The 51,260-nt window shown below is 71.8% G+C and carries 42 protein-coding genes and 4 tRNA genes; 33 read left to right on the top strand and 13 right to left on the bottom strand.

Annotated elements, in window-relative coordinates:
* Nucleotides 1–615 precede the first annotated feature (615 nt).
* Nucleotides 616–1,134, top strand: coding sequence for a hypothetical protein (locus AAH979_RS13225; RefSeq protein WP_346258353.1), 519 nt, complete (start codon nucleotides 616–618; stop codon nucleotides 1,132–1,134).
* Nucleotides 1,135–1,275: 141 nt separating this feature from the next.
* On the opposite strand, the gene AAH979_RS13220 is transcribed toward AAH979_RS13225, so the two are convergent.
* From AAH979_RS13220 to eccCa, 3 genes are all read right to left on the bottom strand, one after another.
* Entirely contained in the window at nucleotides 1,276–2,682 is a 1,407-nt protein-coding gene (locus AAH979_RS13220) for a hypothetical protein (protein WP_346258352.1), read from the bottom strand.
* 12 nt (nucleotides 2,683–2,694) lie between these two features.
* Nucleotides 2,695–3,099, bottom strand: coding sequence for a hypothetical protein (locus AAH979_RS13215; protein WP_346258351.1), 405 nt, complete (start codon nucleotides 3,097–3,099; stop codon nucleotides 2,695–2,697).
* A 104-nt stretch (nucleotides 3,100–3,203) separates the two neighbouring features.
* A complete protein-coding gene (gene eccCa, locus AAH979_RS13210; protein ID WP_346258350.1) occupies nucleotides 3,204–7,253 on the bottom strand; it encodes a type VII secretion protein EccCa in 4,050 nt (1,349 codons plus the stop codon).
* Nucleotides 7,254–7,345: 92 nt separating this feature from the next.
* Here eccCa and eccD point away from each other — a divergent pair, with 92 nt between their 5' ends.
* From eccD to AAH979_RS13190, 4 genes are all read left to right on the top strand, one after another.
* Nucleotides 7,346–8,743 (top strand): type VII secretion integral membrane protein EccD, encoded by a 1,398-nt coding sequence (gene eccD / locus AAH979_RS13205; RefSeq protein ID WP_346258349.1) that lies wholly within the window; start codon nucleotides 7,346–7,348, stop codon nucleotides 8,741–8,743.
* Nucleotides 8,744–8,801: 58 nt separating this feature from the next.
* Nucleotides 8,802–10,220 carry a type VII secretion protein EccB gene (eccB, locus tag AAH979_RS13200; RefSeq protein ID WP_346258348.1) on the top strand — a complete coding sequence of 473 codons (1,419 nt, stop codon included), beginning with the start codon at nucleotides 8,802–8,804 and terminating at the stop codon, nucleotides 10,218–10,220.
* Between the two features lie 72 nt (nucleotides 10,221–10,292).
* Nucleotides 10,293–10,676: a WXG100 family type VII secretion target gene (locus tag AAH979_RS13195; protein ID WP_346258347.1), complete on the top strand. Its 384-nt coding sequence runs from the start codon at nucleotides 10,293–10,295 to the stop codon at nucleotides 10,674–10,676.
* Between the two features lie 14 nt (nucleotides 10,677–10,690).
* Nucleotides 10,691–10,987 carry a WXG100 family type VII secretion target gene (locus AAH979_RS13190; RefSeq protein WP_346258346.1) on the top strand — a complete coding sequence of 99 codons (297 nt, stop codon included), beginning with the start codon at nucleotides 10,691–10,693 and terminating at the stop codon, nucleotides 10,985–10,987.
* Nucleotides 10,988–11,149: 162 nt separating this feature from the next.
* Here the strand turns inward: AAH979_RS13190 and AAH979_RS13185 are convergent, their stop codons facing one another.
* On the bottom strand, nucleotides 11,150–11,902 hold the full coding sequence (locus AAH979_RS13185; protein ID WP_346258345.1) for an SUKH-3 domain-containing protein: 753 nt from the start codon (nucleotides 11,900–11,902) through the stop codon (nucleotides 11,150–11,152).
* Nucleotides 11,863–12,981, bottom strand: coding sequence for a S8 family serine peptidase (locus tag AAH979_RS13180; protein ID WP_346258344.1), 1,119 nt, complete (start codon nucleotides 12,979–12,981; stop codon nucleotides 11,863–11,865). Before AAH979_RS13180 ends, AAH979_RS13185 begins: the two co-directional genes overlap by 40 nt.
* 47 nt (nucleotides 12,982–13,028) lie before the next feature.
* Here AAH979_RS13180 and AAH979_RS13175 point away from each other — a divergent pair, with 47 nt between their 5' ends.
* The 5 genes from AAH979_RS13175 to AAH979_RS13155 are packed head-to-tail and all read left to right on the top strand — an operon-like array spanning nucleotide 13,029 to nucleotide 25,243.
* Nucleotides 13,029–13,439 carry a YbaB/EbfC family nucleoid-associated protein gene (locus AAH979_RS13175; protein WP_346258343.1) on the top strand — a complete coding sequence of 137 codons (411 nt, stop codon included), beginning with the start codon at nucleotides 13,029–13,031 and terminating at the stop codon, nucleotides 13,437–13,439.
* Nucleotides 13,436–13,780, top strand: coding sequence for a hypothetical protein (locus AAH979_RS13170; protein ID WP_346258342.1), 345 nt, complete (start codon nucleotides 13,436–13,438; stop codon nucleotides 13,778–13,780). The genes AAH979_RS13175 and AAH979_RS13170 overlap by 4 nt, the downstream gene beginning before the upstream one ends.
* Entirely contained in the window at nucleotides 13,761–23,306 is a 9,546-nt protein-coding gene (locus tag AAH979_RS13165) for a toxin glutamine deamidase domain-containing protein (RefSeq protein ID WP_346258341.1), read from the top strand. Before AAH979_RS13170 ends, AAH979_RS13165 begins: the two co-directional genes overlap by 20 nt.
* A 1-nt stretch (nucleotide 23,307) precedes the next feature.
* Nucleotides 23,308–24,819: a hypothetical protein gene (locus tag AAH979_RS13160; RefSeq protein WP_346258340.1), complete on the top strand. Its 1,512-nt coding sequence runs from the start codon at nucleotides 23,308–23,310 to the stop codon at nucleotides 24,817–24,819.
* A gap of 1 nt (nucleotide 24,820) precedes the next feature.
* Nucleotides 24,821–25,243, top strand: coding sequence for a hypothetical protein (locus AAH979_RS13155; RefSeq protein WP_346258339.1), 423 nt, complete (start codon nucleotides 24,821–24,823; stop codon nucleotides 25,241–25,243).
* 27 nt (nucleotides 25,244–25,270) lie between these two features.
* On the opposite strand, the gene AAH979_RS13150 is transcribed toward AAH979_RS13155, so the two are convergent.
* Nucleotides 25,271–26,944 carry a right-handed parallel beta-helix repeat-containing protein gene (locus AAH979_RS13150; protein WP_346258338.1) on the bottom strand — a complete coding sequence of 558 codons (1,674 nt, stop codon included), beginning with the start codon at nucleotides 26,942–26,944 and terminating at the stop codon, nucleotides 25,271–25,273.
* A gap of 240 nt (nucleotides 26,945–27,184) precedes the next feature.
* On the opposite strand from AAH979_RS13150, the gene AAH979_RS13145 reads away from it, so the two are divergent.
* Nucleotides 27,185–28,450 carry an MFS transporter gene (locus AAH979_RS13145; RefSeq protein WP_346258337.1) on the top strand — a complete coding sequence of 422 codons (1,266 nt, stop codon included), beginning with the start codon at nucleotides 27,185–27,187 and terminating at the stop codon, nucleotides 28,448–28,450.
* 368 nt (nucleotides 28,451–28,818) lie between these two features.
* Here AAH979_RS13145 and AAH979_RS13140 read toward each other — a convergent pair whose 3' ends face one another.
* Nucleotides 28,819–29,313, bottom strand: coding sequence for a YajQ family cyclic di-GMP-binding protein (locus AAH979_RS13140; RefSeq protein WP_107269378.1), 495 nt, complete (start codon nucleotides 29,311–29,313; stop codon nucleotides 28,819–28,821).
* A 145-nt stretch (nucleotides 29,314–29,458) separates the two neighbouring features.
* Here AAH979_RS13140 and AAH979_RS13135 point away from each other — a divergent pair.
* Nucleotides 29,459–29,542: transfer RNA gene (locus tag AAH979_RS13135), tRNA-Tyr, on the top strand.
* Nucleotides 29,543–29,860: 318 nt separating this feature from the next.
* On the opposite strand, the gene AAH979_RS13130 is transcribed toward AAH979_RS13135, so the two are convergent.
* Nucleotides 29,861–30,274, bottom strand: a complete 414-nt coding sequence (locus AAH979_RS13130; protein WP_346258336.1) for a DUF3592 domain-containing protein — start codon at nucleotides 30,272–30,274, stop codon at nucleotides 29,861–29,863.
* A gap of 584 nt (nucleotides 30,275–30,858) precedes the next feature.
* Here AAH979_RS13130 and AAH979_RS13125 point away from each other — a divergent pair.
* The gene (locus AAH979_RS13125) at nucleotides 30,859–31,257 is read left to right on the top strand and encodes a hypothetical protein (protein ID WP_346258335.1); all 399 of its coding nucleotides are present in this window, start codon (nucleotides 30,859–30,861) and stop codon (nucleotides 31,255–31,257) included.
* A gap of 107 nt (nucleotides 31,258–31,364) precedes the next feature.
* On the opposite strand, the gene AAH979_RS13120 is transcribed toward AAH979_RS13125, so the two are convergent.
* Nucleotides 31,365–32,063, bottom strand: coding sequence for an SDR family NAD(P)-dependent oxidoreductase (locus AAH979_RS13120; protein WP_346258334.1), 699 nt, complete (start codon nucleotides 32,061–32,063; stop codon nucleotides 31,365–31,367).
* 101 nt (nucleotides 32,064–32,164) lie between these two features.
* Between AAH979_RS13120 and AAH979_RS13115 the strand changes: the two genes are divergently transcribed.
* A complete protein-coding gene (locus AAH979_RS13115; protein ID WP_346258333.1) occupies nucleotides 32,165–33,028 on the top strand; it encodes a helix-turn-helix transcriptional regulator in 864 nt (287 codons plus the stop codon).
* Here AAH979_RS13115 and AAH979_RS13110 read toward each other — a convergent pair.
* A complete protein-coding gene (locus tag AAH979_RS13110) occupies nucleotides 32,981–33,823 on the bottom strand; it encodes a hypothetical protein (RefSeq protein ID WP_346258332.1) in 843 nt (280 codons plus the stop codon). The genes AAH979_RS13115 and AAH979_RS13110 overlap by 48 nt on opposite strands.
* 124 nt (nucleotides 33,824–33,947) lie before the next feature.
* Between AAH979_RS13110 and AAH979_RS13105 the strand changes: the two genes are divergently transcribed.
* Nucleotides 33,948–34,829 (top strand): hypothetical protein, encoded by an 882-nt coding sequence (locus AAH979_RS13105; protein ID WP_346258331.1) that lies wholly within the window; start codon nucleotides 33,948–33,950, stop codon nucleotides 34,827–34,829.
* Between the two features lie 48 nt (nucleotides 34,830–34,877).
* Here the strand turns inward: AAH979_RS13105 and AAH979_RS13100 are convergent, their stop codons facing one another.
* A complete protein-coding gene (locus AAH979_RS13100; RefSeq protein ID WP_346258330.1) occupies nucleotides 34,878–35,345 on the bottom strand; it encodes a hypothetical protein in 468 nt (155 codons plus the stop codon).
* A 94-nt stretch (nucleotides 35,346–35,439) separates the two neighbouring features.
* Between AAH979_RS13100 and AAH979_RS13095 the strand changes: the two genes are divergently transcribed.
* Both AAH979_RS13095 and AAH979_RS13090 read left to right on the top strand, forming a co-directional pair.
* A complete protein-coding gene (locus tag AAH979_RS13095) occupies nucleotides 35,440–36,048 on the top strand; it encodes a cadmium resistance transporter (protein ID WP_346258329.1) in 609 nt (202 codons plus the stop codon).
* Nucleotides 36,049–36,149: 101 nt separating this feature from the next.
* Complete coding sequence (locus AAH979_RS13090; RefSeq protein WP_346258328.1) at nucleotides 36,150–36,389, top strand: hypothetical protein; 240 nt, start codon at nucleotides 36,150–36,152, stop codon at nucleotides 36,387–36,389.
* A 21-nt stretch (nucleotides 36,390–36,410) separates the two neighbouring features.
* Here AAH979_RS13090 and AAH979_RS13085 read toward each other — a convergent pair whose 3' ends face one another.
* Entirely contained in the window at nucleotides 36,411–37,307 is an 897-nt protein-coding gene (locus tag AAH979_RS13085) for a virginiamycin B lyase (RefSeq protein WP_346258327.1), read from the bottom strand.
* Between the two features lie 75 nt (nucleotides 37,308–37,382).
* Nucleotides 37,383–39,017 (bottom strand): ribosomal protection-like ABC-F family protein, encoded by a 1,635-nt coding sequence (gene abc-f / locus AAH979_RS13080; RefSeq protein WP_346258326.1) that lies wholly within the window; start codon nucleotides 39,015–39,017, stop codon nucleotides 37,383–37,385.
* 128 nt (nucleotides 39,018–39,145) lie between these two features.
* Here abc-f and AAH979_RS13075 point away from each other — a divergent pair, with 128 nt between their 5' ends.
* From AAH979_RS13075 to rplL, 16 genes are all read left to right on the top strand, one after another.
* On the top strand, nucleotides 39,146–39,835 hold the full coding sequence (locus AAH979_RS13075; RefSeq protein ID WP_346258325.1) for a TetR/AcrR family transcriptional regulator: 690 nt from the start codon (nucleotides 39,146–39,148) through the stop codon (nucleotides 39,833–39,835).
* Between the two features lie 640 nt (nucleotides 39,836–40,475).
* Nucleotides 40,476–43,004, top strand: a complete 2,529-nt coding sequence (locus tag AAH979_RS13070; protein ID WP_346258324.1) for a sensor domain-containing phosphodiesterase — start codon at nucleotides 40,476–40,478, stop codon at nucleotides 43,002–43,004.
* Nucleotides 43,005–43,121: 117 nt separating this feature from the next.
* Nucleotides 43,122–43,194 (top strand) — tRNA-Thr (locus AAH979_RS13065).
* Between the two features lie 25 nt (nucleotides 43,195–43,219).
* Nucleotides 43,220–43,292 (top strand) — tRNA-Met (locus tag AAH979_RS13060).
* 132 nt (nucleotides 43,293–43,424) lie between these two features.
* Nucleotides 43,425–43,592: a 50S ribosomal protein L33 gene (gene rpmG / locus AAH979_RS13055; RefSeq protein WP_046567246.1), complete on the top strand. Its 168-nt coding sequence runs from the start codon at nucleotides 43,425–43,427 to the stop codon at nucleotides 43,590–43,592.
* 231 nt (nucleotides 43,593–43,823) lie between these two features.
* On the top strand, nucleotides 43,824–44,270 hold the full coding sequence (locus tag AAH979_RS13050; protein WP_346258323.1) for a MaoC family dehydratase N-terminal domain-containing protein: 447 nt from the start codon (nucleotides 43,824–43,826) through the stop codon (nucleotides 44,268–44,270).
* Nucleotide 44,271: 1 nt separating this feature from the next.
* Nucleotides 44,272–44,664, top strand: a complete 393-nt coding sequence (locus AAH979_RS13045; RefSeq protein ID WP_346258322.1) for a MaoC family dehydratase — start codon at nucleotides 44,272–44,274, stop codon at nucleotides 44,662–44,664.
* A gap of 139 nt (nucleotides 44,665–44,803) precedes the next feature.
* Nucleotides 44,804–44,876, top strand: a tRNA-Trp gene (locus AAH979_RS13040).
* Between the two features lie 277 nt (nucleotides 44,877–45,153).
* Nucleotides 45,154–45,543, top strand: coding sequence for a preprotein translocase subunit SecE (gene secE, locus AAH979_RS13035; RefSeq protein ID WP_346258321.1), 390 nt, complete (start codon nucleotides 45,154–45,156; stop codon nucleotides 45,541–45,543).
* A 38-nt stretch (nucleotides 45,544–45,581) separates the two neighbouring features.
* Nucleotides 45,582–46,301: a transcription termination/antitermination protein NusG gene (nusG, locus tag AAH979_RS13030; RefSeq protein ID WP_346258320.1), complete on the top strand. Its 720-nt coding sequence runs from the start codon at nucleotides 45,582–45,584 to the stop codon at nucleotides 46,299–46,301.
* Between the two features lie 199 nt (nucleotides 46,302–46,500).
* Complete coding sequence (gene rplK, locus AAH979_RS13025) at nucleotides 46,501–46,932, top strand: 50S ribosomal protein L11 (RefSeq protein ID WP_318395963.1); 432 nt, start codon at nucleotides 46,501–46,503, stop codon at nucleotides 46,930–46,932.
* A gap of 91 nt (nucleotides 46,933–47,023) precedes the next feature.
* Complete coding sequence (gene rplA, locus AAH979_RS13020; protein WP_346258319.1) at nucleotides 47,024–47,737, top strand: 50S ribosomal protein L1; 714 nt, start codon at nucleotides 47,024–47,026, stop codon at nucleotides 47,735–47,737.
* Nucleotides 47,738–47,905: 168 nt separating this feature from the next.
* Nucleotides 47,906–48,958 (top strand): ATP-binding cassette domain-containing protein, encoded by a 1,053-nt coding sequence (locus AAH979_RS13015; RefSeq protein ID WP_346258318.1) that lies wholly within the window; start codon nucleotides 47,906–47,908, stop codon nucleotides 48,956–48,958.
* A complete protein-coding gene (locus AAH979_RS13010) occupies nucleotides 48,955–49,644 on the top strand; it encodes a hypothetical protein (protein WP_346258317.1) in 690 nt (229 codons plus the stop codon). The genes AAH979_RS13015 and AAH979_RS13010 overlap by 4 nt, the downstream gene beginning before the upstream one ends.
* A gap of 361 nt (nucleotides 49,645–50,005) precedes the next feature.
* Nucleotides 50,006–50,545, top strand: coding sequence for a 50S ribosomal protein L10 (gene rplJ, locus AAH979_RS13005; RefSeq protein ID WP_101368155.1), 540 nt, complete (start codon nucleotides 50,006–50,008; stop codon nucleotides 50,543–50,545).
* Between the two features lie 62 nt (nucleotides 50,546–50,607).
* Complete coding sequence (gene rplL / locus AAH979_RS13000; protein WP_318395959.1) at nucleotides 50,608–50,991, top strand: 50S ribosomal protein L7/L12; 384 nt, start codon at nucleotides 50,608–50,610, stop codon at nucleotides 50,989–50,991.
* Nucleotides 50,992–51,260 lie beyond the last annotated feature (269 nt).

The raw sequence follows: 51,260 nt of genomic DNA, 5'->3' as shown, positions 1-51,260 counted from the left end.
TTGACCGGTGTGCCGGGTTGGGCCTTGACGGGCTGGGTGGGTTGGGATTTGGCTGCTGTGCCGGGTTGGGCCTTGCCGGGCTGAGTGGGTTGGGCCTCGACCGGCTGAGTCGGCCGGGCCTTGGCCGGCGCAGGCTCCGCCGGTGGCGACGCGGGTGCCGACGTTGGTGGCGCCCCTTCGCCGGCAGGCCGAGCCTTCGCCGATCCGGGCGGATCGACCCCGTGAACCTCGCCGGTGGGGGAAGGAACCCCGACCTCGCCCGGATCGGCCGGTCCGCCTGGTGCGGCGGCAGGCGTTGCCGCCAGCGGCTTGGCGCCCCGTCTGCCGATCCTGGCCAGCCTGCCCAACGTGCCTCGGAAGCCGGTGCCGGCAGGCTTGCCGGCACCACCGGGCTCGGTCGTCGGTATCACCGTCTCGGGTTGGGAGGTCCCAGCCGGAACGGGCTCAGTCGGGCCCTCGCCGCCCGGGGCGGGTGCTCTTGTCGCCTCCGGTGCTCCGGTCGGGGCGGCCGGCCCATCAATTGTTGCCGCAGCCGGCGGGGCCTCCTCGGCGGTTGCGGCCTTCGCCTTCTTGGCGGTTGTGGCTGCCGGAATCTTGTCGCCCGGTGTCGCCGGTGTGGCCCTCTCGACCGCGGCCTTCTCGACCGGTGTGGCCTTCTCGGCGACCGCAGCCTTCTTAACCGGTGTGCGCTTCTCGACCGCTGTGGCCTTCTCGACCGCTGTGGCCTTCTCGACCGGTGTGGGCTTCTTAACCGGTGGAGCCTGCTCGACCGGTGCGGTCGCCTTGGCCGGGGTGGCTGGTGTGGCCGTCTCGGTTGAGCCAGCCCGTCCGGCCGAGTTTGCGGGTACGCCGGATTTCCCGGGTCTGGCCGACCTGGCGGCTCTAGCTGCCTTTGTCGGTCTGGCCGACCTCGCCGGTCTGGCCGACTTCGTGACTCTGACCGCCTTCACCGGTTTGGTCACCTCGGGCGACGCCACCGATGTCGGTGCTCCGGTCGGCCCGGCGGAGCTGCCCACCGCATTGGGTTCGGCGGGAACGGCCGGGTCGGCCGGGTCGGCGCCCGCCGCCTGCTCCGGTGGCTGCTCGGGCCGGAGCACCACCAAGAGGGCCCCGCAGCCCGGGTTCAGGCAGTAGACCGAGTCGTCCTCGTCCGGTTCCCCACAGGCAGGGCAGATGATCACAGGCACCAGATGCTCACCGTTTCAGACGTTCGGGTTCGGTCAGTAGGGCCGTACGCCCGACAGGTCATCGCGTTCTCGGCAGAGCGGATCAGAATCACGCGCCGTAGGTCACCGCCGACTGCCGCTCGGTCTCCTGCTGTCGTGGCGGCGGCGACTTCTTCTTGTCCACCTGACGACCGCTGATCGACTGGGGTGCGGCGACGGGTTCCTGGCCGACGACGCGAGGCGCACCACCGCTTCGCGCGGTACGCCGGGTCTGGCGGCCGGACAGTGCGCCACCATTCCCGCCTCCGGGGGCGACCGGCGGGATCATCGGCGGGATCATCGGGGCGCCGCCACCGGCAGGGGTGCCGACCGGGGAGCGGGCCGCGCCGAGAAGGCCGCCTCCGCCGCCGCCCTCGGCGCCAGCGAGCCGCCCGAGCAGGTCGTTCGAGGCGGTGGGTGCAGCCGCCCCGCCCCGCCCCGCCCCGACGCCACCCAGGCCGCCTCCGCCGCCGTCCGCACCGAAGCCGCTGGGACCGAGGCCGCTTGAACCGCGACCACCGGAACCGCCGCCGACGCTACCAGGCACGAACGGGACGATGGGCACACCACCCGGTACGCCCCCGGGCACCCCACCCGGCAGCGTCGGTGGCGGCGTTACGCCGGAGCCCGGCGATTGGCCCGGCGCGGGCGGCTCGCCGACCTGCGGTACGTCGGTCTGCGGCGCTGAGACCTGCTGCTGGTTAGGCGGCTGGCTGACGTTGTTCTCCTGCGGACCGGTCTGCGGGTTGCCGGTCTGGCGGGGATCGGCAATCGGCTCGTCCGTGCGAGTCAGCTGGTGCAGCGGTCCCGGCGGAGGATTGACCGGCTGCTGCTCTCTCTGACCGGTGGTGTCGTTCGGAGTGCCGTTCGGAGTGCCGTTCGGAAGGCCGGTGCCGGGCGGGACGGGAGTGCCGTTCGGACCCAGGTTCGGGGTGGGAACCGTGCGTTGGACGTCGCGTAGCCCGACGTAGGGCCCGGGAGATTTCCAGGGGGTCAACGCGCTGATCTCGGCGGCTGCCTGGGTGGCCACCGTCCGGGCCAGCTCGTTGTACTTGTTGACGATCTGGCCCTCCAACGCACCGGACATGTCGTGGAAGGGAATCCGTTCCTTGTCCGCCTGGAGTTGGTCCAACTCCTGCTGGCGCTGCGCCTTGAGGCGCTCAAGCTCGCCCTGTGCCCAGCTGACCGCCATGCCGACCAGTTCGATGTGGTCGCCGCGGACGGGGGCCTGGGACCCCCACTGGGTCATCCGGTCGACCGCCTGGTCGGCGCTGTCGGTGAACGCGCTGGCCGCCCTGCTCTTCCAACTCCCGGCAAGGCTCCGGGTCTCGTCGGCCAGCGTCTTTCCGCCGTTACTGATCGCCGCGCCGATCGCACGCCAGCGCTGGGCGTGTTCGGTGAGGCTCCCGACGTTGACCGACATGAAGATGCTCAGGATCTTGTCGAGATCGTACTGTTCCCAGTTCGTAGCGGCCATGATCGCCGACCGTCAGGCAGCCGTGGCGTTTCGCGAAGCGGACCCCGGCTGCTCGGTGGCCTTCATTGCGTCGCGGACGTCCTGCAACGAGAGCCGGGCCTGGTCGTCGCCCCAACCGTACTTGTTGAAACTGACGATCGCGGCGCTGCCGTACGACATCAGGCCGTTCGCCGCGTCGGCAGTGAACCGGTTTGCTTCCACCGTGTCGTCGGTGATCTTCTTGGCGAATTCCACCATCTCGACGAACTCCGGAGCCGGTACCTCGAAGCTGGAGTTTCCGGCCTTGATCACCTCGGCGCTGAACGCGTTGGCCGCGTTCCACATCTTCTCACCAAAGGTCTTGAGGTGCTCCGTCTCGACGTCGAGGTCGAGGCCGGCGGAAGCGCCGGCAGCCTCCTGGTTGTCAGTGGCAGCCATCTCTGTCCTCCTCGTCGCGGGCACAGCGTGGCAATGATCAGCGATCCTAATCGGATATCGCTAGCCGCGGCAGACCCATCTGGCCGATCGCCTGGTGAGAATCGTCAGTCCACGTCGAGCCATCCGAACTGGACCAGCCGGGCACCGTCCCGCCGGGTGGACAACCAGCCGCGGCCGGGGGGCAGCGGACCGGGCCGGCGTACGCCGCTGAGCAGCGGCCCCTCCACCGGGTCGCAGGACATCAGGATGCCCGGTGAGCCCAGGTCCCGGATCCGGGCGAGCAGCGGGTCGTAGAAGGCCCGGCTCGCGCCGCCGCTGCGCCGCGCCACCACCACGTGCAGCCCGACCTCCCTCGACTGCGGCAGCAACTCGTGGAGCACGCCGAGCGGGTTCCGGTCGCCGGCCACCAGGTCGTAGTCGTCCACCAGGACGTACAGTTCGGGGCCGCTCCACCAGTCCCGCGCGCGCAACCGCTCCGGAGTGATCTCCGGCCCCGGGAGCCGTTCCCGGAGCGCGCCGGCCGCGTCGCGGAGCAGTTCGGTGGCCTGGTTGACCGAGCTGCCGTAGCCGAGGAGGTGTTCCTCGGGAAGCGCGCCGAGCAGGCCGCGCCGGTAGTCGATCGCGATGATCCGGGCCTGCCCGGGTGTCTGCCGGTCGGCGACCGCCCGGGCCAGCATCCGCAGGAACGACGACTTGCCGCACTCGACGTCGCCGATCAGGAAGCAGTGTGGGTCGGCGTTCAGGTCCAGATGGACCGGGCCGAGGTCGAGCTCGGCGAGGCCGACCGCCGGCCCTGGCCCGTCGGTCGCGGTGGGCAGCAGCTCGTACGGGACCATCGGCGGCAGCAGCCGTACCCGGGGCGCCGGGTCACCGGTCCAGCCGTCGCGGATCTTGACGACCAGCTCGGTCAGTGCCGGCGGCAGATCTGCCACGTCGGAGCCGCCGTCCAGCCGAGGCAGTGCGGCCAGGAACTGGTGCCGACCGGGCGTGATGCCCCGGCCGGGCGCGTGCACCGGAACGTTGGCCGCCGCCCGCCGGTCGATGCTGGAGTCGGACGGATCGCCCAGCCGCAGTTCCAGTCGGGTGCCGAAGGCGTCCCGCAGCGCCGAGCGGAGGTCGAGCCAGCGTCCGGCCGTCGCGGCGATGTGCACGCCGTACGACAGGCCGCGGCCGGCCAGCGCGATGATCCGTTCGGCCAGGTCCTCGAATTCGTCCCGGACCGTGACCCAGCCGTCCACCACGAGGAAGACGTCGCCGAACCGCTCTTCGGGCAGCTCACCGGCGGCCCGCATCCGCCGGAAGGTGGCGATCGAGTCGATGCCGCGTTCGGTGAAGAGTTGCTCGCGGGTGGCGACGATGGTCTCCACCTCCGCGATCGTCCGCCGGATCTGGTTGGCGTCCCGGCGGGCCGCGACCCCGCCGACGTGTGGCAGGTCCCGGATGGAGGCGAGCACGCCGCCGCCGAAGTCCAGGCAGTAGATCTGCACCTCGCGCGGTGTGTGGGTGAGAGCGAGGCTGACGATCAGCGTACGCAGCAGGCTGCTCTTGCCCGACTGCGGCGCGCCCACCACGATGACGTGGCCGCCGGCGCCGGACAGGTCCAGCCGGAGTGGGTCGCGCCGCTGCTCGAACGGGCGGTCCACCACGCCGACCAGCACCCGCAACGGTTCCGGCTCCTCGCCGTCCAGCAACTCGCCGAGGCTCGGCGGAGTGGACAGCGGTGGTAGCCACACCTGGTGCGCCGGTACACCCCGCCCGGTCAGCCGCCCGGTGAGGATCTCCAGCAGCGTCTCGTCGCCCGGCTCGACCTCGACCCCGTCCGGCTCGACCTCGACCGGCTCGTTCGGCCCGGTCAGCTTCGCGGCCTGGGCGGTTGCCGAAGCCACGGTGGGGTCCGTACCGGCCCGGCCGGCGCCGGTCCCCCCACCGGCCGCGGAGACCACGCCGGCAGCGCCGGAATCCTCGCCGGTGGTGCCGGCGAGGTCGTCCGGCGCGACGTATCCGGAGGTGTAGACCTGGACCCGATCGTCGCCACCGGCCGGCTCGGCCGCGCCCGCCCGGCGGTACGCGCCCGAGACGTACGCGGCGCGGAACCGGACCAGCGCCTCGGTGCCGAACTTCAGGAAGCCGTGCCCCGGGGCGCGGGGCAGCTCGTAGGCGTCGTTGACGCCGAGCACCGTGCGGCTCTCCACCGGCGAGAAGGTCCGCAACCCGACCCGGTACGACAGGTGCGTGTCGAGGCCGCGCAGCCGGCCCTCCTCCAGCCGCTGGCTGGCCAGTAGCAGGTGGACGCCGAGTGACCGGCCAAGCCGTCCTATCTGGACGAACATGTCGATGAAGTCCGGCTTGGCGGAGAGCAGTTCACTGAACTCGTCGCAGACCACGACGAGGGTCGGCAGCGGCGCCAGCGGTACGCCGGCCGCCCGGGCCCGCTCGTAGTCGCGCTGCGACACGTAGTTGCCGGAGCGGCGCAGCAGCTCCTGACGGCGGATCAGCTCGCCGTTGATGGCGTCGGTCATCCGGTCGACCAGCGGCAGCTCGTCGGCGAGGTTCGTGATCACGGCGCTGGTGTGCGGCAGCCGGTCCAGGGTGGCGAAGGTGGCGCCGCCCTTGAAGTCGATCAGCACGAAGTTGAGCGTCTCCGGGGAGTTCTGCACCGCCAGCGCCAGCACCAGGGTGCGGAGCAGTTCCGACTTGCCGGAGCCGGTCGCGCCGATCAGCAGGCCGTGCGGGCCCATCCCGTCCTGGGCGGACTCCTTCAGGTCCAGTTCCACCTTGGCGCCGTCCGGTCCGATCCCGATCGGCACCCGCAGCCGCTCGCGGTGTGGCCGGGGCGCCCAGCCGAGCGCGGCGTCGTACTCGTACGGGTCGCCGAGCCCGAGCAGCTCGGCCAGGCCGTGCTCGGCGTTCATCGCCCGGTCCTGCCCGCCGCCGCCGGACAGCCGTAGCGGCGCGAGTTGCCGCGCCAGCGACTCCGCGGCGACCAGGCTGAACGCGTCCGCGCGGCCCAGCCGCTGCCCGCCCGCGTAGGTGGTCGCCCGGAGGTCCCCGTCGGCGCCGACGTCGAAGACGACGGTGGCCCGGTCGAGGTTGCGGGGCGGCTCGCCGCTGAGGTCGAGCACGGTGGCACCTTCGACGCCGCCGTCGATCAGCAGGTGGTCCGAGCCGGCCGGGTCGCCATCGTCGATCACGACGAGCAGGTGTGCCCCGTCGAACTGCGCCTCGGCGGCCGTCGGGTCGAATCTCGGCCGATCCGCGACCAGGTCCTCCAGCATCGCCTCCAGGGCGACGACGGAGGGTGCGATCAGGCGTACCGGACCGAGCGCGTCGGTCGAGGTGGGGTGCAGGGTGTGCGGCAGCCATTTCGCCCACTCCCACTGGGCCCGCGCAGAACGACCGACGCAGGCCGCGACGACGAGGTCCTCCGGGGCGTGCCAGACGGCGGCCTGGGCGATGAGTGCCCGGACCAGCGCCCGTACCCGGCGCCGGTCACCGCGCAGATAGACCCGGGCGAACCCGCCCAGGGCCAGCACCGTCGGCAGCTCCGGCACCTGCCGGTACGCCTCGACGAAGCGGTGTACCGCCAGCGCGCTCACCGGCTCGGCCTTCTCCGCCGGCACCGGTGGCGGTACGACGAGCGTGGCGGCGAGGTCGCGTGGCCCGAGCCCGATCCGGACCTGCCCGAAGTCGGCGTCGGAGTATCGCCGTTCCCACAGCCGGGCGCTGTCCACAAGCGACCACAGGGCGTCCGGGTCGGGGTGGGCGTAGTATTCGGCGGCCCGCTGCCGCTGGATCGTCTGCCGTACGGCGCGCCGTTGCTGGTTCAGCTCGAAGAGGTACTCGCGCCGCTGCTCCTGCATCTCCTGCTTGCTCGCCCCGCCGGAGAAGGAGGCGAACTGCACCGCGACGATGCCGAGCATCGAGACCCCGAACAGCGCGCCGGTCAACCACCGGAACGGGTTGTTGCCGCTGCCGCCGGCGAACATCAGCGCGATGGCCGCGGCACCCGCGAGCATGGGCAGCATGATGAGCAGCCGGCTCCACGAGCGCCCGCCCGGAGTGGGTATCTCCGGCACCGGCTCCAAGGCCACCTCGCCCTGCGGGTAGGGCGGAGCCAACCGACGCGCGGGTCGCTTGCGTACTACTGTGCCCATGCAGACGCTCCCACCCGGGCATCGTAGGGGATACGGGGTCACGGCGAGGGTGTCCAGTCCAGATTGCCCGACAGGCCGTTGAGAGGCTGCTTATGGCGACGCCGACCACGATCGGTCTCACCCGCATCGTCCTGATGACGCCGAAGCGACGCGTGGACATGGCGCTACCGGACCACTTACCCCTGACGTACCTGCAACCGGCGTTGCTCCGGCACGGTGGCGACGGGCTCGCCGAGGACGGCGTACCGCGTGGCGGCTGGGTGGTCCGGCGGCTCGACGGGAGTGTGCTGGAGCCGGTGCAGTCGCTGTCCGGGCTGGGCATCCGGGACGGCGACGTACTGCTGCTCGCCCCGCGTGACCAGCACTGGCCGGAGCCCGGTTACGACGACCTCGCCGGCGGTGTGGCGGAGACGGCGGCGCGGCAGGGCCGGGTGTGGGGCGGCACCTCGACGTACCACGCCGGTCTGGTCACCGTCGCCGCGATCCTCGGCGGCGCGGTCCTGCTGCTCCTGCTGGCCGGGCCGCCCCTGGTCCGCGCGGGCCAGGTGGCGCTGGCGGTCGCCGCGGTGCTGGTCGGTGCGGGCGCGGCGGTCGCCCGGTGGCGCCGGGAACCCGGCCTGGCCACCCTGCTCGGGGTGTACGCGATGGTCTACGCGGGTGTGGGAGGCGCCCTGCTGCCCGGCCCCGCCGACCTCGGTGCCGTGCTGCACGCCTGGCCGCTGCTCGTCGGATCCGCCGGGCTGATGCTGGCCGCCTCCCTCGCCCTGGCCGGGCTCGACGTGCACCGGCCGGTCTTCCACACGGGTCTCACGATCGGGCTGCTCGGCGCGATCTGGGCGCTGGTCGCCACCGAGGTAGGCCCGGTCGCCGCAGCCGCCGGGCTGGCCGGCGCGCTGGTTCTGCTGGCCCCGCTGCTGCCTCGACTCGCCACGGCACACGGTGGCCTGCCCAGCCCGGAGGTGCCTCGGCCAGGGGAGGACGTCTCGAAGGTCGCGTCCCTCCCGTCGCTGGCCCGGCTGACCGCGCTGGTCCGGCGGGCGGACGAGTTGCTGACCGGGGTGCTGGCCGGGAGTTGCGCGATTCTGCTGCTCTGCGTGGGGGTGCTTGCCCGGGCCGCCGACGTCAGCGCGTCGCTGCTGGCCGTCCTGGTGGTATTGATCTGCGCCCTCCGGATGCGCACCTTCGCGGCGGTACGCCACCGGGTGCCGCCCGGCTTCACCGCGCTGCTCGGCGCGCTGCTGCTGGGCGGTGCCGGCTGGCTGGCGATGGACACCACGACCCGGGTCGACCTGATCGTTCCGGTACTGGCCGGGATGCTCGCGGTCGCAGCCGGGGCGTACGGGGTGGCCGCCGCGGCGGCCCGCCGTCCGCTCCCGCCCAACCTGGGCCGGATCGGCGACATCGTCGAGATCGTCTGCGTAGTCGTCGCCCCCCTGCTCGCCTGTGCGGTGCTGGGTCTGTTCGGCCTCGCCCGGGGGCTGTTCGGTTGAACCGCATCGACCGGAGGAGAGCGACGCCGGCAACGTCGGCCAAGGCAGCGATGCCGGCATGGTCGAGCGCGGCAGCGGGGGCGGTCTCATGCTGACCCGCCGCGACCTGATCCACTCCCGACAGTTCCTACGCGGACGGCTCACCGCCGCCCTGCTCGCACAGAAGCCCGATCCGCTGGACTGGCCCGGTCGGCGGTTGGCCGGCGCCTCGCTGGCGGCGGTGATGGTCACGGTGATCGCGCTCGCGGCGGTCGGCGTCTACGGCAAGTTCTTTCCCAGCGGCAACAAGCGCTGGCAGGCATGCGACGCGGTGGTCATCGAGCGGGAGACCGGCACGAAGTACTACTGCCGCCCCGACCTGCGCACCCTGTACCCGGTGGCGAACTACGCCTCGGCCCGCCTGCTGCTGGACCGGCCGAAGGATCCGTACCTGGTCGCCCGGGCCTCGCTGACCTGGCCGAAGGGCCCCCGGGTGGGCATCGTCGGAGCCCCGGACAACCTGCCGGATCCGAAGAAGCTGCGCACCGATCCGTGGTCGATCTGCGGGGTGACCGCCCGGGACGCCGTCGGCTATCCGGTGCCACTCACCTACGTGTACGCGGGATGGCGGCCGGGCGGCGGGGACGGGCTCGGTTCGGCCGCGGTGTTGGTGGTGGACCCGAACGGCGCCCGGCACCTGATCTGGCACGGCCGGCGGCACGCCATCCGGGACGACGCCATCGTCACCGACGCGCTGCGGGTCGCCCCGGCCCAGGCGCATCCGGTGACGCTCGCCTGGCTCGATGTGCTGCCCGCCGGCGCACCGCTGGGCGCCATAAAGGTCGCCAACCGGGGCCGGGAGAGCAGTTGGCGCAAGGGCACCAAGGTCGGCGAGGTGCTGGTCGACCCCGCGACCCAGCAGCACTACGTGGTCAAGCCGAACAGCGTCGACCGGGTCACCGAGCTACAGGCCCGGATCCTGCTGGCCGACCCCGGCTATCCGGGTACGGCGGCCCCGACCCCGGTCGGCGGTACCCCGCTGACGGTCGACGGGAACCTGCCGACCGGTGGCATCCTGCCCGCCGAGCCCACCCCGACGGTCGTACCGGTCGTGTCGGGCACCGGGGTGTGCGTGCGGATCAGTGACGCCGGGGACGGACGCGTCGTCACGGTCGGCGTACCGGTCACCGGGGACCTCGACGCCGCCGCCCGGCCTCCCGCCACCGCCGCCGGGGTCCCGCTGGCCGACCACGTCGCGGTGGAACCGGGCCGGGGCGTGGTGGTACTGGCCAAGCCGGCGCCGCAGGCGACCGGAGGTACCTGGTTTCTCGTGACCGATCACGGAATCGCCTATCCCGTGCCGAGCCCGGAGGTGCTGGGCCAGCTCGGCTACCAGCCGGAACGGGCCATCCCGCTGCCCACCGGGTTGATGGCCCGGGTGCCGCACGGCCCGGTGTTGGAGCCGACGGCGGCGGTCCGGGCGATTCCGCCGGGATAGAACGTCGCGATCATCCACAGTACCCTGACCTCAGCTCGTCGGCCCGACGAGTTTCCAGTGGAGGGAGCGGCCGTGGCAGGTGGCACTGAGGAACTGGTACAGAACTACATCGAGGAAATGCGGGAGACCGCTGGTCAGGTGCGGACCCAGGCCACCCTGATCGAAAGCGAGGTCAAGGGCGCCATCCAGTCCGGCACCAGCCAGATGCCCGACGACTGGATGGGCGCCGGCGGTGCCATGTTCGGCGAGGTGAACGCCGGCTACCAGCAGCAGCTCAACCGGATCAAGGTGGCCCTGGACGGGCTCGCCGAACTGCTGAACCGGGTCGCCGAAAAGCACGAGTTCACCGACTCGCAGATCCGGGCCTCGATGGTCGACCTCGGCGAGGGCATCCCCGGCACCGGCGGGACCGGTGCCGACACGTCCAGCGGTGTCTACGCCGCCCTGCGGGCCTGATTCGGAGGACTGTCATGCAGATTCGTATGGTCGGCGCGACGATGACCACCGGCGCGGCCGCGTACGGCCAAGCCATGGAGAACATGAACCAGCGGCTCACCTCGATCGAGAAGCACATCGAGTCGCTGATGGGGACCTGGCGGGGCAGCTCGGTGCAGGAGTACGAACTGCTCCGCGCCGAGTGGCGCGACGCCGCCCGCGCCCTGGTCGAGATGGGCGGCCAGATCCAGGGAAAGATCAGCGGGTCGCACGCGCTCATGTCGGACGCCGAGAGCGAACTCGTCTCGATGATGCGGGCGCACCACATGTAGCGAGCCTTTCCACCTCCCCTGTGATCCGATGGATCGCAAGGTCGGGTGCGGTGCGTGAGCGTCGCACGCTCAGGTGGAAAGAGGTCCGATGACCGGTCGGGTCCGGGGAGGGGCGGCGCTGTGCCGTCCTCTTCCCGGACCAGGCAGGTGTTCAGCGCCTGTTCACTCGTCCTCCCGGCGGACCAGCCGGACGAGGGCGTCGTCGACCGTGGGGGCGTACGGCGCGTCGCCCGAGTGGTCGCGCCGGTGCACCGCGCCCGACTCGTCGACGACAAGCATCCGGCTGTCGCCGACCGCGATCTGCCACACCCGCATGCCGAGCCGGTCCGCGAGGTCGGGATGTGCCGGCGGGACGTGGTCGTCCGGGGTCGGGGTGAACCGGTACCCGGCGATGGTCAGGCCGCCGAAGTCCGCGGCCACCGCACGGGCCACCGGGAAGAGGACGGCATCGTCGATCTGATGCCGGCGGCACCAGGTCCGCAGCAGCGCCGCGCCGTCGCGTCCCGGTACCCAGCCAGCCAGTCGCAGCATCGTACGGACGTCCTCGGGAAACCGCGTCGAACCCGCCCGGTAGGCCAGGTAGAGCCGGATAACCTCGTCGATCGGCAGGGACGGCCAGCGGGACCAGTGTCCGGTGTCCCGGTCCAGCACACCTCGGGCGGCGCCGACCCGTGGTGGCGGCTGGCCGGCTTCGCCCGACGGCGTACCGACACCCGGGGGCGCGGCAGCGGAGTCGGTCGGCGGCGGTCCCGGTGTGCTGGGCGGCCGGTCCCACACCACGTAGCCGGCCTCGAACTCGCGGAAGCCGGGATCCTCGCTACCCAGCTCGCGGCGGGCCCATTCCCGGGCCAACCGCGACGCCTCGGCCCGGTCGATCATCCGCCACCCGCCGTACGCCAGCGGGATCGCAGCCACAGCACGGTCAGCACCAGCACCGCCCCGGCGCCGAGCAGTGCCGCCCAGGGACCGGCCCGGCCCGGCCAGGGCGACCCGGGGCGATCGGGCTGGCGCAGGTCCATCACCACCTGCGGTACCGGTGTCGGTGAGGCGAGCATGTCGCGCAGGGCGCGGTACGGGTCCACCGCCCCCGGCCCGTTCGCGATCGGGGTCGCCGTGTTCGTCAACCGGGCCCGGATCTCGTGCACAGTGGCTTTCGGGAGCGCCGCTCGGACCAGGGCGGCCGTGGCGCTCACCACGGGTGCGGCGGCGTCGGTCCCGGACCAGACGATGTGCCCGGCGCGGGGCGCCGCCGCGAGTACCTCGTCGCCGGGCGCCACCAGGTCCATCGTGGTGCTGATCCCGGCGACGTTGCCCGCCTCGTCCAGGGCGCCGACGGCGATGACCCCGGGGTACGCCGCCGGATATGACGTCGGGCTGGTCCGCGCGTCGCCCGTCGCCGCGACCACCACGACGCCCCGCCGCAGCGCGTGCGCGACCGCGGCGCGGAGCCCGGAGTGGCTCTTCGGCACGGCGAGCGAGACGTTGACGACCCGGGCCCCGTGATCCGCCGCCCACCTGATGCCCTCCGCCAGGTGCGCCGGGTCCACGTCGCGGTCGAGGACCGTACGGGCACAGTCACTGACCCGGACCGGCAGGATCCGTACGCCCGGGGCGAGGCCCAGCAGCGCGGTGTTCGGCATCGGCCTGGCGGCGATGATGCTGGCCACCGCCGTGCCGTGCCCGGTGTGGTCGACGGTGGCGCCGGCCCGGTCCCGGATCACGTCGTATCCGGCCAGCACCCTGCCGGCGAGCTGCGGGTGCGTCACGTTCACCCCGGTGTCGACCACCGCGACGGTGATTCCCGCGCCGGTGTGCGGCGCGAGCCGGTCCGCGGCCAGCCAGTGGTGCGACCAGGTCGGTTCGCGGGCGACCGTCGAGGTGGCGTTGGCCGCGGTGGGACAGCCGAGCGAGGTGCCCGGCGCCGCGGCCGCCGGCACCGCCGGAAGCACGGCCAGTACGCCGGCCACGGCGGCGATCGCGGAATGGCTGACCATGCCTCTGAGGGTAGCGGCTGGTGATCGAGGTCCAGTACCGTTGCGACATGACTGTGGACGGTGAGCAGGTCGCCGAGCTGCGGGCTCGCGCCGAGCGACTTACCGCCCAGTTCCGTCAGGTCAGTTCGGCGCTCGACGAGGTCTCCGCCCGGGTCCGGGCGGTGTCGGTGACGGCCACGTCCGCGGACGGTTCGATCACCGCCACGGTCGGCCCGGAAGGCCGGTTGCAGCGGCTCGATCTCGGCCCGGAGGTCCTCGACTACGGCGACCCGCGCCGGTTGGCCGAGGAGATCGAGGCGACGATCGCGGTGGCGGCGGAGGAGGCGCAGCGTCGGGTCTTCGACGCCTGCCGTCCCTACGTGTCGGAGGAGTCCATGGCGGCCTATCGCAACCACGACTTCGACGAGGCGATCAAGCGGATGGTCGAGCGGTTGCCCGAGGAGGGGTCGATTCGATGACGCAGCCCGGCGACGCGGGATACGTGGCACACGTACCAGATCCGGACGGTGCGGTCAGCGCCGCTGGGCGGCTCGCCGGGGCGGGTGAGCGCCTGAGGGCCACGATGGCCAGCGCGGTCGCCGCGGTGAACGGGGTGGGTGACCCGTGGGGCAACGACGAGGTCGGGCAGACGTACCGGACGAGTTTCGCCGCCGCCGACGAGTTGAAGGCGGCGCTGGTCCGGGTCGGCGAGTCGGTGGTCGGGTTCGGCACTGTCGCGCTGACCAGCGTGGACACTCTTATCGAGACGGACCTGCGGACGAAGAGACTTCTCGGCGGGAATGACGCTCGGTCCGCCTGACTGGGGTGAGCCCTGGCAGCAGGTCTGGGATCTGCTGGTCTGGGTCTCCACGGGCGGCTCGGCCTGGCCGGAGGCGGACGAGGACCGGATCCGACAGCTGGCCCAGGCCTGGCGGGACGCCGGTGCGAGCCTCAACCAGGCTCTCGTCGAGGCGAGCGCCGAGCGGAACGCCCTGGCAGTGTCCTGGGGTGGCCCGTCCGGCCTGGCCTTCCAGGCCGAGTTCAGCAAGGTCGTCGACCAGGCGTTGCCGAAGTTCGCCCAACTGGCCCAGCAGGTCGCGCAGGAGGCCGACCAGGCCGCGTTGGACATCGAGTACGAGAAGCTGACGGTCCTGATCGCCGTCATCACCTGCTGCCTAGAGATCTTCGCGATCATCGTGTTGTCGTTCTTCACCTTCGGCGCGGCGCTCGCTGCCGCGGCCGGACCGATCGGCATCGCCCGGATGGCCATCGCCGGGGCGTTGCGCATGCTGTTGAGCCGGGCCGCCGGCTCGGTGGGGCGGCTGGCGCTGCGCGAGGCGGTGCTCGAAGGGCTCCAGGAGGTGGCGACCGATCTGACCGCGCAGGGGATCCAGGCCGGCATGGGGAACCGGCCCGACTTGGACGCCGAAAGGACGCTGTGGGCGGCAGGAACCGGTGCCGGGGCGGGTGGGCTAGCTGCCGGGACCAACCCACTCACCAAGATCCTGGGCCGCCGTACTCCGGACAATCCGCTCGGCTCGGCGATCCGTACCGGGATCGACGGCATCCACGAGGCCGGCGTGGAGACCGTGACGAACGCGACCGTGAACGGGCTGCGTACCGGTGACTGGAGCATCGACACGGACGACTTCGCCAACTCCGCGCTCGCCGAGGGAGTCCGGGGGCGGATCAGCGAGGGCCGGGACAACGCGCTGGAGCGGCTCGGGCAGCAGATTCCGGTGCTGCCCACGCCCACTCCGGTAACCGTGCCGGCGGCGCCAACCGGCCTGCCGCCGGCCGCGACGCCGACGACCGGCCCGGCACCGGAGCGCGATTCCAGCGGAGCGGGAGCCGGTCCGGTCGGAGGCACGGGCCCGCCGGGCACTTCGGGTACGGGCCAGTCGGGCAGCCCACCCGGCACGGGGCAGCCGAGGTCCCCGTCCCCAGCACAGCCGGGCCCCTCGGGCACCGATCCGTCTCGACCGTCCGGGCCGGATGCGTCTCGACCGTCCGGGCCGGATGCGTCTCGACCGTCCGGGCCGGATCCGTCTCGACCGTCCGGGCCGGATCAGTCCGGCCTGCCCGGCTCGGAGCGGCCGGGTCATCCGTCCGGGCCGGACTCGGGCCAACCCGTCCCGGGGCAGCCGGGCGATGCCGGACCGGGGCAGCCGAGCGGTTCCGGGCCGGGGCAGCCGGATGCCTCCGGCGTCGGCGGAGCCGGGCGGCCCGCCGCCCCGGAGCCCTCGGGGCCGCCACCGCCACCGCCACCCGATCCGGTCCCGCCGCACCGTTCCGCCGAGGGAGTCGATCAGGGCCGCCCGCACCAGCCGGCCTCGTCGGCCGGATCGCCGCCGTCCAGCGGCACGGCGTCGGCGGATCCCGCGCCGGCCGGGCCGGGAGCCGGCTCCAGCACACCCACGCCGGGCTCCACCGGTACGGGGCACGGCGGGCTCACCGGCCCGGCCGGCTCCACGCCGCCGGTCGGCACGTCCGGGTACCTCCCCCCGGCCGGTGTCGCGCCGGCTGCGGTGAACCCCACCGGGATCGCGGCACACTCCGGCAACCCCGGTGGGCACGTACCCACCGCCGGAAGCCCCAGCCTGCCGGGCTCGGGCGGCCCGGCCGGGGCGGGCCCGTCCTCCGGCGTGGGGACTCCGGGCGCCGGTACCACCGGATCCGCTCCCGGCCCGGCCACGACGGGGCAGGCAGCGGTTTCCCCACCCACGGGCCCCGCGAGCGGCAGCCCGTCCAGCGGCGGTCCGGGCGGCAGCGGCCCGTCTAGCAGTGGTAGTCCGGGCGGCGGCCCGTCGAGCAGCGGCAGTCCGGGCGGCGGCGGACCGGTGGGCGGGCACAGCGGGACTTCGATGGCGCCGGCCGGCGCTGACGGCCGGCCGATCGGCGCGTCCGACCAGAGTTCTGCGGGGACCGGGTTCGGGCTGGCCGGGGTGGCCGCCGCACTGCGTCCAGCCGACCAGTCCGGGCGTCGGCGTGCGGGCGTGCCGAGCACCGACGGCCCGACCCGGCCGCGCCCCGGGGCCACACAGAGTCCGGGTACCGGTGACGATGACCTCGATCCGGCCTCCGCCTGGGACGAACGGGAGCTGAGCGGCCGGATCCCGGTCGACGAGCAGCGGAGCCCGGTGCTCCACCCGGATCCCCGACACCCGTCACGCTGGGTCGGCTACCTGAACGACGGTGGCCCGACCCGGCCCGGCCGGGCCACCAACTGCACCGACACGGTCCGCGCGTTCCTCTCCACCTGGTACGGCCGACCGAGCGTGGCCGGCGCGCTCAACCGGGACCTGTCGCGCGGCGTGGCGGATGGCACCGCCCGGATCCAACGATGGCTCGGCGCCGACTTCGTCCAGCAGGGCGCGGGAGCCGCCGGACTCGACGCCGTCGGGTCGCAGCTGCTGATCCAGGGCCACGGCGCGGCGGCGGTGATCATCAGTCAGTGGACCGACGGCGGCTCACACATGTGGGTGGCGGTCAACCACACCGGCACCGTCGTCTGGGTCGAGCCGCAAACCGGCCGGATCTCCGACGAGGCGCCGCTCTATCAGGGACAGACCGACCAGGTGTGGGCGTTGCCGCTGGACGCCAACGGCGAGCCGGTGTCGCCGTACCCGGACGGGGAACTGGCGGCGCCGGCCCGCCCGGAACAGCCGGCGGTCGACATCGCCGCGCTGGCGGCCCGGACCATCGAGCGCGACGACGCCGCAGCCCGGGTACTGGTCCGGCTGATGGGGCGCTGGGCGGAGGGGATCACGCAGATCACCGCCGGGACGGAGTTCGCGGCGGCCATTCCCGACGACCAACGGCAGCGGCTGGTCGAGGCCCTGGTCGACCACCGGCGTCGGCTGTACGAGTCGCTCCCGGCCGAACTGGGCGTACGGCCCTTCGGGGCGGGCAGCAGCAACCCGGAGAGCGACGTCGACCTGGAGGTACGCGGCCCGGACGCCGGCCGGCGGCTGCTCGCCGCGGAGCAGCACCTGGCGAGGGTGGATCCACAGTGGCGTAGCCACTACCGGATGGGCGTACTGGTGCACAGCGAGCGGGTCGCGGGCAGCGTCGACGCGCTGGACCGGGTTCCGCCGGAACGCGCGGCGGCGCTGCGACAGGAACTGTTCCGGACGGCCGAGACGCTGGTCCTCGCCCGGCGGCTGCGCTTCGCGTCCGGCCCGGCGGAACGCGCGGCTCTGTTGACCGGCCTGTCGACCGACCTTCAGGAGCAGGTACGGCAGCTCGCCGACTCCTCGGAAACCGAGCTCACGCGGCTGCGCACCCGGGCCCTGTACGAGGGCGACCGTCACCACCAGGCGGCGGTCGCCGCGAGCGATCCGTTGACCCGGGCGCGGCACCTGGTGGGGGCCGCCCGGGAACAGCTCGTCGCGGACTACGCCGACGACGAGGCGTACGTCTCCGTCGGTGGGAAGCGCCGGTTCGCCTTCGGCGCGCAACTCGAACGGATCACCGAGCGGCGCCAGGCGGTGCTGGACCAGCTGATGATGATCGCGCACGTCTTCCACGAGTCGCCCGGCGGCATCGAGTCGCTGCGCAGGTACGAGACGTGGAAGTACGTCCTGCGGGTCGGCGACGTCCTCGACAGCAGCACCGCCCCGGGCTCCTGGCGGCACTTCGCGATCAGCGCCCGGATGAAGCTCCCGGACGGCCGGTACGGCGTCGATCTGGTTCCCGACGAGCTGCTGTCCGCCAGGTACGCCGAGTTCACCGCAGCGGTACGGCGGTACGCCGACTCTCTCCGCTCACCCCTGCCCGGCCGGCTCCCGAACCCGAACCTGCTGCTTGTCCCGCAGCCCGACACCGGGACGAACGGCGACGGACCACCCGCCCAGCCGGACACCGCGCAGCCGGCCGTCCGGCCCGACGGGGAGCAGCCGGCCGTCCGGCCCGACGGGGAGCAGCCGGCCGTCCGGCCCGACGGGGAGCAGCCGGCCGTCCGGCCCGACGGGGAGCGGTCCGACGGTGCCGGGCCGGCTGAGCCGGCCCGGCGGCGCCCGCCGGAGGTGCCGGGCCGGCAGCCCGGTCCGGGTGGTCCGCCACGACTGGTCGGGGGTGCCGAGGCGGTCCGGGCGGTGCGGGCCAACCTGCGTGCGATCCCGGCGGGCTTCGATCTGACGGGCGAGCGCCGGCACCGCCGGTGCGCCGACGCGCTGCGCCCCGAGCCGGGCGTGGTCAAGATTGTCCTGCGTGCCCAGCGTGGCGGGGAGGTGGGCGTCGGCGATGTCCGGATGCTCGGAGGCGACTTCGTCCACGCGGTGACGGAGCTGGTCCAGTCCGGCGATCTGGACCTCGGCACCGACCGGGTCGTGCTGGTGGGAAGCTACACCGGGCTGGCTCCCCGGGGTCGGCGCTCGCTCGCCTCCATGCTTGCCAGGCGCCTGCTCGACCTGGGCCGGCGACACGAGGTGACCGGCGCCGACGCGAAGGTGTGGTCCTTCCTGGACGGTACCGCGGTGGTGGCCGAGCCAGATCCCCGCGATTCCAGCCAGCCGAAGCATCCACCGGACGGAGCCTGGCGGACCTTCGCACCGTCCGGCTTGCGGATCGGCTCCTCCCGCTCCGCCAGCCGCCCGACGGCGGCGCCCACCGGTCCGGCGCCCACCGGTCCGACGCCCACCGGTCCGACGGCCGCGACTGGTCCGGCCGCCACCGGACCGAGCGCGGCCGCCGCCGGCCCGCCCGGCCGGCCGCTGCTGCCGCCGGACCTGCGCGACCACCGCCATCTCAGCGGCGATCTGTCGGGGACCTACCGGACTGACGACCGGCGACTGCACCGGTACGGCGACCGGCCGTACACCTACCGCGACGACGAGACCGGCCGGCTGCACCACGAGCGGGACTCCGCCGGCACGTACCGGGACGAGGACAGCTTCGAACTGAGGTCGGCGCGCACCGACGAGGTGGTTCGCGATCCGCTCCTTGCGCGGAGCCGGCCGGTCCCGCACCGGGCCGTCGCCGGTCCGCCGGGCCCGGCTCGTAGCCGTCCGGCCCGCGAGGTGGTACCGATGCTGGCGTTGCAGGGGATGCGGCTCGAACACCTCCGGCGGGGCAGGCTCAACCCGCTGATGACCGATCTGGGCATCGCGGACCTGAGTCAGCTTGCCGAGCCGAACGTCACGGCGACCTTCGCCGAGCTGCTCGCCCGGCCCGCCGGCCCGCCGTCCCCAGCCCAGCTGACGGAGCTGGCGGCGGTGGTCCGGCAACACCACCGGCTGGAGTCGGCGGTGCGACAAGCCCGCGCCGAGGCACCCCAGACGGTGGCCCGGCGGATTCTCGCCGAGGACTTCGGCATCGATGGGAGTGCCGAGCTGACCGGTGGCCGTACCGGCCCACGCCCGCCGGGGGCGTTCGCGGTGGCCGGGTTCGATCCGGACAATCAGCGCCTGGTGGTGCTGGAGACCGGGCGGACCAGCGGCAGCCGCCACCTGCTACAGGACGGCAGCCTCGCCGAACGGGGTACCCCGGCCTACGTCCGGGACGTCTTGGAGACCAGCCGGGAGCTGCACGAGCACCTGCGCCAGCATCCGGAGCTGCTCGACGCGCTACACCGGGCACTGGCCCGTGGCGAGCTGACCGTGCAGGCGTACCGGGTCGAGGTGGACGTACCAGGCCATCAGCAGGTTTCGGTCCGGAGCACCCCGCTCGACCTGTCCGGGCTCGACCTGACGGGCGTGGCCGACCGGTTGCCGGCCAGGTCGTCAGCGGTGGACCCCGGACTCGGTGACCGGTTGCAGACGGCGGCCCAGCAGGTCGCCGGCCGGCTGACCGGTGCCCCCGGGATCCAGCACGTGGCGGTGCCCGACCCGCAGGTGGTCGAGATCCGGCCGCAGAACGGCGCGCCGTACCGGCTGAACCTGCGTACGGCACCACACGGCCCGGGTGCGGAGGCGTTCGCGCTGCACATCGGTCCGGACCGGGAGCACGACATCGAGTTCTTCCACGACCACCTCGACGGTCTGGACCAGGCGAGCGTGAACCGGGTGTTGGCCGGGACGCTCCTGTACGCCCACACCAGGGTCATCGGGGCCGCGTCGGCAGGCGAGACGCACGCCCTGGTCGACCAGCCGATCGCGGTCCGCCGGCTGCGGTTGACCGATCAGGACGCCGCGAACCTCGGCACATTCGAGGCGATGGCCCTACTGCTGCCGACGACGACCGGAGCCGAACGGACCAGGCTCCGGGCCGAGATCCGCGACTTCATCCAGCGGTACGGGCTGCGGGACGGCTTCCCCGGTGGCGACGAGCGCGTCGAGTTGGCGCGGGAGCGCCTCTCCACGTCGGCGTACCGTCTGCTCACCGAGGAACGGGACTGGACGCTCGACCCGGATCCGGCCGTGGCGGTCGCCCGGAAGGCCCTCTCAGGGACGCTGTTCGACCCCACGATCGCACTGATCACGCCGGTGCCGGCCGGACGGGGGAAGGTGTTCCGGGTGCTTCCGGCCGGCTGGGCCAAGCCAGGACGGGTGGCGTTCACGGTCGAGCTGCGCTCCGACGCCGTCCCGAACGGGCGGGGGATCGAGATCCGCAACACCGCCGAGGACCGGCACTTCGACCTGGTGGTCGATCCGGCCCTGCTCGACCATTCCACCGGCGCGGCGCCGGCCTTGGTGCCGACCTGGGCACAATTCCGCAACCAACTGCGTGCGGTCATCCAGAAGAAGATCGCGGAGCAGGCCGCCCGGCCGCCCGAGGTGTCGCGGCGCTGGCGGGACCGGGTCATCGCCAGCGCACCCGCCGCCACCGGCGCGGCCACCATGGCCGGAGTCGCCGCCGCCCTCGGGGTGCCCGCGCTCGCGGTGAAGGGTGCCGTGGTGGCCGGTGTGGAGATGATCACGCAGGGCGGCGTCAACCGGTGGAGCAAGCTCGACAAGGCCGAGCGGGAGCAGGATCGGCGGCTGGCCCTGCGGACCGACCGGACCGGAATCGAGGACGGCGGGCTACAACGCCTGGTCGATCGCGGTTTCGCCGAGGCCACCGAGCTGGCGAGAGGTACGGCGGGCAGGCCGGACCTGGTCGTCCCCGGCCCGCCCACCCCGGCGCCCTCGCCCGCGCCGTCATCGTCGCCCGCGATCGACGATGACAACGCCAGGGCACTCCGTCGGCGGGTGCGCCTGGCGATCGAGCAGATCGACCAGGACCGCAAGAAGAAGCCGGTCGAGCACCTGCTCCGGGTCCGACACCTCGGCGAGGACCGGTACCGGCTGAGGATCAAGGGTGAGGGGAACGACGCGCGGGTACGGGTCGAGGTGGCCGACACCGCCGACCGGTCCAAGATCGAGGTGAAGTTCGACGATCCCGCCATCACGTTCCGGGTTCCTCCGGACCTCGCCCGGTCCAGCCCGGACGACTTCGAGCAGGCCGTTCGGGCGGCGCTGAAGGAGGTGGCCGGACGCCAGGAGAAGGTGAGCCTGGCCGCGCCCGAGGTTGTCGGCCACCTGGAGAAGGGCGCCACCGCTACCGGAACCGGCGTATTGCCCAGTGTGCCGGTCGGGAACCTGGCGCTGAGCCACTTCGGGGAGGTACTCGGCGAATCGGCCGTCGCCCGGTCGATTGTCCAGGTCTTCGCCGACCGGGCCGCCGGCCGACGCGACGAGGTGCTGCGTGACCTGCGGGAACGGCACGACGCCGCCTACAGTACGCGGCTGCCGGGTGGACAGCGGCGGCCGATGGCCAACCAGATTGTGGCGCTGGCCCGCGGCGGCGAATCGATCGCCCAGGCGATCGAGTCCGAACTCGCCGGGACCGCCCCCGCGAGCACCGGGACCGCCCCCGCGCCCACCCGGACCGCCCCCGCGCCCACCGGGACTGCCCCCGCGCCCACCGGGACTGCCCCCGCGCCCACCGGGACCGCGACCACGACTGGCGGGGCGGGGCCCACGCCGGCCGCCACGGAGCAGGCCATCGATGCCGCCGCGCGGGCCATCCAGCGGGTCAACCGGCGACACCGGCACCGCTTCGAGCGCGACCACGACGCCGAGCGCGACCCCGGCACCCGGGTGTTCCGGTCGGACCGGATCGGGATCAAGCGCGACGTGTCGCTCACCCTGACCTTCGGTACCGTCGAAGGCAACCGGCCGGTCGTCCCGACGGCCCGTCGGCTGAAGCGCGGCCGTTTCGAGTTCACCGTCAATGTCGACGCCGCTCCGGACGAGATCCAGCGGACGATCGAGCATGTCTGCGACAACATTCTCTTCGACCGGGAGCATCCACTGCCACGCAAGCGTCGGCTGCTGGAGGACTACCTGCCCACCGGGGTCGGGCTGGCCGGCGCGGCGGCGATCGCCGCGTTGAGCGGACCGCTGTGGGGGCTGATGACCGGCGTCAGCGCGGTCGCGCACCTCGGGCAGCGGTGGAGCGCCCGCTTCCACCAGATGCGGGTGAACGACATCGCGCTGCGGAAGGCGTTCGACACCGAAGAGGACGACGTGTGCCCGGCGGACCTGCGCCGGTCGCTCGACGAGCAGCGCGCGGCGGTGCAGGGGCTGGAACAGCGGGTACGAAAGCTGGAGGAGCGACTCGCCCAGGATCCCCGTACGGCTGCCCAGGTGGTGACGATGCGCGCCCAGTTGGGAGCGGTGCCGGAGCCCGACCTGCTCGCCGAGGTCGCCCGGGAGGTGGCGGCGGCACGTCAACTGCCGCGCGGCGGGCGCATCGAGCCGGTCGCGGGGGCCGAGCACACCTTCCGATTCCTCTTCCGGGGCGCCAAGGGGCGGCCGGAGAGCCTGACGTTCGAACTGGGCACCGGCCAGACCGACGGCGGGACGCTGATGGCGTACCGGGTGAACTCGGACGTCGCCCACATGCTGCGGGTCGACCCGACCGGCACACCGGACGAGATCGTGGCCGGTGTGCACGCCTGGCTCCGCCAGGAGGTCGACCGGCTCAGTGCGATGCCGGTGGGGCTGCCGGGCGCGCGCAGCCGGTGGACGAAGTTCGGCGCGGACGCCGCCGGTCAGAGCATCGGCACCGCCACGAGCATCGTGGTCGGCGCGACGACCTCCAACCCGGCGGTCACGATCGGCCAGGTGTTGAGCTTCAGCGGGGCGAAGGAGGCCAGCAACATCTCCTTCGACAGCAACGAGGCCGTGCTGTCCCAGACCCGGACGGAACTGCGCAAGCGCTTCTTCGGCACCGCCCCGGAGGAGCAGTTGGCGGTCTTCACCTTCGACACCGACCACCTGAGGAGGCGGACGGTGTCGATCTTCCACCGACTGCAGCAGCTGGAGCGAATCAGTGAGACGCTGCCCGAGCCGGAACGGCCGGCGCCGTTCCAGGACGGTCCGGTGACGCTGCCGGACCGGCCGGTACTGTTTGGTGACTGAGATGACCGAGGCACACCCGATGGCGGAGACAGCCGGCCGGCCCGAGGCACGCACCCTGGCCGAGGCGTACGCCTTCGTCGAACTGAGCCTGCCACCCGGCGAAGAATGGGTGGATTTCGCCCGGTTCACCAGCCTGCACCGTTCCGGTGATACCTACCTGCTCCGCTTCGACGGTCCCTACCAGGGCAGGCAGCACACCATCGACGTGGTCGTACCGGTGCCTGACGCCAGCGCGTGGGACGAGTCGCGGTTGTCGTACGGCGAGGGGCGGTCGACCCTGATCGACGCCGGCCAGTGGTGCCTGCTGGAGCTGTCCAGCGCCGAGTTGGCCCGCGCCGGGCTGGCCCAGCTCGACGGCGCGCCGCCGGACGACGAGACGTACCGGGCGATCCACGGCGCCTGGGACGCAGCGCGGGCGGCGGCGGACGAGGTGGCAAAGTTTCTGCCGGCACCGGCAGACGGATCACCACCCTCGTCCGTCGACGGAGCGCCGGAGGACGACGTGGTGCCGGCGACGGCGTGCTGGACCACGTTGGGGCAGCGGCTCCGGGCCGACCGGCCGGAGCTGTTCCGCCGGGCCCGGCTCGACGCGGCCCGGGCTGACTACCAGCGCCGGCTGGCCGACTTCGTCACCCGCTACGACCTGCCCGACCCGCTAACGGAGCCACCCGGACCGGTCACCCGCCAGGACCCGCCCGGACCGGTCACCCGCCAGGACCCGCCCGGACCGGTAACCCGCCAGGACTCGCCCGGACCGGCGGGCGGCCTGCCGGCCGGGTCCGTGCCTACAGTGGAGGCGACCGGTTCGGTGCCGGCCGGAGCACCGGCAGCGGAGGCCGTGATTCCGGTGCGTACCTTCGCCGAGGCACACCTCTATCTCGACCTGCACCCGTGCGTGTGCGGGTCTGCGCTCTTCCCCCGGGGCCAGCTCGACGTCGTCCGGAGCGACGACGAGGAACTACTGGTCCGCTACGCGGGACCGTGTGACGGATGTGGCCGGCACCGCGAGTTCGCTCTGCGGTTGCCCCAGCGGCCGGGTGTGCCGCCGGAGTCGCCGTACCAGTTCAGCTACCCGGAAGACGGGCCGTCCGAGGCGATCGACGCCGGACAGTGGCTGGGCGTCGCCGAGGGCTACCAGATGCTGCTGGACAGCCTCGGCATCCCAGCCGGCTCGGACGAGCCGGGCGAACGGGACGAGCGAGGCGAGCGGGACGAGCCGGGCGCGGACTGGTCCGGTCCTGGCTCCGGTGCCGGCGACGAGGCCGATCCATCGTGGCCGGTGGACCAGGAGGAGATCGTACGGCTGCTCGTCGGCGCCGCGAGCGCGATCGACGAGGCGTTGAGGTTTCTCCCGCCCGGCGGCGCCGCCGTCCCGGCCAGCGCGATCTGGACGGCGGGCGGGCGGGAGCACCACCAGCGCCGGCCGGACCAGTTCGTCCGGGACCGGCTGACCGCCGACCGCGACCGGCACCGGCGGCGGCTGGCCGGCTTCCTGGCCCGTTATGGTCGTTGACATGCCGCCGCTCGCGCACAGCGCGCCCGCCGACGACGAGCCGCGATTCGCCGCCGTCCGGTTCGACCGGGACCGGGCGGGCCGGCCGGTGCCGCCGGCGCGGCGACTGGAGTACGCCGAACGGGCGGCGGTGGTCGCGTACCTCCGGGAGTCGCCCGTCGTGGTCGCGAACTGGGGCTACGATCCGGACCCGCTCGATCCGGAGCACACCGAGGTGGTGCCGGCGCACCTGCACACCGACGGCCGCTGGGTGTGGCCGGAGTCGCTGGCCTACTTCGCCGAGCGGTACGGCGTGCCGCCCGAGCCCGAACTCCTCGCGCACATCGAGGAACGGCGCTACGAGTGGCCAGCCGAGGTGGACGACGAGATCCTGGACCGGATCGGCCGGCTGCTGCGCGAGGGCCGTACGCCCCGGTCTGGCTGAACCCGCGCGGAGTCGGCGGCGGCCGGGTCAGGCCGCCTGGATGACCAGGGCGAGGTCTTCCAGGGTGATGAGTTGCAGTTCCTCGGCGTTCGGTACCCGCCGCAACTGGCGCAGCCGCTGGGCCTGCGCCTTGCGCATGCCCTCGAAGAGCTTGCGCGCGTCCCGGGCGTTGCCGAAGTCCTTGTCCTTGCGGACCGTCTGGAAGTGCGACCGGGCCGCGACCACGACCTCCGGGGCCAGCGCGTACTCGTGGTTCTCGGCCATCCTGGTGAGGATTTCGGCGAGCTCGACGGCGGTGTAGTTCTCGAACTCGATCGTCCGGCTGAACCGCGAGGCGAGCCCGGGATTGGCGGCCAGGAAGCCGAGCATCTCGTCGGTGTAGCCGGCGACGATCACCACGATCTCGTGGCGGTGGTCCTCCATCAGTTTGACCAGCGTGTCGATCGCTTCTTGCCCGAAGTCACCGCCGGAACCGAAGGAGCGGGAGAGCGTGTACGCCTCGTCGATGAAGAGTACGCCGCCCAGCGCCGCCTCGAACGCGGCCGAGGTCTTCTCGGCGGTGTGGCCCAGGTACTGGCCGACCAGGTCCCGGCGGCTGACCTCGCGGAACCCGCCCTTCGGCAGTACGCCGAGCGCGGCGAGGAGCTGGCCGTAGATGCGGGCGACGGTGGTCTTGCCGGTGCCGGGCGCACCGGCGAAGATCAGGTGGTTGCTGCTCGGCGTGACGGAGAGCCCGCCACTGCGCCGCCACTCGTTGACCTGGATCTCGTCGATGATCGCCCGCACCTCGGCCTTGACCCCGGGCAGTCCCACCAGCCGATCCAGTTCACCGGTGAGTTCCTCGATCCGCCGGGGATCGCTTCGGGTCGTCGGGGCCTCGCCCGCGCCGACCGAGCGGGGCAGGCCGCGTTCGCTGGTGGTCACCTGGGCGGTCGCGCCCGGACTGAGCTGGATGCCGGGGGCGGCGGTCCGTTCGGTGTGGCAGTCTTCGATCAGTCCACCGCAGCCGGGACCGACCGTGATGCCCAGGCCCCGCACATCGTGTACCCGGCAGCGCCGCAGCGTCGGTGAACTCTCCTGGGCGACCGCGATGCCCAGCCCGGAACTGGCCACCTCGCAGTTCTCCAGCAGCGGGCGGGAGTAGTCGTAGACGTAGATGCCGCGGTAGCCGCACTCGGCGACCGTACAGTTGCGGATGGTCGGGTCGGCGGAGCGGATGAGCAGGCCGTCCTCCACCACGTTGGTGATCTCGCAGCCGACCGCCGTGCCGGCGCAGGTGTCCCAGAGGATGCCCCGTTGCGCGCCGGTGACGCGTACCCGGGTGAACTCGAACTCGCTGCGCGGACCCACCTGGATCGCGACCGCCCGACCGGCGGAGACCTCGGTGTCGACCACCCGGACCATACCGCCGAAGACTGCCAGGGCGGGGGCGTCTGCCGAGGCGAGGACGAGTTCGCGCAGTTCGACGGTGGCGTCCCGGCACTCCACGACGGGTTCGTCGGCCCGGCGGGCGCGGATGGTCACCGACCCGGGCTCACCGGTGACGCCGATGACCACGTTCGCCCGCTCGATGCGCAGGTGCTCCAGATATTCCCCGGGGGTCACCAGGATCGTGGCGCCGTCCGGCGCCCCGTCGAGTGCGTCCGCGATGGTGGGGTACGCGTCAGACTGGGTGGCCGAGACGAGCAGGGTGTGCGTCATCGCTCCGTGGGGGGATCAGGAACCGGACGGGGGCAGGGGACCGGCGGCGGGTCGATGCAGCCGATGCTGACCTTATCGCACCGGAACCCGGTCCAGACCACGCTGGCGGCCGGGCCGGAGCCCAGCGCGGCGGCGATGGGGGTGACGTGGTCCTAATCAGGTTCAGCGCGGCGGGGCATTCACGTTAGGGTCGGAAGGTCATCCACTCGTTACACCCGCGACCCGAGGGGGTTCACGCCTGTGACCGCGCTGCGTCAGTACCTCGGAGTGTGGCGAATTCCGGGTGCGCCGATGCTGTTGATCGCCGGCATCGTCGGCCGGCTCGGCATCGGCATGACCCCGCTGGCGCTGCTGATGGTCGTCGAGCAGGTCACCGACCGGTACGCGCTGGCCGCCGTGGCCGGCGGGGTGTACGCGCTCGCCGGTGCCGCGCTCAGCCCGGTCGCCGGCCGGATCGCCGACCGGGTCGGGCCGAGCCCGGTGCTGCTGGTCACCGCTGTGGCGCACCCGGTGGCCCTGGTCGGGCTGCTGCTCGCCAGCCGCGCCGGCTCGGACGCGCTGGCCCTGATCTTCACCGCCTCGGCGGTGGCCGGCGCGACGTACCCACCGTTGAGCGCCGCCATCCGGGGCGCCTGGAACGACCTCACCGACCCCGCCTCCGGCCGGTACGCCCTGCGCAACACCGCGCTCGCCGCCGAGACCACACTCTTCGAGGTGGTATTCGTAGTCGGCCCGCTGCTGGTCGCGGCCTTCGTGCTGCTGGCCGACGCGGCCGCCGCGCTGCTCGGAGCCGCCGTGGTGACCCTGGTCGGCACCGGCATCGTGGCGCTCGGCCGGGTGATGCGCGGCTGGCGGCCCCACCCCCGGGGCAGTCACGCCAAGGGTCTCGGCCCGCTCCGGGTCGGTGGCTTCCCGGCGCTGCTGTTCTGCGTGGCCGGCCTCGGGATCGCGTTCGGTGCCGCCGGGGTGGCCGTGCCGGCGTACGCCTCCGCGCACGACCCGGTCAACGCGGAGAGCGTGGCCGGGGTACTGCTGGCGACGTGGGGGACGGGAAGCGCGCTCGGCGGCCTCTGGTTCGGCACCCGCAAGCCGGCCCGGAACGCCGCGCGCCAGTTCGGGCAGCTCCTCGGCCTGCTCGCGGCGACCTTCGTGGTCTTCGCGGTGATGCCCGGCCCGATCGCGCTCGGTGTCGCACTGGTGGTCGGCGGGGCCACCATCGCCCCCGCGCTGACCCTGGAGAACACCATGGTCGGCCGGATCTCCCCGGCGAGCATGCTGAACGAGTCGTACACCTGGGTGGTGACCGTGGCGGTGGGCGCCAGCGCGGCCGGCGGCGCGGTGGCCGGGGTACTGGCCGACCAGGTCGGCGTACCGTGGGCCTTCATCTTCGCCGGTGCGGCGGTGGCGGCCGCCGCGGTGGTCGCGGCGCTACCCACCGGCTCGATCGCCCGCGCCGAAGCCCAAGCCGAGGTACGCCTGGAGCAGGCGCTCGCCACCGAAGGCTGAGGAGGCCCCGCGCTGCGAGGCAGCCGGGTTCGCCGCGCGTGTCGCCGACCGGGCCTTGGGCGGCCTCCAGTCAGCGGCTGCCGCCCCGGACGTCCGGCAGGAGGTCGTCGGCGACGATGCGTACCGGATTCGGTCCGGATCCTCCGGCCCTCCGCCGTCCCGAAAGATGCCGCCCTACGCCGGATCGCCGGCATGGCCCCGGGCCAGCACTCCCGGGCCATGATCACGGCTGGCCTGCCAAGGACGGCGCCGGGCGGCCGATGCGGGCGGCGGCGGTGGGTGGCTTGCCGACACGAGTTGGTCCCGATCCGTGCCCGCGATCTTGGCGAGGTGCTTCGCCCTGGTCACTGGCACAGATCGGGCAGGTGTCACCGGTAGTTGGTGAACTGGAGGGCGACGCCGAAGTCCTCGCTCTTGAGCAGGGAGATCACCGTCTGGAGGTCGTCCTTCTTCTTGCCGGTCACCCGGAGTTGGTCACCCTGGATCTGCGCCTGTACGCCCTTCGGCCCCTCGTCGCGGATCTTCTTGCTGATCGCCTTGGCCTTGTCCGAGTCGATGCCCTGAATGATCTTGCAGTCGATCTTGTGGACCTTGCCCGACGGGCGCGCCTCACCGGCGTCCAGGGACTTCAGCGAGATGTTCCGCTTGACCAGCTTCTCCTTGAAGACCTCCAGGGCCGCCTTGACCCGCTCCTCTGTCTCGGCCTGGAGGCTGACCCCCTCCTCGCCAGACCACGAGATGTCGGCGCCGGTACCCCGGAAGTCGAAGCGGGTGGAGAGCTCCTTCTCGGTCTGCCGGAGGGCGTTGTCGATCTCCTGCCGGTCGACCTTGCTGACGATGTCGAACGACGGGTTGGCTGCCATGATTCCGCTCCTGCTGTGGACGACGTGAAGATGTACGGGCCCGCCGGGCGGCGGTACGACATGCCGACGGTACCCGCTTGCACGGTTGCCCGATGCAACCGCTATCCTTGCTTCCGCTGCCGCGTTACGCGTGGCGGCACGCCCTGGCGGGTTGCCCGAGCGGCCAATGGGAGCGGACTGTAAATCCGTCGCGAAAGCTACAGAGGTTCGAATCCTCTACCCGCCACCAGGTGCAAAAACGGCCCTTGACCAGCCAAAACGCCGGTCAAGGGCCGCTCTCGTCTGTCCAGGCATCAACGGCACTGTCTGGGCGTCAGCGGACACCCACGGAGAATGCGTGGAGAAAGTTAGGCCGTTGAACGCGGCGGCCTCCCTCTGGCTGAACGCTGGCGTCCCGCCGACCGAGGTCGCTCGGCGCCGGGCACGGCGTCGCCGTCCTGCTACGCGTCTCGTGAACTGCATCGACGGGGGAGAGGACACCGTCAACGACAAAGAAGCCGCTCGCCGCCCAGGGCCGTCCGCGACTGGCAGACAGGGGCGTGCCGCGTCACGTCGTTCCTTCAGGGCCGAAGAGCAGGATCAGGACGAGGGCGAGGATGTTGCATAGCCCGAAACAGATCAACATTCCGCCGACCCAGCCGCCGCGCATCGACGTACCTTCGATATAGGCAAGGGTGGGCTTTTTGGGGTCGTACAGAACTGTGACCGGGCTTCCCTCACGCAGGCGCCGCCGCCCGATGTCGCCGCCCTTGGTCGTGATCTCGCGCCCGCTTTGGGTGATGAACTCGACGGTCGCGTCCCGGATGTGGTTCCCGTTCTCTGCAAAGATGACGTTGAGCTTGGTGATCCGCCCGGAGACGCGCACCACGCGGGCACGGAACAGCCAGGATCTGACCAGCAGAACGATCCCGGCCAAGATGAGGCAGACCCCGAGGACCACCAAGAATGACAGCTCGTCCACAGAACCTCCCGGTCGCCAGCACGGCCCATCGACCGGACCGTTCGCGGCAGGCTACAGGGACCCTGCGAACTCCGGGATGCCGAGATCGTCTCCTGAACTCGCCTGACAGGTCCCGATCAGGGCACTCCGCAGTCGGCAAACCTTCCCGAACCGCACGGCCTTCTACCCACCCATCAACGCAGCGTGACCGTTGGTGGCCAGGCAACTCCCTCACCACGTGGCCGTCAGTGGGGGTCCCAACTGGCCGCTAACATCTGTCGGCGGATCGTGGGCGGCACGATGTCAGGTGAGCAGCAGGATAGATGAAACAGCAGATCAGCCTGTGATCGGCGCAAGATCGTTGGCTCTCTGCAAATCCGTCGCGAGAGCTACAGAGGTTCGAATCCTCTACCCGCCACACGGTGCGATAAAGCCCCTGAGCAGCACAAACGCTGTCAGGGCCTCCTTCGTCCTGTCTCTCGGTGTCTCGCCGGATTGCGCTGGCACTCGGCGTTCGGGGGCATGTCGGGGGAAGATCAACGAGGGTCGGCGGCGGGTCCTGGGGGAGTCGAGAGCAGGTTTCCGAGGCGTCTTGGGAGTGGCCCGTGAGCGAGTCGGACGAGTTGACGTTGAAGATCATGCGTCACCTGGAGATCGACTGGCAGTACATCGCGCATGCGGAGCCGCGGGATACCGAGCGGATCGCGCTGGTCCGGTCTGCGGGTCGCAAGGCAGGACGTCAGCTTGGCTGGAAGATCGCCACGATGCAGACGAACCCTGCCAGGCGCGAAGACGGGCGCGTCGTGGTGGCCGTCACCGTACGCGAGACTCCGAACGCCGAGGATGATGCCCGAATGAGTGAGCGGTCGAGGCTATTGATCGACCAGGCACTGAACCTTTTCAACCTCCCCTTGCGGTCCGTCGGAGGGCGAGGTCCGACGCGGTGTGTGAGCGCCGCGCGGTTCAGGTTGAAAAGGTTCACTGAAGGGGATCGGCTGAGCTGACTCGTGCCGTCAGTTTGAAGGTCGTGTCCGGCTGCCCGGGTCTGTCCGTTGTGCCTGGTCGGCGGGGAGGGGGTAGCGGTGCCCGGTCCTGCCCGCTGGTGACCACTTCAGGACCATGTGATGTCACCGTTGCGGTCGACGAAACGCCCGGATCCGTGTCCCGGCCCTTCGGTGGCAAGGGCGACGATGGCGTTGGTGCCTTCGGTGACAGTCTGAGGGCCGGTGTGCCCGTTGAGATCGGTCGCTGTGTAACCGGGGTCCACCGCGTTGATCCGGAGGTCCGTCAGCGCCTTGGCGTACTGGGTCGTCAGCATGGTGAGCGCCGCTTTGGAGGACGTGTAGGCGGGGGCGATCACCCGGGACTCGGGTCGCGACGGATCGTGCGTGGCGGCGAGAGATCCCATAGAGCTGCTGACGTTGATGATGACCGGGTCGGCCGAGCGTCGTAGGAGCGGGAGGAACGCGGTAGTGGTTCGCACCACGCCGACGAGATTGATGTCCAGAACGTTCAGGACGTCGGCGCCGGTCAAACCGCTTGGGTCGCCGTGCGGGCCGTGAACGCCAGCGTTGTTGACCAACACGTCGATCAACCCTTCGTGTTGCTCGACGTCAGCGGCCGCCGCCGCGACCGACTCGTCGTCGGTGACGTCGATCCGGACGAAGCGGGCGCCAAGTTCGTCGGCTGCCGCAGCGCCGGCTTGCGCATTGCGGGCGCCCAATAGCACGGTGTGGCCCTGTTCGATGAGGCGACGGGCGGTCTCGTAGCCAAGGCCCTTGTTGGCCCCGGTGATAAACGTGATCGTCATGCGCCCATCGTTCGGCCGCGCCGCGGAGTCTGCCAGGGAGGGCGCGACAGTGGGAACAGTGCTACCACCCTCGGCAACCGGCCGCGCGAGACAATCGTCGTATGGCTGCTCACGCCACAGAGCTTGGTGCGACTCTGCGCGCTTGGCGCGACCGCGTCTCCCCAGCAGCCGTAGGGCTGCCCAGTGGGCGCGCGCGCCGAGTGACGGGGCTGCGCCGGGAGGAGCTTGCCGAGCTCGCCGGGATCTCGGTCGACTACGTCGTACGCCTGGAGCAGGGACGGTTCACCACCCCCTCAGCACAGGTGGTCGCCGCACTCGCTCGTGCCCTGCAACTCCGCGACGCGGAACGCGATCATCTGTTTCGGCTGGCCCGGCTTGTCACTCCCACCGAAGCGGAGATCTCAGACCACATCCCGCCCGGCATCCACCGTGTACTCAAGCGACTCGGCGACGTCGCCGTCGCGGTCTTTGCCGGGGATTGGCAGCTTATCTGGTGGAATCGCGGCTGGGCGGCGCTTCTCGGCGACCCGTCAGCAACGCCGGCCGGGCTTCGCAACTTCGCTCGGGACAGCTTCCCGATCGACGGGGATGGCCCACGACTGTCACAGTGGCCGGTCACCTCGCTTGCGAGCGAAACGGTTGAAGCCGCCATCGTGGCTGATTTGCGCCGCGCCACCGGACGCTTCCCGAACAACAGCCGCCTGACCAACCTGATCCGGGTACTCACCACGGGCAACCAACGCTTCGCCGAGCTGTGGGCCTCTGGCTCCGTCGGTGCACACCGCGAAGACCACAAGATCGTCGAGCACCCCACGGTCGGGCCGATCGCGGTCGATTGCGATGTCCTGACCGACGGCGACGCAGAACTCAAAATCGTGATCCTTAGCGCCGCCAGCGATACCGAGGACGAGACCAAACTACGACTGGCTCTCCTGTCCGGTATCCCCGATCCCGTACCCAGCTGACGCGAACGCGTCAGCCATACCCGCGAAGCGCCAGCCGCAGCTCACCGCGACTCCGCAGGGTGGCGTCCAGATCCTCGGGCGTGTCGTACTCGTACGGCTGGTAGTCGAGGTTCTGCTGGCGTTCCTCGACGGGGTGCCGGCCGGGAGGTAGACCGTGCTGCCGAGGAGCACGGCGTCCAGTTCGGCGACGGCGAACAGCAGCGGGTGACCGTCCGACGGGAGGGGCAGGTCGGTCGTGCCTTCCGGGATGGCGGCCAGGTCGATAGTCGCGATGAGCTGATGGTCGAAGCGATACTGCCGCCCCATCGACTCGAACGAGGATTCGGGTACGGGCATGTCGAGCGGGAGCAGCAGGGGGCCGCCGAACCGGCCGGCGACCGGGCCGTCCGCGTCCGGGGACAACATCGCGGTGCGGCGGGCGGTGCGCAGCCACCGCGCCACGTCCTCAGCCGGTAGACCGCGCGCGGCCGCCGCCGCGCGAAAGCGGTCGAGCTTGTCGCGCAGGTCTTCAGGCAGCGTGTCCTCGGATTGGGCGACCAGCGCGCGGGCGGCCATCCGCACGGCGTGGTCCGGACTGTTCGTGAGTGCCGCCACGAGCTGGCCGTGCGTGTCCAGGTTTCGCGCGGCGCGCTCGAGGAAGAACTGCTTGCCCGGTGGAGTGAGCCGCTTGAACACCGCGAGGAGCAGGTCGGCGTGCTCAGCGAGGTAGGCATCGCCGTCGGGGGTGGTGATCATCCTGTTCAGGGCCGTACGCATCGGCTGACCGGCCACGGCGCTGCACGCGAGGCCGGTCAAGATCATAATCCGACCCCTCGGTCTGCGGCGATCTGCGGGAAGCGTCGCAAGCGCGCCGGCCGGTGACCGGCCCGGATCGCAGAACGTCACCCGTCGTGACCCGTCTATGGAATGATCGCTGGCCGTGCGCCCCACCCGTGTCCTGCTGACGCTCTTCGCTGCCGCCGGCACCATGTCGGTCCTGTCGGCACTGATCTCCGTCGACCGCGCCGCCGCACAGTGCGGTCTCGTCGCATCGGCCGCCCTGATCGGGTACGTCCTGGTCGCCGGCCCGGCAGCCCCGCGCGTACGACCGGCCCTCGCCACCGGAATCGCCCTGCTGGCGCTCCCCACGGCGGTGGAACTGTGGCGGGGCTCCGCACGACCGGCCACCCGCCAGTGGCTCATCCCGGACTACACCCCGCTGGACGGTAGTGCCGCATCGACGGGACGGACGGCGCTCCCACAGCCGATTCTCGACCAGTGGCGGCAGGCGCTCGACGCGGATCGGCTTGCCGGCGTAGCACTGTTGCTCGGAGTGCTCTGCCTTGCCGTGGCAGTACTCTCCCTGCCGGCTCGGCATCGACCGAAGGCCACCGTACTGGCGGGAGTCGTCGCCGTACTCCTGCTCGTGATCGTCGGTGCGGATGCCTGGTCCCGGGTCGACGGCGACCCGCTGCTCGGCCTGCTCGGTACCGCCTGGCCGGCGCTGCTGGCTACCCTCGCGGCGGCGGGTGTGCTGGCGCTGTCGGCGTCGCGTGCCGAGCGGGCCGCCCTCGTGCCGCTCGGGGCGCTGCTGGTCGCCCTCTCGACGGCCGTTGCCTTCCACGATCTCACCCGCAGGTGGTCGGCCTGGTGGACGTTCTCGAACCCGGATGACGGCGTCTTCCTCTCGGCCGGCGTCGCCGTGTCGCTGGCCAACGTGGTGGACGTGCCAGCGGCGCTGCTGGCCGCAGTGACGCTCGCCGGGCCGGCGCTGCTCGCGGTCGGCGCCCTGCTCGCCTCCCGCGCCGCCGACCCGACCTAGCCGGCACCTCGCGCCGCGCACCAACCGGAGACCTGCTCCGACGCCAGCTCAGGGATGCGCGTGGATGAGGCGGAGTTCGTGGCCCAACCCCGCCGACAGGGTCACCAGATCGTCGCCGGTCAGCTCGCGCGCCGGATTCCACAACGTGATCCGGAACCGGGAGAACCCGGCCGGCCAGTCGTAGTCGAGGTCGGCGAGGGAGACCAGCCCACCGCAGCACGGCACCGTCGTGGTCAGGTCGTCGAACCCGTCGGGGTTGGGCGAGTTGAGATCCGTCAACCGGTCGAACCAGCCCACATCGATTACGCCACCGCACCGCGGGCACCCGATTCGCTCCAGGTTCTCGAACGGGTGGGCCACGGTGATCCGCGCGAAGAACTCCACCTCGACGCTGGGGTACACGTGCTCCGGAATGCCGGCGCGCCGCCGTGCCTCGGCGGCGGTGCGCTCGGCCGCGTCCCGGCTCGGCTGCCAGGTCAGGTCGGTCGGGATGAGGTACACGATGAAGTCGCCCACGCCGCGCATTGTGCACCCGGACCGCCGAGCGTCGAGCCTCCGGCGGCGACCGGCCTTGCCCTGCCCCATCCCCGCCGGCACGTACATTCCTCAGGTGGGAGATCTTGTCGGAACGCTGGTCGCCGCGGTCGGGGTGTTCGCCGGTACGAACGTCGACGACATCATCGTGCTGACCGTGCTCTTCCTCTCCGCCCGGGCGGCCGGCACGCCCCGGCCGTGGCAGATCTGGGCCGGTCAGTACGCCGGCATCGCGGCCCTCGTCGCCATCTCCGCCGCGACCGCGCTCGGCCTGACGATCGTCCCCGACCAGTGGGTCGGGCTGCTGGGCCTGGTCCCGTTCGGCCTCGGGGTGAGAGGACTCGTGGCGGCGATCCGCGCCCGTGGCGACGCCGAGCAACCGGCGCCCGCCGTCGCCACCGGGCTGTTCTCGGTGGCCGGGGTGACGGTGGCGAACGGGGCGGACAACATCTCCGTCTACACGCCGTTGTTCCGCACCATCGGGGTCACGGACAGCCTGGTCACGGTGGCGGTCTTCGCCGTCGGGGTCGCGGTCTGGTGTCTGGCCGGGTCATGGCTCGGCTCGCACCAGAAGGTCGTCGAGGTCGTTCGGCGCTTCGGGCACTGGATCGTGCCCGTCGTCTTCATGTCGATCGGCGTGGTGATCGTGGCCGAGTCCGGCGTACTCGGTCGGCTCGCCGGTTGAGCACCCGCCTCGCTGTCCGAGCATCCTCGCCGGTACGCCGGTCGGCCGCCCGCCGACGCGGACGAGCGGGGACCCGGGAAGGAAACCGGTTCCCCGAGCTGGTGTTCGTCCTGACGGTGTACGTCGCCCTGTCGGCTGTCATGCGCGCACTGCTCTACTGGGTCGTCCGCCTGGCGGTACGCCACGCGATCGAGGACGCCGACCGCCGCCGCCAGGTGAGCCAGCGGCGCTGGGTCACCTGCGGGTTCGCGGGCGACGAGTACAGCGACCTCGTAATCGCCCGACGGGCAGCCGGCCCGGTTCCCGGCCGGTGGGGGCCGTCCGAGCAGCCGGAGGAGTAGGCAAGACCCACACAACTCTGTTCAGCACGCCATCCGGGCCACCGCACCGATCTCCAGAGCGACCCACACCACCCCGTCTGGACCGACGGTGATCCCGTGCGGCTCTGACCCCGGGGTCGGCAGCTCGTACTCCCGGATCGTGCCGTCCGGGCCGAGCCGCCCGACCCGGTTGGCGCCCCACTCGGTGAACCAGTAGCTTCCGTCCGGCCCGGCGGCGATCGCGTGCGGCCGGGCGGTCCGGTCCGGCAGCGGGATCTCGGTGATCCGCCCGTCCGGGGTGATCCGGCCGAGTTGGCCGGCGGCGATCTCGACGAACCAGACCGCGCCGTCCGCGCCGGACGCGATGCCGACCGGTCCGGCGCCGGCCGTCGGCAGCGGGTGCAGCGTGATCTCGCCGTCGAGATCGATCCGGCCGACCGCGTTCGCCTGGTTGAGCGTGAACCAGAGCGCCCCATCGACACCGGCGGTGATCATCGAGGGGAAGCCCCCAGCCTGCGGCAGCGCGAACTCCTCGACCTCGCCATCCGGGTCGATCCGGCCGATCCGGTCACTGTTCATCTCGGTGAACCAGAGTGCGCCGTCCGGCCCGGCGGTGATCCCGTATGGGCCGCCGGTCGGCGACGGGACCGGATAGGAGCTGACCTGGCCGGAGAGCGACAGCCGGCCGATCCGGTGGTCCCGGAACCGGGTGAACCAGAGTGCGCCGTCCGGTCCCGCCGCGATGACGGAGGGTCCGCTCGCCGATTCGTCGAGTTGGTAACGCTGAACCTCGCCGTCGGCGGTCATTCGGATGATTTCCCCGGCATGCACCAGGGTGACCCATATTGCGCCGTCCGGTCCGATAGTGACGCCGTACGGGCCGGCGGTGGAATCGGCTATCCGGAACTCCCGGACCGACGGAGGACGCGGGGTTGTCATTCAGTTTCCTTTCTTTAGTATTTCGAGCGGTTGGCGACCTGTCCGAATCGCAAACCGGCGTCTGGCGCTTCGTAATCAGTTCGTGACGGAGACCGGTTCGGGGTCGAGTACCCCGGCGGTCATCACCCGGTGCTCGCCGTGCCACCGCTCGCGTAGCCGCCGGTCGTGGCTGACCACCACCACCGCGCCCGGATATTCCGCGAGGGCGGCCTCCAACTCCTCGACCAGGCCCGGCGAGAGGTGATTGGTCGGTTCGTCGAGCAGCAGCAGGTCAGCCGGGTCGCTGACCAGGCGGGCCAGCGCGAGCCGCCGCCGCTGGCCGGTGGAGAGCTCCCCGACGGGTACGCCGAGCCGCTCCCGGTAGAACAGCCCCAGTGAGAGCAATTCGTCGAGGTGCTCGGTCGGCGCTCCGGGCCGGCCCCGCCCGAAGGCGCTGAGCAGCGGCTCCTGCGGCCGTTCCCGCCCGACCTCCTGCGGCAGGTAGCCGATCCGTCCGCGCCGGACCACCCGGCCGGCGTCCGGAACCAGCTCACCGGCGAGTACCCGCAGCAGGGTGCTCTTCCCTGCCCCGTTCGCCCCGCTGATCAGCAGCCGCTCTCCGCTACCCAGCGTCAACCGGGTCGCCGCCAGCCGCCCGTCGACCGCCACACCATGGGCGTCGAGCAGCACGCCGAGGCGGCCACCGCCACCGGCCAGCGTCGGGGTGAACCGGAGTGGCTGCGGTGGCGGCGGCACGGGCCGCCCGGTCAGCCGACGGAGTCGTTGTTCGGCGTTGCGTACCCGGCTGGCGACGGACTGCTGCACCCGGCCGGCGTTCCGGTCGTACGCCATCTTGTTGCGGTCCTTCATCTCCCGGCCCGGTGCGACCTGCCGGGCCGTGGTTGCCACCGCCTCCCGCAGCCGGCCTACCTCGGTCTGCCAGTCGAGGTGAGCCTGGGCCCAGCGCCGTCGGGCCGCCGCCTTCGTAGTGAGAAATCCGGCATATCCGTCGCCGTACCGCTCCAGGGTGTGCCGGTCACCGTCCACTTCGATCAGTGTGCCGGCGACCCGGTCGAGGAAGACCCGGTCGTGTGAGACCACCACCGTGCTGCCCCGCCGGCTGCGCAGGTCTTCCTCCAGCCAGCTCAGCGAGTGGTCGTCGAGATGGTTGGTCGGCTCGTCGAGCAGCAGCACCTCGGAGCCGGTCGACAGCACCGCGGCCAGGTGCAGCCGGGCCTGCTCGCCGCCGGAGAGCGCGCCGAGCCGCCGGCTCCGGTCGACCCCGGCCAGGCCGAGCGCGTGCAGCGTCCGTTCCACCCGGGCGTCGGCGTCGTACCCGCCGCGCAGCTCGAAGATGGTGGCCAGTTCGCCGTACTCGGCCAGCAGCCGCTGGTCGCCGTCGCCGAGCAGCGGCTCCAACTCCCGCAGCCGCGCCTCGGTCCGGCGCAGCTCGGCCAGCGCGTCGTCGATCGCCTGCCGCACCGTCAGGTACCCCGGCAGCGGCGCGTCCTGGCCCAGGTAGCCGAGGCCGCCGGTGGTGACGACCGTCACCCGCCCCTCGTCGGGCTGCTCCCGCCCGGCGAGCAGCCGGAGCAGGGTGGATTTGCCGGAGCCGTTCTCGCCGATGATCGCGGTGCGTTCGTCGGCGGCGATGGCGCAGCTGACCCCGTCGAGCACGGTCCGGTCGGCGTAACGCTTCGTGACGTTGTGCAGGCTGAGTTGGGTAGGCATCGGAGCGACTCCGGTCGTCGGCGGATCAGCCACCGGTCGTGCGGCGGCTCGGGACGCGGGGTGACGCTCACCTGACCATCGGACGGGTACCTACCTTAAGTCTACAGATGTAGCACTAAGATCGTGCCATGTCGCCGCCCCGACCGCCAACCGATTCCGCCGCCGGGCCGGTCCGCCGGCCGGGGGGCCGCAGCGCCGAGGTCCGCCGCCGGGTCCTCGACGCGGTCCGGGCCCACCTCGTCGAGTACGGCTACGACGCGCTGTGCGTCGACGCCGTGGCGGACCGGTCGGGGGTGCACCGCACCACGGTCTACCGGCGCTGGCGCGACGTCGGTGGGCTGCTCGCGGACGTACTCGCCGAGGCGACCGACGGCGACTGGCGGGCACCCGACACCGGCTCGCTGGCGGGCGACCTGCACGCCGTCAACTCCGAGGTGTACGCCGCGCTGACCGCCGAACCCCCGCTCACGATGGCGCTGATCGCCGCGTCGTTCCGGTCGGCGCACGCCGCGGACGCCCTCCGCTCCTTCTGGGCCGACCGGTACGACCGCTGCGCCGTCATCGTGCACCGGGCCGTACGGCGCGGCGAGATCCCGGCGGGCTGCGATCCGCGCCGGCTGCTTGTCGCGGCGACCGCGCCGCTCTACCACGAGCTGGTGCTGCTGCGGTCCTCGCCCGACCGGGAGTTCGCGGTTCGGGCGGCCCGGGATGCCGTGGCGGCCGCCCGGGCCGGATCCTTCACGGAGGGTGCCGTCACGGACTGTGATCCTGCCGACGTCGGGGTGCCGGCCGCACGCCCTCCGGCCGGTGCTCGCTGAGTCTGCTGTGGACACCGGTCCGAGGTATCCCTAGTGTCCCGATGTCGACCTATTCTGTGGCGACACTGCGTCCGTGATGGGTGGAGTTACGCGGTTGCAGTGGTTTAGCCGAAATCCGTCGACAACGGTATTTGGTACGGCTGATCGCGTACGGGTGGTGAGTCTTATTAAGCGGGGAGTGAATCATGTCGGGCATTTGCCGGCAGGTGGGGTTGCGGCCGGCCGGCGGACTTGTCCCTACCGAACGGTTAGACTTTGCCGATCCCCGGATGGTCGCTCTTCCGATGGCTTTGCGGGTTCCTCGGACTGTGGCACCATCATGGAACATCTACCTTCCACGACGCTACCTCGACGGGAGCAACCGATGCCTGCATGGAGGTTGGGCCGCCTCATAGGCTCCCTACTTCTGCTCGCGGCGCTCGCCGTCAGTGGCTTCGCCGCGGCGACCGCGGTGACCGATCTGGCTGTGCGGGACCGAAGCGGCCACACCTGGATCGCTGACTCGACCGACCCTCCAACCGAGGGTGACGCAACCGAGGGTGACGCGACCGAGCCGGAGGCCGGGCTCCAGGCCCTCGGCTGGGACTGGGTCTAGCGACCACCCGCGTCGAGGGACGGACTCTCTTCCATCGGGAGTGGTATGGCTGGGCGCCCACCGTCACCACGTCGATCCTCTGAGCACGCCTGGCTGATCACCGGCCCGCTGGCCATCTTCGCGGTCGTCCTGGCGGTGGTGCTCGGTGTCCTCGACGGTCCGCCCGACGAGTGGGCGTTGGCGGCCCTGGTGCTCGGCCTTGCGCTGCTGGGTGACACGCCGTTGCTGTTCTACGTCGTCCGGCGACAGACCACGGCCACCACGTTCAGCGAGATTCCCCTGCTCTTCGGGCTCTACCTGCTGCCACCGCTCACCGTCGTACTCGTCTTCACGCTCGGTTCGCTGATCACCCAGATCTACCGCCGGTTCCCGCCGGCGAAGCTGTGGTTCAACGTCGCCAAGTCCGCCGCGGCCGTGTCGCTGGCGAGTCTGGTCGTGCTGGCGCTGCCGGAGATGCACGGCTTCGGGCCGAGCACCTGGGGGGTGCTCGCCGCCGCCGTGGCGACCCACGCGCTGGTGACGCTGGGCGCGGTCGCCGGAGTCTTCGCGATCATGCACGGAGCGCAGGCGGGTTGGGAGGTGTTCCGCACCTCCGGTCCCGGCCTGCTCACGGTGATGCTCAACGTGGCCCTGGGCCTGGTCATCGTGATCTGCCTCCGGGTCACCCCGTGGTCCGCCCTGCTCCTGCTCGCGCTCGCCGCCGCGCTGGTCCTGCTCTACCGCTCGTACGCACAGTTCTTCCGGCAGCACCGGACCCTGGCGGACGTCTACGAACTGACCAAGGCGATGAGCGAGCGCGGCCAGGACGGCACCCTGGCCGACTCGCTGCTGGGTCGGGTACGGGCGCTGATGCAGGCCGAGTACGCCACCCTCTGGCTCCCCGCCCAGGGCCGGCACCCGGAGGTTCTGCTCACCGCCCGGGTCGACGACTCGGGGCTGCTCGACCTCTCCCGGACCCCGCTGGTCGCCCGGGAGCGCGCCACCCAGGAGAGCCGGACCGTCGCCGCCGGCAGCCGGATGGATGGTCATCCGGACGTACGGGAGGCGTTGCGGGAAGCGGGCCTCAAGGACGTGATCGTCACTCCGCTGCGCTCCGGCCAGGCGGTGATCGGCTCGATCGAGGTGGTGAACCGGCTCGCCGACATCGGCCACTTCACCCCCGCCGACGTGCCGATCTTCGAGACCATCGCCGCGCACGTCGCGGTCGCCCTGGAGAACTCCCGCCTGGTCGACCGGCTGCGGCACGACGCGTACCACGACGGACTGACCAACCTGCCCAACCGGCGGCGGGTGACCGGGGCGCTGGAAGAGGCGGTCCGGGTACGCGCGCCGAACGAGGTCGTCGCGCTGCTCCTCTTCGACGTGGCCGGGCTTCGCCAGGTCAACGAGTCCGTCGGGCACGCGGCCGGTGACCGGGTACTCGTCGAGGTGGCGACCCGGCTGCGCGCCTCGGCTCCCTCCGCCGCACTGGTGGGTCGGGTCGGTAGCGACGAGTTCGTGGTGACGCTGCGGATGGAGAGCATCGACGCGGCACTCGACCTCGCCGCCGAGCTGCGCGAGCAGATCCGCGACCGGATGGTCTTCGACGTGCTGGTCCTCGACATCGACACCGTGGTCGGGGTGGCGGTGCATCCGGACCACGGCGACGACCCGGCGACCCTGCTCCAGCGCGCCGACCTCGCGGTGACCAGGGCCAAGTCGGCGCCGGACGGCATCCAGCTGTTCAGCCCCGGGCTGGAATCCCGCTCGTCGCGCCGGCTCGGCCTTGCCGGCGACCTGCGCCGCGCGCTCGACCACGCCGAGGTGGAGGTCTACTACCAGCCGAAGGTCGCCCTGACCGACCGGCGGCTGGTCGGGGTGGAGTGCCTGGCCCGGTGGGTGCACCCGGCCCACGGGACGGTGGCCCCGGAGGACTTCGTGGCGGTGGCGGAGCACACCGGCCAGCTTCCCGAGCTGACCAAGCTGGTGCTCGGCGAGGCGCTGCGGCGCAGCCGCGACTGGACCAGCGGCGGCGACACCCTCGCCGTCTCGGTGAACATCTCTCCGCGTACGCTCGCCGACCAGCAGTTTCCGGCCCTGGTGCAGGGGATGCTCGCGGAGTACGGCGTCGCCCCGGAACTGCTCACGCTGGAGATCAAGGAGGCCGGCGTACTGGACGGCACCGAGCGCGCGGTGCCGGGGCTGCGCCGGCTGCGCGACATCGGGGTACGCCTCGCCGTCGACGACTTCGGCACCGGCCACTCGTCGCTCTCCTACCTGCGCCGGCTGCCGGTCAACGAGGTCAAGGTCGACCGCTCGTTCGTGCAGGGGATGGCGACCGATCCGGTGGATCTGGCGATCGTCAACGCGGTGGTGACGCTCTCCCAGCAGTTCGGCCTGGCGGTGGTGGCCGAGGGGGTGGAGAGCGAACTCACCCTGGAACTGCTCCAGGACATCGGGTGCCAGATCGGGCAGGGCTTCCTGTTCAGCCGTCCGCTGCCGTACGAGCGCCTGGAGGCCTGGTTCGCGGCCCAGACGGAGTCCGACACCCAGTCCGGCCCGGCCGACGTACGGCGGCTGCGGGCGGTGCCCTGAGCTGCGCCGGCGACCCGGGGTCGATGCCCCGGTATGGCCACCGGGGATCTGATTTCACCTCGTGCCCGACGACGTGTACTCTTACCTCTGCGCGCTACCGGGAAAGATCGCGTGCGCGCCCCCTTAGCTCAGTCGGCAGAGCGTCTCCATGGTAAGGAGAAGGTCTACGGTTCGATTCCGTAAGGGGGCTCAGAGGGTTCAGCTGGACCCGCCTCGGCGGTGTAGCTCAGATGGCAGAGCAAGCGGCTCATAATCGCTGTGTCGCCGGTTCAAGTCCGGCCACCGCTACTCTCGGGCGCCGGGGCCGACCCGGAGACCGAAACGAGAGGGCGCCGTTGGCGCCCACTTTGCGTGTCCGCGTGGCAGGCGTCTACGCTGGTACGTCGTAGTTCAGTCCGCTAACGAGGAAGGCGCCCCGCCGTGGCCAAGGCGACCGATGTCCGTCCCAAGATCACTTTGGCGTGTGTGGAGTGCAAGGAGCGCAACTACATCACGCGTAAGAACCGCCGTAACGACCCGGACCGCATCGAGCTGAAGAAGTTCTGCCCCCGGGACGGCAAGCACACCCTTCACCGCGAGACCCGCTGATCCGCCGCCGACGCGAGTCGGCCGGTCAGAGACCTCCAGCATCGCCGTTCCAGCCTCTGGCGAGCGCGCCTGCGAGCCCGCTCCCGCCCGAGGCCCCGGGGCGGCGATTCTGCTGTCCGCAGCCGGCCCGGCGTCGGCGTGCGGCGGGACCGCTCCGGGCGTCCCACGGGCGGGTTCCGGCCGCTGGGCGGCGACCCCGGCGGCTCGCCCCGGCCGTGTAGGTTCGGCGGCATGTCCCTGGACCCGTCCTTCGCCGGCCGCAGCTATCCGCCGACCCCGCCCTACCAGGTGGGGCGCGAGAAGATCCGAGAGTTCGCCACCGCGATCGGCGCCGCCGACCCGGCGCACCATGATCCGGATGCCGCCCGGGCGCTCGGGCACGCCGACGTGGTGGCCCCGCCGACGTACCCGTTCACGATCACCATGGCGGCCAACCGGCAGATCGTCGATGACCCGGAACTCGGGGTCGACTACAGCCGGGTGGTCCACGGCGACCAGCGGTTCCGGTACACCCGGCCGGTGGTGGCCGGCGACGAGCTGGTCTGCGTCAACACGATCGAGGAGATCGTCAACCGGGGCGCGCACGCCTTCATGACCACCCGCACCGAGGTGAACACGACCGCCGGGGAGCCGGTGGTCACCGTCTGGACCAAGCTCGTCGTACGCGGAGAGGGCTGAGATGGATCTGTCTCCCCGGACCTTCCGGATCACCCGCGCGGACCTGATCCGGTACGCGGGCGCCTCGGGCGACTTCAATCCCATCCACTGGAGCGACCGGTTCGCCACCAAGGTGGGGCTGCCCGGGGTGATCGCGCACGGCATGTTCACCATGGCGCTGGTCGGACGGGCGGTCACCGACTGGGCCGGCTCGCCGGACGCGGTGGTGGAATACAGCGTCCGGTTCACCCGGCCGGTGGTGGTCCCGGACGACGACGAGGGCACCGAGATCGAGGTGAGCGCCGCCGTGCGGGGCGAGCCCGAGGACGGACTCACCCGGCTCGACCTGACCGCCACCTGCCAGGGGGAGAAGGTGCTGGCCCAGGCCCGGGCGGTGATCCGCACCCCGGCCTAGTCCGGGCTGGACCAGGTGCGGCGGGCTCGCTGGGGCACACCGGTTGGGAAACTCGTGCCTCTACCCGTACACTGGTCCGCCGTGGGGCAAGTGGCCTCTACTCAGGCGTGCGTGCCTGAGTGGGTCCAGCTGCCCGCACAGGGGTGTAGCTCAATTGGCAGAGCAGCGGTCTCCAAAACCGCAGGCTGCAGGTTCAAGTCCTGTCACCCCTGCGCCTACGGCCTGACCGGTCCCGGGATCGGCGTCGCCACCACCTGTGGCGACCGGCTCGTGTTGGTGGCACCGGCGGGGTCGAGCCGGGGCGGTCAGTCCGCCCGGTCCGTTCCCTGACGGATCCGCCGGCCGCGGGCCGTTCCGGGGACGGTCGTCCGGAGGGTTCGGTCGAGGGCGGTCGGCGCCCGCGGCGGAGACTCCGGGTTCCGGCCGGCGTGAAAAGCGCAGCGTGCGCCCACCGGCGCGCGTACCAACCACCCGGCGACGGAGGGCGAAGTGGCCGAGAAGAATCGGCGCGACGAGGACGACAACGACCGTCTCGACGACGAGATGATCGACGACGTTGTCGACGATGACGCCGACGACGAGGCGGACGAGCCGGTCGGGCGTGGTGGCACCGCCACCCGGGAGCGCACCAAGGCCGAATCGGCGGACAGCACGCCCAAGACCAAGACCGAGGGTCGGGTCGGAATATTCGGCCGGCTTGCCCGGTTCTTCCGCGAGGTCGTGGCGGAGCTGCGTAAGGTCATCTGGCCGACCCGTAAGGAGCTGCTGACCTACACCGCCGTGGTGGTCGTGTTCGTCGCCGTGGTGCTGACGATCGTGGCCGGGCTGGACTTCGCCTTCGCCCGCGGCGTGCTGTGGGTCTTCGGCGGCTCTAGCTGACCACCTGCCCCACCTGATAGTGACGGAAGTGAGCGAGCGTGCCTGAGTACGACGAGACCGCCGAGACCCCGGACGAGCAGTCCGCGGTGGCGACGGCGAGCGGTACCGAGTCGGTCGAGGCCGCCAACGAGCCGGAGTTCGCCGCCGAGCAGGCGCCGGACGAGGACTACGACCCGGTCGCCGAGCTGCGGCAGAAGCTGCGCTACGCGCCCGGTGACTGGTTTGTGGTCCACTCGTACGCCGGTTACGAGAACAAGGTCAAGACGAACCTGGAGACCCGGATCACCAGCCTCGACATGGAAGAGTTCATCTACCAGGTCGAGGTGCCGACCCGGGAAGAGGTCGAGGTCAAGAACGGCAAGCGCCTCCAGGTCCAGAACAAGGTCTTTCCGGGTTACATCCTGGTCCGGATGGAGCTGACCCCGGAGTCGTACTCCTGCGTGCGCAACACCCCGGGGGTGACCGGCTTCGTCGGCGCGACCGACCGGGCCGACCGGCCGGCGCCGCTCTCGCTCGACGAGGTGCTCAAGTGGCTCGCCCCGGCGGTGGAGACCGAGACCAAGAAGGCGAAGCCGGAGGTCAAGGTGCTCGACTTCGAGGTCGGTGACTCGGTCACCGTGACCGACGGCGCCTTCGCGTCGCTGCCGGCCACGATCAGCGAGATCAACGCCGACCAGCAGAAGCTCAAGGTCCTGGTGTCGATCTTCGGTCGGGAGACTCCGGTCGAGCTCAACTTCAACCAGGTCGCCAAGATCTGATTGACGGGACGCCCGGCGGTCCGGGTACCCCCGGATCCGGCCCTGGCCAGCCTCATCCGGCCCCGGCCGACCTCGGCGCGGCGCCCGCGAGGGTGCTGCGCTACTCTTGAACGTCGCCCGCCACGCAGGCGCGCTTGACCGTGCGCGCCGACGGGTGACCTCAGGTGCACGTTCCCCAGTTTCAAGCCCAGGAAGAGACATGCCTCCGAAGAAGAAGCTCGTCAAGACGTTCACGCTTCAGCTCCCGGCGGGCCAGGCCACCCCGGCGCCGCCGGTCGGTCCGGCGCTGGGTCAGCACGGCGTCAACATCATGGAGTTCTGCAAGTCCTACAACTCACAGACCGAGTCGCAGCGCGGTGACATCGTGCCGGCCGAGATCAGCGTGTACGAGGACCGGACCTTCACCTTCGTGCTGAAGACCCCGCCCGCCGCCCGACTGCTGATCAAGGCTGCCGGCGTGCAGAAGGGCTCCGGCGTCCCGCAGAGCCAGAAGGTCGGCTCGGTCACCCGCGCCCAGCTGCGCGAGATCGCCGAGAAGAAGATGGCCGACCTGAACGCCAACGACCTCGACCAGGCCGAGAAGATCATCGCCGGCACCGCCCGGTCGATGGGCATCACGGTCAAGGAATAGGTCCCTCTTTACCACCCCTGACCGGCACGACCAGTTCGTGGGAGGGCCGCGGCACTCCGCAGCCCGCCAGACACCACAGGAGTAATCAGAGATGCAGCGCAGCAAGAGCTACCGCAAGGCCGCCGAGGCCATCGATCGGGACAAGCTCTACACCCCGATCGAGGCCGTCAAGCTGGCCAAGGGGAGCAGCACCGTCAAGTTCGACGCCACGGTCGAGGTCGCTATGCGCCTCGGCGTCGACCCCCGCAAGGCCGACCAGATGGTCCGGGGCACGGTCAACCTTCCGCACGGCACCGGCAAGACCGCCCGCGTGATCGTCTTCGCGGCCGGCGCCAAGGCCGAGGAGGCGACCGCCGCCGGAGCGGACGTGGTCGGCACCGACGAGCTGGTCGCCCGGATCCAGGAGGGCTGGCTGGACTTCGACGCCGCGATCGCCACGCCGGACCAGATGGCCAAGATCGGCCGGATCGCGCGGATCCTGGGCCCGCGCGGTCTCATGCCGAACCCGAAGACCGGCACGGTGACCATGGACGTCACCAAGGCCGTCTCGGACATCAAGGGCGGCAAGATCACCTTCCGGGTGGACAAGCACTCCAACCTGCACCTGATCATCGGCAAGGCCTCGTTCTCCGAGGCCCAGTTGGTCGACAACTACGCCGCGGTGCTCGACGAGGTGCTCCGGTCCAAGCCGTCCGCGGCCAAGGGCAAGTACCTCCGGAAGGTCACCCTCACCACCACCATGGGCCCGGGCGTTCCGGTCGACCCGAACGTGGTGAAGAACCTGCGGGAGTCGGCCGAGGCCTGAGCCTCGACCGGAACCGGTCAGTCCCGTCCGACGCGGGGCGCCCAGCGACGTTTCGCGGGCGTCCCGCGTCGGTGTTTCCGGTGCGCCGGAGGGCTTGGGACCGGTGCCACCACCATCCTGAGCGCTGCGGCCCCGCGTTCCGGGCAGCGCTGTGGCACGCTGCTATCCGTGCGACTGGATCAGGTCTGGCTGCGGTACGGCGCCCGCGACCCGTGGGTGCTGCGCGCGGTCGAGGTGGAGATCGGCCCCGGGCAGAGCGCCGTGGTGCTCGGTCGCAACGGGGTGGGCAAGTCGACGCTGCTCCAGGTGGCGGTGGGCGTACTGGACCCGACCCGGGGTGTGGTCCGGGATCGGCCCCGGACGGTCGGCTGGGTGCCGGAGCGCTTTCCGGCGGACCAGCCGTATACCGTCGGCCAGTACCTCACCGGGATGGGCCGGATCCGGGGGCTCTCGGCCACGGCGGCAGCCCGTACCGTGACCGGCTGGATCGAGCGCCTCGGGCTGGCGGCGTACCGCGACGTCCGGCTGCCGGCGCTCTCCAAGGGCACCGCCCAGAAGGTCGGGCTGGCCCAGGCCCTGCTCCGCCCGCCCGGTCTGCTCGTCCTCGACGAACCGTGGGAGGGGCTGGACGCGGCCACCCGCGAACTGGTCCCCGAGCTGATCGCGGAGGTACTCGACGGCGGCGGTGCCGTACTGGTCAGCGACCACCGTGGCGAGACGGTCCGGTTGCCGCACGCCGCGCAGTGGAGCGTGACCGACGGGACCGTGCGCGTCATGTCTCCGGGCTCCGCCGACCAGCGGCCCGCCGGGGGCGGGACCCCGGCCGAGGGCCGCACCGCAGTGTCTCCGGTTTCTTCCGGGAGCGTCACCGCCGTGCCTCAGGCCGCCGCCGACCAGGGGACCGCCGGAGTCGGGACTTCCGTGGTGGAGATCGCGGTGCCGACCGCCCGGGCACTGGAGACCGTCGCCGCGCTGCGCCGCGCCGGCCACCAGGTGCTCGGGGTACGCCCCGCCGGACACGGTGAACCTCCGGCCGAGCTGGCCGCTCCCGCGCGCACCCCGGCGGCCTCGGGCACCCGGGCCGTTTCCGGTGCCGAGGCCGCTCCGGCCGTTTCCGGCGTTCCGGCTGTTTCGGGCGGTCCCGGTGATCCGGCCGGGGCGGTCGACGGGGGCGGCGAGCAGCCGGCGAAACCCGTCGCGGCCACCGGGGAGGCGTCGTGATCGCGCTGGCTCGGATGCGGTTGGCGGGATTCGTCCGGACCGCTCGGGCGCTGCCGCCGCTGATCGCCGGGCTGGTCGCGCTCACCGTGCTGTATGGGGGCGGTGCCGCACAGGCAGCCGAGGCGTACGGCGTCTCCGCCGTGCTGCTCTTCCCGGTCCTGGCCTGGCAGACCAAGCTGCTGCTGGACACCGAGCCGGACACCCAGCGCCGGCTCGCCGTGGTCGCCGCCGGCCGCCGGGCGGAACTGGCCGGCGGGATCCTCGCCGCCGGGCTGGCCGGGCTGGCCCTGGTCCCGGTCGCGCTGCTGCTGCCCTGGCTGGTGGGCGGGGTGACCGGCCCCCAACGGGACGGCGACCTGCCGCTCGCGCTGGGCATGACGGTCGGGCTCTGGGCACACCTGCTGGTCCTGCCGGCGGCCGTCGCCCTGGGCGCGCTGGCCAGCCGGGCGGCGACCAACAGCCCGCTGTACGGGCTGGCCGCCCTGGTTGGCGGGGTGGTCGGGGTGTACGTCTTCGGGCTGAAGGACTCGGTGCTGCCCTGGATCGCGCCCCCGGTACTCGCCACCGCCCGGGTCGGCACCGCCGGGCCGACCGGCTGGTCGGTGGCCCTGTTGACCGGGCACGCCCTGCTCTGGAGCGCTGCGGCGCTGGCGGGGTACGCCTGGCTCCGCCGCCACCGGACGTGAGCCCGGGACGTGGCGCCTGAGCGGGATGGGCCGGACGTGAGCCGGACCACCTCGGGTGATTTGGTCGTTACGGCGGGCATCCCGTACTCTGATAAGTCGGTCAAGGTAACTTGGCCGAGAAGTTTCACCCAGAGACCGCTGGTCACCGTGCCCCGGCACGGTCGAAGGTCCCGCTCGACGGGCGGCCCGCGCAGGGGGAGACGGTAGCGTCAGGTCGTGTCCGCATGACCTTCCCGCCCCGTGCGCCCTGCGCCGGGGCTTCTCTCGTTGCGGCGGAACTTCCGACCCGCACCCGGGCTCCGACCGCGCCCAGACGGCCGGTCGGGCCGTGATCAGCCTGGAGCAACGAGAGAGGAGGGACATGGCGGACAAGCCGGTTCGGGCCGACAAGGCCACCGCCGTCGCCGAGCTCACCGAATACTTCCGCAACTCGGGAGCCACCGTGCTCACCGAGTACCGCGGCCTGACGGTTTCCCAGCTCACCCAGCTACGCCGCTCGCTCGGTCGGGACACGACCTACGAGGTGGCGAAGAACACGCTGGCCAAGCGCGCCGCGACGGACGCTGGCATTGCCGGCCTCGACGAGCTGTTCACCGGTCCTACCGCGCTGACCTTCGTCTCCGGCGACGTGGTCGAGGCGGCGAAGGGTCTGCGGGAGTTCGCGAAGGCCAACCCGAAGCTCGTCATCAAGGGTGGCGTCTTCGAGGGCCGGGCGATCACCGCGGACGAGGTCAACAAGCTCGCCGACCTCGAGTCCCGTGAGGTGCTGCTGGCCAAGATGGCCGGCGCGATGAAGGGCAGCCTGAGCAAGGCCGCTGCCCTGTTCCAGGCGCCGCTGGCGCAGACCGCCCGCCTGGCGGCTGCCCTGCAGGACAAGCGTGAGAAGGAGGGGCAGGCCTGAGCGGCCAGCCCTCCGGTACCCCCGATATTCGTGTAAGAGATTAGGAAAGGACGCCAGACACCATGGCGAAGCTCAGCACCGAAGAGCTGCTCGACGCGTTCAAGGAGATGACGCTGATCGAGCTCTCGGAGTTCGTGAAGCAGTTCGAGACCACCTTCGACGTGACCGCCGCCGCGCCGGTGGCCATCGCCGCCGGTGGCCCGGCGGCCCCGGCCGCCGAGGCCGAGCCGGAGCAGGACGAGTTCGACGTCATCCTGGAGGCCGACGGCGGCAAGAAGATCCAGGTCATCAAGGTCGTGCGCGAGCTGACCGGCCTGGGCCTGAAGGAGGCCAAGGACCTCGTCGAGGGCGCGCCGAAGCCGGTCCTGGAGAAGGCCAACAAGGAGGCCGCCGACAAGGCCAAGGCCAAGCTCGAGGCCGAGGGCGCGAAGGTCACCCTCAAGTAGTTCCGCACCACGTCGCCCCGGGCGGCCCGTACCGACCAGCTCTCCGTTCCGCCGAGCGGGGGCCGCGGAGGTACGGGCCACCGGAGGCGGCTCGCGTCGGCTAGTGAGCTGACGCACAGCGATGTCGCCGACGGGCGGCGATCCGGCGCCGGATCGCCGCCCGTCTCCGTTCGTTGACAGGCTGCGACCGTCGATGATCAGGGCTTTGGCGCCTCGGACGGCCGTCGTCGGCCCGTCCGGCCGGTCAGGCTCGGATGGCGACCCGGGCA

The sequence above is a fragment of the Plantactinospora sp. ZYX-F-223 genome (assembly GCF_039649625.1).
GTDB lineage: Bacteria > Actinomycetota > Actinomycetes > Mycobacteriales > Micromonosporaceae > Plantactinospora.
Note: the sequence above shows the minus strand (reverse complement) of the source record. Positions and strands in the feature narration are given on the sequence as shown.

Coding starts and splice junctions, on each gene's coding strand:
- AAH979_RS13220 (WP_346258352.1), bottom strand. CDS start 2,682: ATGGCCGCTACGAACTGGGAACAGTACGATCTCGACAAGATCCTGAGC.
- AAH979_RS13215 (WP_346258351.1), bottom strand. CDS start 3,099: ATGGCTGCCACTGACAACCAGGAGGCTGCCGGCGCTTCCGCCGGCCTC.
- eccCa (WP_346258350.1), bottom strand. CDS start 7,253: ATGGGCACAGTAGTACGCAAGCGACCCGCGCGTCGGTTGGCTCCGCCC.
- eccD (WP_346258349.1), top strand. CDS start 7,346: ATGGCGACGCCGACCACGATCGGTCTCACCCGCATCGTCCTGATGACG.
- eccB (WP_346258348.1), top strand. CDS start 8,802: ATGGTCGAGCGCGGCAGCGGGGGCGGTCTCATGCTGACCCGCCGCGAC.
- AAH979_RS13190 (WP_346258346.1), top strand. CDS start 10,691: ATGCAGATTCGTATGGTCGGCGCGACGATGACCACCGGCGCGGCCGCG.
- AAH979_RS13180 (WP_346258344.1), bottom strand. CDS start 12,981: ATGGTCAGCCATTCCGCGATCGCCGCCGTGGCCGGCGTACTGGCCGTG.
- AAH979_RS13175 (WP_346258343.1), top strand. CDS start 13,029: ATGACTGTGGACGGTGAGCAGGTCGCCGAGCTGCGGGCTCGCGCCGAG.
- AAH979_RS13170 (WP_346258342.1), top strand. CDS start 13,436: ATGACGCAGCCCGGCGACGCGGGATACGTGGCACACGTACCAGATCCG.
- AAH979_RS13165 (WP_346258341.1), top strand. CDS start 13,761: ATGACGCTCGGTCCGCCTGACTGGGGTGAGCCCTGGCAGCAGGTCTGG.
- AAH979_RS13160 (WP_346258340.1), top strand. CDS start 23,308: ATGACCGAGGCACACCCGATGGCGGAGACAGCCGGCCGGCCCGAGGCA.
- AAH979_RS13155 (WP_346258339.1), top strand. CDS start 24,821: ATGCCGCCGCTCGCGCACAGCGCGCCCGCCGACGACGAGCCGCGATTC.
- AAH979_RS13150 (WP_346258338.1), bottom strand. CDS start 26,944: ATGACGCACACCCTGCTCGTCTCGGCCACCCAGTCTGACGCGTACCCC.
- AAH979_RS13140 (WP_107269378.1), bottom strand. CDS start 29,313: ATGGCAGCCAACCCGTCGTTCGACATCGTCAGCAAGGTCGACCGGCAG.
- AAH979_RS13120 (WP_346258334.1), bottom strand. CDS start 32,063: ATGACGATCACGTTTATCACCGGGGCCAACAAGGGCCTTGGCTACGAG.
- AAH979_RS13115 (WP_346258333.1), top strand. CDS start 32,165: ATGGCTGCTCACGCCACAGAGCTTGGTGCGACTCTGCGCGCTTGGCGC.
- AAH979_RS13085 (WP_346258327.1), bottom strand. CDS start 37,307: ATGACAACCCCGCGTCCTCCGTCGGTCCGGGAGTTCCGGATAGCCGAT.
- abc-f (WP_346258326.1), bottom strand. CDS start 39,017: ATGCCTACCCAACTCAGCCTGCACAACGTCACGAAGCGTTACGCCGAC.
- AAH979_RS13075 (WP_346258325.1), top strand. CDS start 39,146: ATGTCGCCGCCCCGACCGCCAACCGATTCCGCCGCCGGGCCGGTCCGC.
- AAH979_RS13070 (WP_346258324.1), top strand. CDS start 40,476: ATGGCTGGGCGCCCACCGTCACCACGTCGATCCTCTGAGCACGCCTGG.
- AAH979_RS13050 (WP_346258323.1), top strand. CDS start 43,824: ATGTCCCTGGACCCGTCCTTCGCCGGCCGCAGCTATCCGCCGACCCCG.
- AAH979_RS13045 (WP_346258322.1), top strand. CDS start 44,272: ATGGATCTGTCTCCCCGGACCTTCCGGATCACCCGCGCGGACCTGATC.
- rplK (WP_318395963.1), top strand. CDS start 46,501: ATGCCTCCGAAGAAGAAGCTCGTCAAGACGTTCACGCTTCAGCTCCCG.
- rplA (WP_346258319.1), top strand. CDS start 47,024: ATGCAGCGCAGCAAGAGCTACCGCAAGGCCGCCGAGGCCATCGATCGG.
- rplJ (WP_101368155.1), top strand. CDS start 50,006: ATGGCGGACAAGCCGGTTCGGGCCGACAAGGCCACCGCCGTCGCCGAG.
- rplL (WP_318395959.1), top strand. CDS start 50,608: ATGGCGAAGCTCAGCACCGAAGAGCTGCTCGACGCGTTCAAGGAGATG.